Origin of the sequence: Streptomyces sp. Ag109_O5-10, from assembly GCF_900105755.1 — a bacterium.
Lineage (GTDB): Bacteria > Actinomycetota > Actinomycetes > Streptomycetales > Streptomycetaceae > Streptomyces.
This window is the reverse complement of the sequence record NZ_FNTQ01000001.1, coordinates 8,217,834-8,272,797: the sequence shown is the minus strand read 5'-3', so window position 1 is coordinate 8,272,797 and position 54,964 is coordinate 8,217,834. Positions and strand designations below refer to the sequence as shown.

At 72.4% G+C, this 54,964-nt stretch carries 53 protein-coding genes (2 of these 53 only partly in view); 25 read left to right on the top strand and 28 right to left on the bottom strand.

Translation table 11 applies throughout. From position 1 onward, the window contains the following. The 3 genes from BLW82_RS37675 to BLW82_RS37665 all read left to right on the top strand — a co-directional run. Positions 1–737, top strand: partial view of an amidase gene (locus BLW82_RS37675; protein ID WP_093506202.1) — the 3' portion only. The gene continues 688 nt to the left of window position 1, outside the view; 737 of the gene's 1,425 nt are visible here — the last part of the coding sequence; the start codon falls outside the window, past its left edge; the stop codon is at positions 735–737. 91 nt (positions 738–828) lie between these two features. Further along, the gene (locus BLW82_RS37670) at positions 829–1,047 is read left to right on the top strand and encodes a hypothetical protein (RefSeq protein ID WP_177233195.1); all 219 of its coding nucleotides are present in this window, start codon (positions 829–831) and stop codon (positions 1,045–1,047) included. 133 nt (positions 1,048–1,180) lie between these two features. Continuing rightward, positions 1,181–2,671 (top strand): flotillin family protein, encoded by a 1,491-nt coding sequence (locus tag BLW82_RS37665; protein WP_093506198.1) that lies wholly within the window; start codon positions 1,181–1,183, stop codon positions 2,669–2,671. 62 nt (positions 2,672–2,733) lie between these two features. Here the strand turns inward: BLW82_RS37665 and BLW82_RS37660 are convergent, their stop codons facing one another. Continuing rightward, positions 2,734–3,147: a MarR family winged helix-turn-helix transcriptional regulator gene (locus tag BLW82_RS37660; protein WP_093506196.1), complete on the bottom strand. Its 414-nt coding sequence runs from the start codon at positions 3,145–3,147 to the stop codon at positions 2,734–2,736. Positions 3,148–3,209: 62 nt separating this feature from the next. On the opposite strand from BLW82_RS37660, the gene BLW82_RS37655 reads away from it, so the two are divergent. After that, positions 3,210–4,010: an alpha/beta fold hydrolase gene (locus BLW82_RS37655; RefSeq protein WP_093508479.1), complete on the top strand. Its 801-nt coding sequence runs from the start codon at positions 3,210–3,212 to the stop codon at positions 4,008–4,010. A gap of 19 nt (positions 4,011–4,029) precedes the next feature. Next, positions 4,030–4,479, top strand: coding sequence for a type II toxin-antitoxin system PemK/MazF family toxin (locus BLW82_RS37650; RefSeq protein ID WP_093506194.1), 450 nt, complete (start codon positions 4,030–4,032; stop codon positions 4,477–4,479). Between the two features lie 106 nt (positions 4,480–4,585). Here BLW82_RS37650 and BLW82_RS37645 read toward each other — a convergent pair whose 3' ends face one another. Beyond that, positions 4,586–5,416, bottom strand: coding sequence for a TIGR02452 family protein (locus tag BLW82_RS37645; RefSeq protein ID WP_177233194.1), 831 nt, complete (start codon positions 5,414–5,416; stop codon positions 4,586–4,588). Between the two features lie 300 nt (positions 5,417–5,716). Between BLW82_RS37645 and egtA the strand changes: the two genes are divergently transcribed. Genes egtA through egtD form a run of 4 tightly spaced genes read left to right on the top strand, consistent with a single transcriptional unit; the run spans position 5,717 to position 10,126 of the window. Next, positions 5,717–7,054 carry an ergothioneine biosynthesis glutamate--cysteine ligase EgtA gene (egtA, locus tag BLW82_RS37640; protein WP_093506190.1) on the top strand — a complete coding sequence of 446 codons (1,338 nt, stop codon included), beginning with the start codon at positions 5,717–5,719 and terminating at the stop codon, positions 7,052–7,054. Then, the gene (egtB, locus tag BLW82_RS37635; RefSeq protein WP_093506188.1) at positions 7,051–8,376 is read left to right on the top strand and encodes an ergothioneine biosynthesis protein EgtB; all 1,326 of its coding nucleotides are present in this window, start codon (positions 7,051–7,053) and stop codon (positions 8,374–8,376) included. The genes egtA and egtB overlap by 4 nt, the downstream gene beginning before the upstream one ends. Then, on the top strand, positions 8,376–9,167 hold the full coding sequence (gene egtC, locus BLW82_RS37630; RefSeq protein ID WP_093506186.1) for an ergothioneine biosynthesis protein EgtC: 792 nt from the start codon (positions 8,376–8,378) through the stop codon (positions 9,165–9,167). The genes egtB and egtC overlap by 1 nt, the downstream gene beginning before the upstream one ends. Continuing rightward, positions 9,164–10,126, top strand: coding sequence for an L-histidine N(alpha)-methyltransferase (gene egtD, locus BLW82_RS37625; protein WP_093506184.1), 963 nt, complete (start codon positions 9,164–9,166; stop codon positions 10,124–10,126). Before egtC ends, egtD begins: the two co-directional genes overlap by 4 nt. Before the next feature lie 131 nt (positions 10,127–10,257). Here the strand turns inward: egtD and BLW82_RS37620 are convergent, their stop codons facing one another. Continuing rightward, on the bottom strand, positions 10,258–11,520 hold the full coding sequence (locus tag BLW82_RS37620) for an extracellular solute-binding protein (protein ID WP_256216082.1): 1,263 nt from the start codon (positions 11,518–11,520) through the stop codon (positions 10,258–10,260). A 195-nt stretch (positions 11,521–11,715) separates the two neighbouring features. Here BLW82_RS37620 and BLW82_RS37615 point away from each other — a divergent pair, with 195 nt between their 5' ends. Beyond that, positions 11,716–11,931 carry a dodecin gene (locus BLW82_RS37615; RefSeq protein WP_093506180.1) on the top strand — a complete coding sequence of 72 codons (216 nt, stop codon included), beginning with the start codon at positions 11,716–11,718 and terminating at the stop codon, positions 11,929–11,931. A gap of 29 nt (positions 11,932–11,960) precedes the next feature. On the opposite strand, the gene BLW82_RS37610 is transcribed toward BLW82_RS37615, so the two are convergent. Further along, positions 11,961–12,452, bottom strand: coding sequence for a phosphatase domain-containing protein (locus BLW82_RS37610; RefSeq protein ID WP_093506178.1), 492 nt, complete (start codon positions 12,450–12,452; stop codon positions 11,961–11,963). A gap of 114 nt (positions 12,453–12,566) precedes the next feature. Between BLW82_RS37610 and BLW82_RS37605 the strand changes: the two genes are divergently transcribed. Next, a complete protein-coding gene (locus BLW82_RS37605) occupies positions 12,567–13,565 on the top strand; it encodes an LLM class flavin-dependent oxidoreductase (protein WP_093506176.1) in 999 nt (332 codons plus the stop codon). A 9-nt stretch (positions 13,566–13,574) separates the two neighbouring features. Here BLW82_RS37605 and BLW82_RS37600 read toward each other — a convergent pair whose 3' ends face one another. Next, positions 13,575–16,046: an ATP-dependent Clp protease ATP-binding subunit gene (locus BLW82_RS37600; protein WP_093506174.1), complete on the bottom strand. Its 2,472-nt coding sequence runs from the start codon at positions 16,044–16,046 to the stop codon at positions 13,575–13,577. A gap of 209 nt (positions 16,047–16,255) precedes the next feature. Between BLW82_RS37600 and BLW82_RS37595 the strand changes: the two genes are divergently transcribed. Next, complete coding sequence (locus BLW82_RS37595; protein WP_093506172.1) at positions 16,256–16,447, top strand: antitoxin; 192 nt, start codon at positions 16,256–16,258, stop codon at positions 16,445–16,447. 153 nt (positions 16,448–16,600) lie between these two features. On the opposite strand, the gene BLW82_RS37590 is transcribed toward BLW82_RS37595, so the two are convergent. The 5 genes from BLW82_RS37590 to BLW82_RS37570 form a co-directional block, all read right to left on the bottom strand. Then, positions 16,601–17,464: a lysophospholipid acyltransferase family protein gene (locus BLW82_RS37590; protein ID WP_093506170.1), complete on the bottom strand. Its 864-nt coding sequence runs from the start codon at positions 17,462–17,464 to the stop codon at positions 16,601–16,603. Next, positions 17,464–18,228, bottom strand: a complete 765-nt coding sequence (locus BLW82_RS37585) for a GNAT family N-acetyltransferase (RefSeq protein WP_256216254.1) — start codon at positions 18,226–18,228, stop codon at positions 17,464–17,466. Before BLW82_RS37585 ends, BLW82_RS37590 begins: the two co-directional genes overlap by 1 nt. 381 nt (positions 18,229–18,609) lie before the next feature. After that, entirely contained in the window at positions 18,610–19,359 is a 750-nt protein-coding gene (locus tag BLW82_RS37580; protein WP_093506166.1) for a succinate dehydrogenase/fumarate reductase iron-sulfur subunit, read from the bottom strand. Then, positions 19,356–21,305, bottom strand: coding sequence for a fumarate reductase/succinate dehydrogenase flavoprotein subunit (locus BLW82_RS37575; RefSeq protein ID WP_093506164.1), 1,950 nt, complete (start codon positions 21,303–21,305; stop codon positions 19,356–19,358). The genes BLW82_RS37580 and BLW82_RS37575 overlap by 4 nt, the downstream gene beginning before the upstream one ends. Before the next feature lie 2 nt (positions 21,306–21,307). Further along, the gene (locus BLW82_RS37570) at positions 21,308–21,979 is read right to left on the bottom strand and encodes a succinate dehydrogenase (RefSeq protein WP_093506162.1); all 672 of its coding nucleotides are present in this window, start codon (positions 21,977–21,979) and stop codon (positions 21,308–21,310) included. A gap of 119 nt (positions 21,980–22,098) precedes the next feature. Here BLW82_RS37570 and BLW82_RS37565 point away from each other — a divergent pair, with 119 nt between their 5' ends. Further along, positions 22,099–22,983 carry a LysR family transcriptional regulator gene (locus tag BLW82_RS37565; RefSeq protein WP_093506160.1) on the top strand — a complete coding sequence of 295 codons (885 nt, stop codon included), beginning with the start codon at positions 22,099–22,101 and terminating at the stop codon, positions 22,981–22,983. 223 nt (positions 22,984–23,206) lie between these two features. On the opposite strand, the gene BLW82_RS37555 is transcribed toward BLW82_RS37565, so the two are convergent. The 4 genes from BLW82_RS37555 to BLW82_RS45850 all read right to left on the bottom strand — a co-directional run bounded on the left by BLW82_RS37555 (position 23,207) and on the right by BLW82_RS45850 (position 28,142). Further along, a complete protein-coding gene (locus tag BLW82_RS37555) occupies positions 23,207–25,351 on the bottom strand; it encodes a putative bifunctional diguanylate cyclase/phosphodiesterase (protein WP_093506158.1) in 2,145 nt (714 codons plus the stop codon). Then, the gene (locus BLW82_RS37550; RefSeq protein ID WP_093506156.1) at positions 25,348–26,160 is read right to left on the bottom strand and encodes an SAM-dependent methyltransferase; all 813 of its coding nucleotides are present in this window, start codon (positions 26,158–26,160) and stop codon (positions 25,348–25,350) included. The genes BLW82_RS37555 and BLW82_RS37550 overlap by 4 nt, the downstream gene beginning before the upstream one ends. A 308-nt stretch (positions 26,161–26,468) precedes the next feature. Further along, complete coding sequence (locus tag BLW82_RS37545; protein ID WP_093506154.1) at positions 26,469–27,437, bottom strand: SCO0930 family lipoprotein; 969 nt, start codon at positions 27,435–27,437, stop codon at positions 26,469–26,471. A 411-nt stretch (positions 27,438–27,848) separates the two neighbouring features. After that, a complete protein-coding gene (locus BLW82_RS45850; RefSeq protein ID WP_256216081.1) occupies positions 27,849–28,142 on the bottom strand; it encodes a hypothetical protein in 294 nt (97 codons plus the stop codon). Positions 28,143–28,164: 22 nt separating this feature from the next. Here BLW82_RS45850 and BLW82_RS45845 point away from each other — a divergent pair, with 22 nt between their 5' ends. The 3 genes from BLW82_RS45845 (at position 28,165) to BLW82_RS44725 (ending at position 30,067) form a co-directional block, all read left to right on the top strand. Beyond that, a complete protein-coding gene (locus tag BLW82_RS45845) occupies positions 28,165–28,293 on the top strand; it encodes a hypothetical protein (RefSeq protein WP_256216080.1) in 129 nt (42 codons plus the stop codon). 60 nt (positions 28,294–28,353) lie between these two features. Continuing rightward, positions 28,354–29,088 carry a bestrophin-like domain gene (locus BLW82_RS37535; RefSeq protein WP_093506152.1) on the top strand — a complete coding sequence of 245 codons (735 nt, stop codon included), beginning with the start codon at positions 28,354–28,356 and terminating at the stop codon, positions 29,086–29,088. Positions 29,089–29,284: 196 nt separating this feature from the next. Continuing rightward, positions 29,285–30,067, top strand: coding sequence for a hypothetical protein (locus BLW82_RS44725; protein WP_177233191.1), 783 nt, complete (start codon positions 29,285–29,287; stop codon positions 30,065–30,067). 65 nt (positions 30,068–30,132) lie between these two features. Here BLW82_RS44725 and BLW82_RS43625 read toward each other — a convergent pair whose 3' ends face one another. Then, positions 30,133–30,906 (bottom strand): hypothetical protein, encoded by a 774-nt coding sequence (locus tag BLW82_RS43625; RefSeq protein ID WP_107408593.1) that lies wholly within the window; start codon positions 30,904–30,906, stop codon positions 30,133–30,135. Between the two features lie 335 nt (positions 30,907–31,241). On the opposite strand from BLW82_RS43625, the gene BLW82_RS37515 reads away from it, so the two are divergent. Continuing rightward, positions 31,242–31,907, top strand: a complete 666-nt coding sequence (locus BLW82_RS37515) for a class F sortase (protein ID WP_093506146.1) — start codon at positions 31,242–31,244, stop codon at positions 31,905–31,907. A 64-nt stretch (positions 31,908–31,971) separates the two neighbouring features. Here BLW82_RS37515 and BLW82_RS37510 read toward each other — a convergent pair whose 3' ends face one another. Both BLW82_RS37510 and lysX read right to left on the bottom strand, forming a co-directional pair. Further along, positions 31,972–32,808, bottom strand: a complete 837-nt coding sequence (locus tag BLW82_RS37510; protein ID WP_093506144.1) for a polysaccharide deacetylase family protein — start codon at positions 32,806–32,808, stop codon at positions 31,972–31,974. Positions 32,809–32,924: 116 nt separating this feature from the next. Next, positions 32,925–36,197, bottom strand: a complete 3,273-nt coding sequence (lysX, locus tag BLW82_RS37505; protein WP_093506142.1) for a bifunctional lysylphosphatidylglycerol synthetase/lysine--tRNA ligase LysX — start codon at positions 36,195–36,197, stop codon at positions 32,925–32,927. Between the two features lie 252 nt (positions 36,198–36,449). Here lysX and BLW82_RS37500 point away from each other — a divergent pair, with 252 nt between their 5' ends. Next, a complete protein-coding gene (locus BLW82_RS37500) occupies positions 36,450–36,905 on the top strand; it encodes a universal stress protein (protein WP_093506140.1) in 456 nt (151 codons plus the stop codon). Here the strand turns inward: BLW82_RS37500 and BLW82_RS37495 are convergent. After that, positions 36,841–38,088: an MFS transporter gene (locus BLW82_RS37495; RefSeq protein WP_256216079.1), complete on the bottom strand. Its 1,248-nt coding sequence runs from the start codon at positions 38,086–38,088 to the stop codon at positions 36,841–36,843. The genes BLW82_RS37500 and BLW82_RS37495 overlap by 65 nt on opposite strands. Before the next feature lie 102 nt (positions 38,089–38,190). Here BLW82_RS37495 and BLW82_RS37490 point away from each other — a divergent pair, with 102 nt between their 5' ends. Both BLW82_RS37490 and BLW82_RS37485 read left to right on the top strand, forming a co-directional pair. Beyond that, on the top strand, positions 38,191–39,141 hold the full coding sequence (locus BLW82_RS37490; protein WP_093508477.1) for a LysR family transcriptional regulator: 951 nt from the start codon (positions 38,191–38,193) through the stop codon (positions 39,139–39,141). Between the two features lie 60 nt (positions 39,142–39,201). Beyond that, the gene (locus tag BLW82_RS37485) at positions 39,202–40,614 is read left to right on the top strand and encodes an amino acid permease (protein ID WP_093508476.1); all 1,413 of its coding nucleotides are present in this window, start codon (positions 39,202–39,204) and stop codon (positions 40,612–40,614) included. Between the two features lie 70 nt (positions 40,615–40,684). Here BLW82_RS37485 and BLW82_RS37480 read toward each other — a convergent pair whose 3' ends face one another. Further along, a complete protein-coding gene (locus tag BLW82_RS37480) occupies positions 40,685–41,500 on the bottom strand; it encodes an alpha/beta fold hydrolase (RefSeq protein WP_093506136.1) in 816 nt (271 codons plus the stop codon). An 83-nt stretch (positions 41,501–41,583) separates the two neighbouring features. Here BLW82_RS37480 and BLW82_RS37475 point away from each other — a divergent pair, with 83 nt between their 5' ends. Beyond that, entirely contained in the window at positions 41,584–42,048 is a 465-nt protein-coding gene (locus tag BLW82_RS37475; protein ID WP_371131521.1) for a MarR family winged helix-turn-helix transcriptional regulator, read from the top strand. A 38-nt stretch (positions 42,049–42,086) separates the two neighbouring features. On the opposite strand, the gene BLW82_RS37470 is transcribed toward BLW82_RS37475, so the two are convergent. Further along, a complete protein-coding gene (locus tag BLW82_RS37470) occupies positions 42,087–43,235 on the bottom strand; it encodes a CapA family protein (RefSeq protein WP_093506132.1) in 1,149 nt (382 codons plus the stop codon). A 221-nt stretch (positions 43,236–43,456) separates the two neighbouring features. On the opposite strand from BLW82_RS37470, the gene BLW82_RS37465 reads away from it, so the two are divergent. The 3 genes from BLW82_RS37465 (at position 43,457) to BLW82_RS37455 (ending at position 45,471) form a co-directional block, all read left to right on the top strand. Next, positions 43,457–44,005, top strand: coding sequence for a sigma-70 family RNA polymerase sigma factor (locus BLW82_RS37465; RefSeq protein WP_093506131.1), 549 nt, complete (start codon positions 43,457–43,459; stop codon positions 44,003–44,005). Between the two features lie 144 nt (positions 44,006–44,149). Continuing rightward, positions 44,150–44,665 carry a hypothetical protein gene (locus tag BLW82_RS37460; protein WP_093506129.1) on the top strand — a complete coding sequence of 172 codons (516 nt, stop codon included), beginning with the start codon at positions 44,150–44,152 and terminating at the stop codon, positions 44,663–44,665. Between the two features lie 149 nt (positions 44,666–44,814). Continuing rightward, positions 44,815–45,471: a zf-HC2 domain-containing protein gene (locus BLW82_RS37455; RefSeq protein WP_093506127.1), complete on the top strand. Its 657-nt coding sequence runs from the start codon at positions 44,815–44,817 to the stop codon at positions 45,469–45,471. A gap of 7 nt (positions 45,472–45,478) precedes the next feature. Here the strand turns inward: BLW82_RS37455 and BLW82_RS37450 are convergent, their stop codons facing one another. Beyond that, complete coding sequence (locus tag BLW82_RS37450; protein WP_093506125.1) at positions 45,479–46,342, bottom strand: Fpg/Nei family DNA glycosylase; 864 nt, start codon at positions 46,340–46,342, stop codon at positions 45,479–45,481. A gap of 126 nt (positions 46,343–46,468) precedes the next feature. Beyond that, complete coding sequence (locus BLW82_RS37445; protein WP_093506123.1) at positions 46,469–48,577, bottom strand: SpoIIE family protein phosphatase; 2,109 nt, start codon at positions 48,575–48,577, stop codon at positions 46,469–46,471. A gap of 154 nt (positions 48,578–48,731) precedes the next feature. Between BLW82_RS37445 and BLW82_RS37440 the strand changes: the two genes are divergently transcribed. Next, a complete protein-coding gene (locus tag BLW82_RS37440; RefSeq protein WP_093506121.1) occupies positions 48,732–50,153 on the top strand; it encodes a lipase maturation factor family protein in 1,422 nt (473 codons plus the stop codon). Here BLW82_RS37440 and BLW82_RS37435 read toward each other — a convergent pair. The 6 genes in view from BLW82_RS37435 to BLW82_RS37410 are tightly spaced (at most 41 nt apart) and all read right to left on the bottom strand, a layout consistent with a single transcriptional unit that may run on beyond the window. After that, the gene (locus BLW82_RS37435) at positions 50,141–50,971 is read right to left on the bottom strand and encodes an amidohydrolase family protein (protein WP_093506119.1); all 831 of its coding nucleotides are present in this window, start codon (positions 50,969–50,971) and stop codon (positions 50,141–50,143) included. The genes BLW82_RS37440 and BLW82_RS37435 overlap by 13 nt on opposite strands. After that, a complete protein-coding gene (locus BLW82_RS37430; protein WP_093506117.1) occupies positions 50,968–51,282 on the bottom strand; it encodes an L-rhamnose mutarotase in 315 nt (104 codons plus the stop codon). Before BLW82_RS37430 ends, BLW82_RS37435 begins: the two co-directional genes overlap by 4 nt. Next, on the bottom strand, positions 51,279–52,265 hold the full coding sequence (locus tag BLW82_RS37425) for an aldo/keto reductase (RefSeq protein ID WP_093506115.1): 987 nt from the start codon (positions 52,263–52,265) through the stop codon (positions 51,279–51,281). The genes BLW82_RS37430 and BLW82_RS37425 overlap by 4 nt, the downstream gene beginning before the upstream one ends. Beyond that, entirely contained in the window at positions 52,262–53,017 is a 756-nt protein-coding gene (locus BLW82_RS37420; protein WP_093506113.1) for an SDR family NAD(P)-dependent oxidoreductase, read from the bottom strand. The genes BLW82_RS37425 and BLW82_RS37420 overlap by 4 nt, the downstream gene beginning before the upstream one ends. Next, entirely contained in the window at positions 53,014–54,354 is a 1,341-nt protein-coding gene (locus BLW82_RS37415) for an L-fuconate dehydratase (protein WP_093506111.1), read from the bottom strand. Before BLW82_RS37415 ends, BLW82_RS37420 begins: the two co-directional genes overlap by 4 nt. Positions 54,355–54,395: 41 nt before the next feature. Continuing rightward, positions 54,396–54,964, bottom strand: partial view of an ABC transporter permease gene (locus BLW82_RS37410; protein WP_093506109.1) — the 3' portion only. 457 nt of this gene lie beyond the right edge of the window; the window shows 569 of its 1,026 coding nt (coding positions 458–1,026); its start codon lies off the right edge, out of view; the stop codon is at positions 54,396–54,398.

Below are 54,964 nucleotides of genomic sequence, written 5' to 3'. Positions count from 1 at the left end.
GCGGGAACCATCCGCGGGATCCGCACCAGCCGGCCCGGGTGACGCTCACCGAGGCGGTCGGCCGGGACCCCGGGCGGCTGCGCATCGCCCTCTCCCTCAAGCCGCCGTTCACCGCGCTCCCCGCCCGTCTGCGGCCGGAGGTGCGCAGCCGCGTCCTCGAACTGGCGGAGACCCTGGCGGAGTTGGGTCATACCGTCGAGGAGGCCGACCCGCCCTACGGCCAGATCGGGCTCACCTTCGTCCCGCGCGCCACGGCCGGGATCGCCGAGCGCGTCCGCGAGGCGCCGCACCCGGACCTGCTCGACCCGCGCACCCTGGAGGCGGCCCGCCTCGGCCGGCTGCTCGGCGGGGCCCCGCTGCGGGCCGCCCGGCGCGCCGAAGCCGCCCTGCGGGGCAGGATCGGCGCCTTCTTCGCGTCGTACGACCTGATCCTCGCGCCGACCACGGCCGCTCCCCCGCCCCGTGTCGGCGCGCTGCTGGGGCTGGGCCAGTTCGCCACCGACCGGGCGATGATCGCCGCCTGCCCCTACGCCTGGCCGTGGAACGTGCTGGGGTGGCCGGGGGTGAACGTGCCCGCCGGGTTCGTCGGGGGCGGCCTGCCGGTGGGCGCGCAGTTGCTGGGGCCGGCGGACAGCGAGCCGTTGCTGGTCTCCGTCGCCGCCCAGCTGGAGGCCGAACTGCGCTGGCACGAGCTCTGGCCGCCGCGGACCCCGGCCGTCGACGCCCCGGCGGCATAGGAACAGGCGGGGAGCGGGCGGGGCGCAGGCCGCTTCCCGCCACCGGGGCAAGTCCCTTTCCCGCCGCTTGACCTGCCCGTACCCTCTGACCATGGACGATGCGTCGATGGTCGGGCTCGTGGGGCGGGTCAGCGGAGTGATCGGGCCGGGGCTCGTCGGTGAGGTGATCGTCCGGGTCCGCGGGGGTGCGGAGCACTTCCTCGCGTACGCCGCCGACGGCACCGGCCGGATCGAGCGGGGCACGGTGGTGATGGTGGTCGAGTACCTGCCGCCGCGGACGGTCTACGTCACGCCCGCGTACGACAGTTGAGCAGGCATAGCCCCAGCTGAGGGGCGCATGCGTCAAGATTGCAACAAGGAATCGTCAGCGCCTTCACCCGGCGCTCGCGCGGGCGCACACTCCCTTCGTTCGGTGCCGAAAGGGCACCATTCAAAGGGGGCGTATGCCGATGGTTGTCGGCGTCGTTGCGGGGGTGGCGGTTCTCGCCGTTCTCGTGCTGATCGGTGTGTTCAAGATGATGTGGCGGGTCGCCGAGCCGAACGAGGCGCTCATCATCTCCGGTTCGAAGCATCGGACCGAGGGTCTCGAAGAGGGCATGGGGTTCCGGATCGTCACGGGGCGCGGCACGCTGGTGCTGCCGGGCGTGCAGGCGGTCCGCAAGCTGTCCCTGGATCTCAACGAGACCGAGTTGTCGGTGGACTGCGTGACCCAGCAGGGCATTCCGCTGAAGGTGCGGGGTGTGGTCATCTTCAAGGTGGGCGACGACTTCGTGTCGATCGCCAACGCGGGCCGCCGGTTCCTGGACCAGCAGAAGATGATGTCCGAGCGGGTGCACAACGTGTTCGCGGGTCATCTTCGGTCCATCGTGGGTGGGTTGACGGTCGAGGACATGATCCGCGACCGGGACAAGCTCACCGGGCAGACCCGGGCCGCCTGCGGCACCGAGATGGAGAAGCTGGGGCTGATCGTCGACTCCCTGCAGATCCACGAGATCGAGGATCCGACCGGGTACATCCAGAACCTGGCGATGCCGCACGCGGCGGCCGTGCAGCGGGACGCGCGGATCGCGCAGGCGGAGGCGAACCGGCTCGCCACCGAGGCGGAGCAGCAGTCGTTCGCCCGGATGGCGGAGGCCACCCGGGACAGCGAGATCCTCCAGGCCGGTTACCAGGCCGAGCGGGACAAGGCGGCCGCCCAGGCCCGCCAGGCGGGTCCGCTCGCCGACGCGGCCGCCCGGCAGGAGGTCGTGGTCCAGGAGACGCGGGTCGCCGAACTGGAGGCGCACCGGCGCGAGCAGCAGCTCCAGGCGGATGTCCGCAAGCCGGCCGACGCCAAGGCCTACGAGAAGCGGACGCTGGCCGAGGCCGAGCGTGACGCGCGTATCTCGGCGGCCCAGGCGAAGGCGAAGGAGACGGAGCTGGCGGCCGCGGCCGAGGCGACCCGGGTCAAGACGGCCGCCGGTGCCGAGGCCGAGGCGACCAGGTCCCGGGGTACGGCCACCGCGGCGGCGACCCGGGCGACCGGTGAGGCCGAGGCGGCCGCCGCGCAGGCCAGGGGTCTGGCGGAGGCCGAGGCGGCGAGGGCGAAGGGGCTCGCGGAGGCGGAGTCCATCAAGGCCCGTGCCGCCGCCCTCGCGGAGAACCAGGAGGCGGTCGTCGCCCAGCAACTCGCCGAGAACTGGCCGGAGATCGTCAAGGCCGGCGCCTCCGCCTTCGGCAACGTCGACAACATGGTGCTGCTCAACGGCGCGGACGGCATGGCCGAGTTGTTCGCCAAGGCACTCACCATGGGCGGCACGGGGCTCGGTCTCGCCCGGCAGCTGCTCGCGTCGATGAACCAGAACGGGCAGGCGCCGGAGGTGACTTCGCCGGTCCTCAACGGGGTCACGACTCCGAAGTCGCAGAAGGTGCAGGTGGAGGAGGGCGGCGAGTAACAGCCGGCGAACCACCGAAGCGCAGGGATGGCCCCCGGCCGCGGCTGGGGGCCATCCCCGTGTCATTCCTGCGCGTTGAGTCGCCGCAGCAGCTCCAGCAGCGTCGCCCGCTCCGCGGCCGACAGCCCGGCGAAGCAGCCGGCGAGCACCTCGCCGGCCACCCCGTGCCCGGCCGCCAGCGTCCGCTCCCCTTCGCGGGTGAGGTGGTGCTGGATCCGCCGCCCGTGGCCGGGCCGCCGTTCCACCAGCCCCTGCGCGGCCAGCCGCCCCACCAGCGTGCCGAAGGCCTGCTCGCTCTGGAAGGTGGCCGCGGCCAGCTCGCGCGCCGAGGCACCGGGCGACCGGTCGATGGCGCGCAGCGCGTCCCACTGCGCGAGGGTGGTGCCGACGGCGGCGAGCGCGCTGTCCATCGCCCGGTGCTGGCGGTACTGGGCCTGTTTCACCGCTCTTCCGAGAACTTGCAGGTCGTCGTGCATGGCTCCACTGTAACCGATGACTAAGCTTGTTTATATCAACATCCTTAGTTAGATTGGGCGGCATGACGACGAACCGCACCGTCCAGGTGTACCCCGACCTTCCCCTCTCCCTGACCGAGGCCGGTTCCGGCCGCCCGGTGCTCGTGCTCCACGGAGGCGGCGGCCCCGCCACGGTGGCCGGCCTCGCCGCCCGCCTCGCCGGGTCGGCCCGCACCCTCGCCCCGGTCCACCCCGGCTGGGACGGCACGCCCCGCCCCGACTGGCTGACCGGCGTCGACGACCTCGCCGTCGCCTACCTCCACCTGCTCCAGGACGCGGAGTTGAACGACGTCCTGGTCATCGGCTCCTCGCTGGGCGGCCGACTCGCCGCCGAGATGGCGATACGCGACACGGCCGGGGTGATCAGCGGCCTGGTCCTCATCAACGCGGTCGGCGCGGACATCGAAGGCGAGCCGGTCACGGACTTCTTCGCGCTGGACCCGCGCGCCCAGGCCGAGCACTCCTGGCACGACCCGGACCGCTTCTACGTCGACCCGGCCACCCTCCCCGCCACCGAACTCGCCCGCCGCCAGGCCAACATGGCGACCATGCGGCTGCTCACGGACGGCGGCCGGATGAGCGACCCGAAGCTGCTCCCCCGGCTGGGGCGGGTGCGGCAGCCCGTGCTGCTGATCTGGGGCGAGAGCGACCGCATCGTCACGCCCGCGTACGGGGCCGCCTACGCGAAGGCCTTCCCGCAGGGCCGGTTCGAGCCGGTCCCCGGAGCCGGTCACCTTCCGCACCTCGAACGCCCCGAGGTGACCGCCGAGTTGATCGAGGCGGAGCTGCGCAGCACCGGGACCCCGCCTGCCCCGGCCGGCTGAGGCCCCTTAGGGTGCCCTCGTGACTGTGTTTATCGACGACGAGAACATCCCCGGCCGGTACGGCCCCACCGCGACCACCGAGGCCGACCCGCACGAGGTCGGCAAGGTGCGCACCGAGTACTCCCCCGCCCACGACGGCGACCCCGACCCCGGTGAGATCGTGTGGACCTGGGTGCCCTTCGAGGAGAACGACGGGCGGGGCAAGGACCGGCCGGTCCTTGTCGTCGCCCGGGAGGCGGCCGGCACCCTGCTCGCCGTCCAGCTGTCCAGCAAGCAGCACGACAACGACCGCGAATGGGTGGCGATCGGCAGCGGGCCGTGGGACCGCACGGGCCGCGACTCCTGGGTGGACGTGGACCGCGTCCTGCGGCTGCACGAGGACGGCATGCGCCGCGAGGCCTGCGCGCTCGACCGGGGCCGCTTCAACCTCGTACGCCACCGGCTGCACGAACGCTACGGCTGGAACTGAGCAGGGCGTTCCGCCGGAACTGCCATGACTGTGCCGTCCGCGGCACCGTCGTGGCCGTTCGCGCAGTTCCTCCCGCAGCCTTCGGCCGGGGGCACCCCCAGCGCCCCTAACGGGGCGCGACGGTCCGGAACGTCTCCGCGAAGGCGGCCCGGACCACGGATCCCGGTGTGCGGTCCAGGACCCCGAACACCACGTGGGCGAAGGTCCCCGCGAACCGGCCGCCGGGGCCCAGCAGTCCCCGGAAGGCGGCCGCGACCTGTGCGGGGTCGTTCTGGAACACCCCGCAGCCCCAGGCGCCGAGGACCAGTCGCCGGTAGCCGTGGACTGCGGCCACCTCCAGCACCCTCTCGGCCCGTACGGCGAGGGCTCCCGGCAGTTCACCGGTCCGCTCCGGAGCCGTCCGCCGGATCACGCCCGCGTTGGGCGCGGCGGCCGTGAGGAAACCCACGCGGTAGGGCTCGGCGAGCAGCGCGCCGCGGTCGTCGCGGAAGACCGGGACGGCCGGGGAGTGGATCACGCGGTCCGTGTAGAAGGGGTCGCGGTGCGCGCGGTGGTGGTCGTAGTAGGCGGCGGCCTCGCGCACGCACGTGTACAGCGCGGAGGCGCGGCACAGGGCCTCCTCCTGCGCCTGGGCGCCGTTCAGGTAGCCGCCGCCCGGATTGCGGGCCGAGGCGAAGTTGAGCACGGCCACCGGGGCGTCGGCGAGGCGGCGGGCGGCCTCCAGGCTGCTCTCGCCGGTGACCTCGAAGACGGCGTCCGGCTCCGGGCCCGGGGCCGTCGGGACCGGCACCGGTTCCGGGCCGTACAGCCGCGTCCCCGCCCGTGCGGCCGCGATGTCGGCGGCGAGCAGGACCTCCCGGCCGTCGGGCGCCCGGTAGCCGCCCGCCGCCACGATCTCCTCGGTCTGCCGTGCGATGCCGCGCAGGCGCGCGCTCATGGCGCCACCCCCGTGGACGCCATGGCCGCGGCCCGCGCGGCCTCCCCCGTCGTGCTCATGCACGCATCCTGGGCGATGCTGGTGGTGCCGTGCAACGGAGTTTCGCTGGTCTGAAACGCCCGGAAACACGCAAGGAAGCAACAACGAAGCGGCAAGGAAGCAGAGGTTACCGATCTAGAACGTCCCGATAGGTACTCTTGTGCGAATCGACGTGAAGGTCTTGGGTGGTACGGACGATGCCGCCCCGGACGCATCCACGGCCGGGACGGTGGCATGGTGGAATCTCAGGAGGATCCCGACATGTCCGACTCAATATCCGACAGCGGCGACTGTACCGACGGGCCGGTGAGAACCGACTTCTCGGACGACCGCACGACTGTCACCGAAGCCGAGGTGGAGGCCCTGGTCAAGGGCATCTGCTTCAAGACCGGCCCGCCCCGCACGCTCGGGGTCGAGGTGGAATGGCTGGTCCACGAGCTGCGCACGCCGCAGCTCCCGGTGACACCCGAACGACTCGAAGCGGCCTACGCCGCACTGCGCACGGTGCCCCTGGGTTCGGCGCTCACCGTCGAACCCGGCGGCCAGCTGGAGCTCAGCTCGCCGCCCGCCGCCTCCCTCACGGAGTGCATCGGCACCGTCTCCGCCGACCTGGACGCCGTCCGCAAGGTCCTCGCCGAACAGGACCTCGGACTCGTGGGCGTCGGTCACGATCCCTGGCACACCCCCCGCCGCTTCCTGCGCGAGCCGCGCTACGACGCGATGGAGAGCTGCCTGGACCGGACCGGCACGGCGGGGCGCCACATGATGTGCTCCTCGGCGTCCGTCCAGGTCTGCCTGGACGCCGGCCACGAGGAGCCGGGCCCGCTCGGCCACATCCGGCGCTGGTGGCTGGCCCATCAGCTGGGCCCGGTCCTGGTGGCCGCGTTCGCCAACTCCCCGCTGGTCGGGAACCGGCCCACCGGCTGGGTCTCCACCCGGCAGCTGCTGTGGATGGAGATCGGCGCGGGCCGAGCGGGCGCGCCCGCGCTGGACGGCGATCCGCGCACCGCCTGGGCCCGGCACGTCCTCGACGCACCGGTGATGTGCGTACGGCGGGACGACGGCCCCTGGGACGTCCCCGAGGGGCTGACCTTCCGGGCCTGGACCCGGTCAAGGACGCCCGCCCCGCCCACCGGCGCGGATCTCGCGTACCACCTGACCACGCTGTTCCCGCCGGTCAGGCCACGCGGTCATCTGGAGCTGCGGATGATCGACGCGCAGCCCGGCGACGACGGGTGGATCGTGCCGCTGGCGGTGACGGCGGCGCTGTTCGACGACCCGGAGGCCGCGGAGACGGCGTACCGGACGGTGAAGCCGCTGGCCGAGCGGACGGGACCGCGGCCCGCCCCGATCAACCCCCTGTGGATCGACGCGGCCCGCTCCGGGCTCCGCGACCCGGAGCTGCACGAGGCCGCCGTCGCCTGTTTCGCGGCCGCGCTCGATGCCCTGCCGAGGATCGGCGCGCGCCCCGAGGTCGTGGACGCCGTGGCGGCGTACCGGGACCGGTACGTGCTGCGGGGCCGCTGCCCGGCCGACGATCTGCTGGACCGACTGCGCGGCACGGCCGGTCGCGCCCATGGGAAGGACATCAGCGCATGACCGAGACCGACGTCGACATCGATATCGAGACCCTGCGGGACCGGGCACTGAAGTCCCTGACCACGGCCCGCGACCGCACCACGCTGCTCACCAGCTGCGTGGAGGGGCCCGACCTCACCGCCCAGCACTCCCCGCTGATGTCCCCGCTGGTCTGGGACCTCGCGCACATCGGCAACCAGGAGGAGCTCTGGCTGCTGCGCAACGTCGGCGGCCGGGAGGCGATGCGGCCCGAGATCGACAGCCTCTACGACGCCTTCGAGCACCCGCGCTCCGAGCGGCCCTCACTGCCGCTGCTGCCGCCCGCCGAGGCCCGGCAGTACGCGGCCGAGGTACGCGGCCGGGCCCTGGACCTGCTGGAGGGGGCGGCGTTCCGCGGCAGTCGGCTGACGGAGGCGGGCTTCGCCTTCGGGATGATCGCGCAGCACGAACAGCAGCACGACGAGACGATGCTGATCACCCATCAGCTCCGCAAGGGCCCCCAGGCCCTGACCGCCCCGGACCCGGCTCCGGCGCCGCCGTTCACCGGGCCGCCCGAAGTCCTGGTCCCCGGCGGCCCGTTCACCATGGGCACCTCCACCGAGCCCTGGGCGCTGGACAACGAGCGCCCCGCGCACCGGCGGGAGGTGGCGCCGTACTGGATCGACACCACGCCGGTGACCAACGGTCAGTACCTGGCGTTCATCGAGGACGGCGGTTACGAGCAGGAGCGCTGGTGGACGCCCGAAGGCTGGGCGCACATCCGGCAGCACTCCATCACCGCACCGCACTTCTGGCACCGGGAGGGCGGTCAGTGGCTGCGCCGCCGGTTCGGGGTCACGGAGGTCGTGCCGCCCGAGGAGCCGGTGCTGCACGTGTGCTGGTACGAGGCGGACGCCTACGCCCGCTGGGCCGGGCGCCGGCTGCCCACCGAGGCCGAGTGGGAGAAGGCCGCCCGGCACCACCCCGGCGAGAACCGGTCCCGGCGCTACCCGTGGGGCGACGCCGACCCGGCGCCGCACCACGCCAACCTGGGCCAGCGGCACCTGCGCCCGGCCCCGGCCGGCAGCTACCCGGAGGGCGAGTCCCCGCTCGGCGTACGGCAGCTGATCGGAGACGTGTGGGAGTGGACGTCCAGCGACTTCCTGCCCTACCCCGGCTTCACCGCCTTCCCGTACAAGGAGTACTCGGAGGTGTTCTTCGGCCCCGAGTACAAGGTGCTGCGCGGCGGTTCGTTCGCCGTGGACCAGGTGGCCTGCCGGGGGACGTTCCGCAACTGGGACTACCCGATCCGGCGGCAGATCTTCTCCGGTTTCCGTACCGCCCGGTCGGCGGAGGCCGCCTGATGTGCCGTCACCTGGCCTGCCTGGGACCCGAGGAGCCGCTCGGGCGGCTCCTCGTGGAGCCCGAGCACTCCCTGTACCGGCAGTCGTGGGCACCCCGGCTCCAGCGGTACGGGACGGTCAACGCGGACGGATTCGGGGTCGGCTGGTACGCCCCGGACGATCCGCAGCCGGCCCGTTACCGGCGCGCCGGGCCGATCTGGGCCGACCAGTCCTTCGCCGACCTGGCCCGGGTCGTGCGCACCGGCGCGCTGCTGGCCGCCGTCCGGGACGCGACCCTGGCGGGCGCGGACGCGGAGGCCGCGGCGGCGCCGTTCGCCGCGGGCCGCTGGCTGTTCAGCCACAACGGGGCGGTCCCGGGCTGGCCGGGGTCCATGGCGCCCCTGGTCCCGCTGCTGCCCCCGGCCGACCTGCTGTCGATGGAGGCACGCACCGACTCGGCGTTCGTCTGGGCGCTGGCCCTGCACCGGCTGCGGTCCGGTACGGAGCCGGGCCGGGCCCTTGCCGAAACGGTTCAGCAGGTGGCCGGGGCAGCACCCGCGGCCCGGCTCAACCTCCTCCTCACCGACGGCGAGACCATCACCGCCACCGCCTGGGGCGACAGCCTCCACTACCTCGCGGAACCCGGCCTGCGCACCGTCGTCGCCTCCGAGCCGTACGACGACGACCCGCGCTGGCAGGAGGTCCCCGACCGCACGCTGCTCACCGCGAGCCGCGCGGGCGTCGTCCTCACGCCCGTCGAGAACCCGGTCGAGGACCTGGCATCGGTACCACCTAAGGAGCCCTGTACGTGAGTCCCTTCCTGGTCACCCGCACCCTTCCCGAGGACGCGACGGACGCCGCGCTGCGCGCCGATGTCCTGACCGGCCTCACCGCAACCCCCAAGACGCTGCCGCCCAAGTGGTTCTACGACGCCCGGGGCAGCGAGCTGTTCGAGCGGATCACCGAGCTGCCCGAGTACTACCCGACCCGGGCCGAGCGGGAGATCCTGCTCGCCCGGTCCGGCGAGATCGCCGCCGCGAGCGGTGCCCGCACCCTGGTGGAGCTGGGCTCTGGTTCCTCCGAGAAGACCCGCCTGCTCATCGACGCGCTCACCGGCCTGGAGGTGTACGTCCCGGTCGACGTCAGCGAGAGCGCGCTCACGCAGGCCGGGGAGGCGCTCGTCGCGGAGCGGCCGGGGCTGTCCGTGCACGCCCTGATCGCCGACTTCACCGGCCGCCTGGAGCTGCCCGAGACGCCCGGGCCCCGGCTCCTGGTGTTCCTCGGCGGCACGATCGGCAACCTGCTGCCGGCCGAGCGGGCGGAGTTCCTGGCCTCGCTACGGCGGCGGCTCGCGCCCGGCGACGCGCTGCTGCTCGGCACCGACCTGGTCAAGGACGAGGGGGTGCTGGTCCGGGCGTACGACGACGCGGCCGGGGTGACGGCCGAGTTCAACAAGAACGTCCTCGCCGTCGTGGACCGGGAGCTGGGCGCCGACTTCGACCCGGAGGCCTTCGACCATGTCGCCCTGTGGGACGCGGACAACGAGTGGATCGAGATGCGGCTGCGGTCCCGGGTGGCGCAGACCGTGAAGGTGCCGGCGCTCGATCTGGCCGTGGACTTCGCGGCGGGCGAGGAGCTGCGCACCGAGGTGTCGGCGAAGTTCCGGCGGGCCGGGGTGACCGCGGAACTGGCCGGTGCGGGACTGGAGCTGACGCACTGGTGGACCGACACGCAGGGACGCTTCGCGCTGTCGCTGAGCGTGGCCCGCTGAGTGCTTCGGCGGACCTGCCGTGTCGTCGGTCGGCTGCGGGGCCGTCGTGGCTGGTCGCGCAGTTCCTCCCCCGGCCTTCGGCCGGGGACCCCCGGCGCCCCGTGCGAGGCGCTGCGGAACCGGGGCGCCGGTCACCCGAAGTCCGGTGCGAGTAGTTCGGTGATGCGGCGGGAGGCGCGGCGGGCCTCGGTCTTGGGGTCCGCCCCGTCGAGCACCTTGGTCATGTAGCCCTTGATCGGGTTGTCGGCCTCCACCGCCGGCCAGTCGGGGGTGTGGGGGGTCGCCCGCCCTCGCGCTGCGCCCGCCGCCATGGCGGCGACCCCCTCCTCTCCTGCCACCGCACTCGCCAGGGTGGTCTTGTTGGGCACGTAGTTCATGGTGCGGGCCAGGTCGGTGTCCCACTTGGCGCCGGTCAGCGCGCCCACGACGGCGGTCGCGTCGTAGGGCCGGTCGGTGTTCTGCGGGACGACGAGGTCGGAGCCGCCCGTGAAGACGGCGCCGGGGTGGTCCGCGGTGAGTCCCGGCACCGGGAAGTAGCCGATCTCGCCCTTGAGTTCGGGGTTCTCCTGCACGATGGACTGGGCGAGGCCGGGCACCGCGACGATCTGCGCCACCTGCCCGCCGGCGAACACCTGGGCCTGGGGCGGATGTTCCTCGTCGGCGTCGACGGGTCCCTTGCCGAGGGACTGGAGTTGCCGGTAGAAGTCCATCCCGCGCAGCGCGGCCGGGCTGTCGAGGGCACCCTTCCACTGGGCGTCCGTCTCCTGGGCGAGGTCGCCGCCCTCGTCCCAGATGAACCCGGAGAGGGTGTACCAGTCCTGTCCGGCGAGGTAGATCCCCTGGTCGCCCCCGGAGTTGAGCTGCTCGGTGTCCGCCAGCCACTGCTCGCGGGTCTTCGGCGGCGCGGTGATCCCGGCCTTCCTGAACAGGTCCTTGCGGTAGATGACGACCCGGTTGGCGGCGTACCAGGGGATGCCGTACTGGCGGGAGTCGTCCGAGCCCGGCTCGGCGAGGCCGGGCAGCCAGTGCTCCTTGCCCCAGTCGCGCATCGACTCCAGGGTGAGGTCGGCGAGCCGGCCGTCCTCGACGTACTGCGGGACCTGGGTGTTGCCGACCTCGATGACGTCGGGCGCGTCGGCGGAGCCGCTCTTCAGGGCCGTCTGCACCTTGTCGACGATGCCGGTCCAGTCCTGGATGCGGATGTCCAGGCGGATGTCCTTGTGGGTGCGTTCGAAGTCCGCGGTGAAGCGGCGCAGGAAGTCCGCCGAGGCGCTGTTCCGCATCAGCCAGACCGTGACCGTGTGGCGTCCGCCCCCTTCGCCCGGCAGCACCCCACAGGCGCTCAGCAGGGCGGCGGACACACAGACGAGGGCAAGCGGGCGGCGATGTCTCACGGGGGTTCCTGTTCTGTCTGGCGGACAGGCGAAGGGGCCCGACGTGGGGGGAACGAGCACGGGGCCCGTACGGGTGTACGGGATTTTGGTATGGACCAATACGGAGGGTCAAGGGCTGTCGGCGTTTCGGAACCGACGCCTCGCGCTCCGCTTCGGGATGCGGCACCGTGGAGTGACGACGAGAGGAGCTTCCCGATGACGAACCACACCTACCGGGTCACCGAGATCGTCGGCACCTCGCACGAGGGCATCGACCAGGCCATCCGCAACGGTGTCGCACGCGCCAACCAGACCCTGCGCAACCTGGACTGGTTCGAGGTCACGCAGGTCAGGGGCCAGATCGAGAACGGGCAGATCGAGCACTACCAGGTAGGCCTGAAGGTGGGCTTCCGCATCGACGTGGACGGCTGAAGAGGCCGAAGCGGGCCGCCGCCGTACCGTCAGGTCCGCCCCTCCCCCTCCTGGGCCTGCTCCAGCGCGGCCGAACGGTCGGCCCAGCGGGCCCGTACGACGGTGAACCCGGCCCGTTCGGCGGCGTCGCACACCAGCTCGTCGTCATCGACCAGGACGCGGACCGAACGCCGTTCCGCGAGCCGCCGCAGGATCTCCAGCTTGGTGTGCCGGGCGGGCCTGCGGTCGGCGTCGCGCCGCATGTGCACGCGCCCCTCGGGCAGTCCATGGGCGGCGAGCCAGTCCAGCGTGTCGCGGCGGCAGCGCTCGGGGCGCCCCGTGAGGTAGACGATGTCGCACTCCTCCGCGTCGGCCACGGCCAGCGCGATCCCCTCGGGGATCGGCGGATCGTGCCGCGCCGCCGCGAAGAACGCGTCCCAGTCCCGCGGCCTGCGCTCCAGGAACCGCTGCCGGTGCGCGGTGTCCGCGAGGGTGTTGTCGATGTCGAACACGGCGATCGGGCGCTTGCTGCTCTCGCTCATCCGGCAACCCTAGAACGCGACGCCCCCGGCGGTTCGGCCGGCGGCGGCCCCAGGGTGCCCAGGGGCGGGGCGGCCCGGCGGGAATCCCGTGGCCGCGCGGCTGTTGAAGCCTGTGTGAACGCAACCATCGCCCGGACCCGGTTCTCCGTCCTCGACCGCTCCCGGACCCGCGAGGGGCACGCGCCCGGCGAGGCGCTGCGGGACACGGTCGCGCTGGCGCGGGAGGCGGAGGGGCTCGGTTACCACCGCTTCTGGGTGTCCGAGCACCACGGGGTGCCCGGGGTCGCCGGCTCGGCGCCGACCGTGCTGGCCGCGGCCGTGGCCGCCGCGACCCGGACCATCCGGGTGGGGACCGGCGGGGTGATGCTGCCCAACCACCGGCCGCTCGTCGTGGCCGAGCAGTTCGGCGTGCTGGAGTCGCTGTACCCGGGACGGATCGACATGGGGCTCGGCCGGTCGGTGGGTTTCACCGACGGGGTGCGCAGGGCGCTGGGACGCGACAAGGGCGACGCCGAGGACTTCGCGGCGCAGCTCGCCGAGCTGCTCGGCTGGTTCGAGGGGACCTCGCCGACGGGGGTGCGGGCCCGCCCGGCGGAGGGGCTGCGGGTGCCGCCGTTCGTGCTGGCGATGGGTGAGGGCGCGGAGATCGCGGCCCGGGCCGGGCTGCCCATGGTCATCGGCGACCTCAGGGGCCGCGAGAAGATGCGGCAGGGCATCGAGCGCTACCGCGACCGCTTCCGGCCCTCCCCGTGGGCGGCCGAGCCCTACGTCGTGATCTCCGGGACGGTCGCCGTCGCCGACACCCCCGAGGCGGCACGCCGGCTGCTCGTCCCGGAGGCCTGGTCGGCGGCGTACTCCCGCACCCACGGCACGTTCCCGCCGCTGCCCCCGGCCGAGGCCGTCGAGGCCCGGACGATGACCGCGCGGGAACGCGGCGGGTACGAGTCCGGGCTCGCCGGGCACATCGCCGGCACCGAGGACCAGGTCGCCCACGAACTGGAGACCGTCCTGAAGGAGACCGGTGCCGACGAGGTGCTGGTCACCACGAGCACGTACGACCGTGCGGCCCTGCTGGACTCGTACCGGCGGCTGGCCGGGATCATCGCCTCCTGACCGGACCGGTCAGACCGTGGCCGGCTTGTCGGAGCGGATCACGATCTCGCCGTTCGCCGCGTCCACCACCGCCCGCTCGCCCGCCACGAGCTGGCCGGAGAGCAGCAGGTCGGCGAGGCGGTCGTCGACCTCGCGCTGGATGGTGCGGCGCAGCGGACGGGCACCGAAGTCCGGCTGGTGACCGAGGTTGGCGAGCAACTCGGCGGCGCTGTCGGTGACTTCGAGCGTGACGTCCTGGGCGTGCAGCCGGCGTCGGGTGTGTTCCAGCAGCAGGTCGACGATCTCGCGCAGTTGGGTGCGGTCCAGGCCGCGGAAGACGATGATCTCGTCGATGCGGTTCAGGAACTCCGGCCGGAAGTGCTGCTGGAGGGCCGGCATGACCGCCTCGCGGACCTTGGCGTAGTCCTCCGTGCCGGCGGCCAGGATGCGGTCTGCGCCGATGTTCGACGTCATGATGACGACGGTGTTCTTGAAGTCGACGGTACGGCCCTGGGCGTCGGTGAGGCGGCCGTCGTCCAGGAGCTGGAGCAGGGTGTTGAAGACGTCCGGGTGGGCCTTCTCCACCTCGTCGAGGAGCAGCACGGCGTACGGCTGCCTGCGCACCGCCTCGGTGAGCTGGCCGGCCTCCTCGTGGCCGACGTATCCGGGCGGGGCGCCGACCAGCCGGGAGACCGTGTGGCGCTCCTGGAACTCGCTCATGTCGAGGCGGATCATGCGGGTCTCGTCGCCGAAGAGGGCGGCGGCCAGGGCGCGGGCCAGTTCGGTCTTGCCGACGCCGGTGGGGCCGAGGAAGAGGAAGCTGCCGACGGGCCGGTTGGGGTCGCTCATGCCGGCGCGGGCACGGCGGACCGCGCGGGCGACGGCGGTGATCGCCTCGTCCTGGCCGACGACCCGCTCGTGCAGGTGCTCCTCCAGCTTCATCAGGCGCTCCCGCTCCTCCTCGGTGAGTTCGGCGACCGGGATGCCGGTGGTGCGGGAGGCGACCTCGGCGATGTCCTCGGCGGTGACCTTGGGCGCGTGTTCCTCGGCGGTGCCGGCCTGGTCCAGTTCGGCCTCGGCTGCCTTGATGCGGTCGCGGAGCTCCTTGGCCCGCTCGTACTCCTCGTCGGCGACGGCCTGGTCCTTCTCCCGGTTCAGGGCGGCGATGCGGTCCTCGATGTCCCGGGTGTCGGTGGGCGAGGTCTTCGAGCGCAGCCGGACCCGGGCCGCCGCCTGGTCCATCAGGTCGATCGCCTTGTCGGGCAGGAACCGCGAGGTGATGTACCGGTCGGACAGCTCCGCCGCCGCGACCACCGCCTCGTCGGTGATGCGGACCTGGTGGTGCGCCTCGTAGCGGTCGCGCAGGCCGCGCAGGATCTCGATGGTGTCGTCGACGGTGGGCTCGCCGACCAGGATGGGCGCGAACCGGCGTTCCAGGGCCGCGTCCTTCTCGATGTGCTTGCGGTACTCGTCGACGGTGGTCGCGCCGATGAGGTGCAACTCGCCGCGCGCGAGGGCCGGTTTGAGGATGTTGCCCGCGTCGAGGGAGCCGTCCCCGCCGCCGCCCGCGCCCACGACCGTGTGCAGCTCGTCGAGGAACAGGACGAGCTCGTCGCCGTGTTCGCGGACCTCGTCGAGCAGTTTCTTCAGCCGTTCCTCGAACTCGCCCCGGTACTTGGTGCCGGCCACCATCCCGGCCAGGTCGAGGGAGACCAGCCGCTTGCCCTCGAGCGTCTTGGGCACGTCCCCGGTGACGATCCGCTGCGCGATCCCCTCCACGATGGCGGTCTTGCCGACGCCCGGGTCACCGATCAGGACCGGGTTGTTCTTGCTGCGCCGGGAGAGCACCTCGATGGTCTGCTCGACCTCCTCGTCCCGCCCGATCACCGGGTCCAGGCGTCCGGCGCGGGCGTCCTCGGTGAGGTCACGGCCGTACTCGTCGATGGTCGGCGTGGTGCTGGGCTTCCTGCGCTCCCCGGCACCCTCGGCCGGCATCCGGGTCGGCTCCCAGCCGCTTTCGCCGAGCGCCCGGCCGGCCGCCGACTCCGGGTTCACGGCGAGCGCGCGCAACAGGTGCTCGGGGCCGATGTAGGAGGCGCCCTCGGCGCGGGAGATCTGGTAGGCGTCGAGGAGCGCGCGTTTGGTGGCCGGGGTGAGGGTGGCGGGCTCCGCCTTCTCGCCGCCGCCGTGGCCGGCGGTGAGCCGCTCCCTGAGCTGGTCGGGGTCGGCGCCCGCCTCGGTGAGCAGCCGCCGGGTGGAGTCGTGGGTGGTGGCAGCGGCCAGCAGATGCCGGGTGTCCAGTTCGTCGCTGCCCTCGACGGCGGCGATGTCGCGCGCCTCGGCGACCAACTCCCGGGCCCGCTCGGACAGCAGGCTGCCGATGTCCACGCGCTGCGCGCGGCGGGGCTGGGCACCCGCCCCCGCGCCGCCGAAGAAGCGGGACATCAGCTCGTCGAAGTCCTCGAAGGGGCTGCGTCCGAATCCGAAACCGGAAGTACTCATGGGGCCGGGCCTTTCTGCGGACAGCTGTGCGGGGGGGGCGGGACGGCTGCGCGAGAGCCTCTCCGGAGGGCTCCCCGATCGGCGGCAATCCGCGTCTTCCAAGCTCGCACAGGCGCGCCGGGCCCGCACGGGGAGCGCCGCCGAGATGCGGACGGCGCCCCGGCCGGTGACGCTGGGGGTGGAAGCCGCAACCAGCGAGGAGGGCTGCCATGTCGATGCTGGACAAGCTCAAGGGGATGCTCAAGGGCCACGAGGACCAGGCCAGGCAGGGCGTCCAAAAGGGCGGCGACATGATCGACCAGCGGACCGGAAACAAGTACCAGTCCCAGGTCGACTCGGCCCAGAAGCAGGCCGACGACTACATCGAACGGCAGCGGAGGCAGGGCGACCCTCCGCAGTAGCGAGCTGCTCCGGGCCAGGATCGCGGGGTGTGTCCCTGCCCCGCGATTCCCCCCGTTCGGCGGGCCGGGCGGCGGCGGTGGCCCGGGCGGCCCGGACGGGACGCCCACCCAGCAGCACATCCGCACCGTCGTCCGCACGCCCAACGGCGGCGACTACGGCGTCGGCCGGCTCAAGCTCCACTCGGAGACCGACCACCGAGCGCCCCGCTCGGGGCTCACCAGGGCCGCGTGCGTCCAGGCCGGCTCGTGGTTCACCGGCTGGGCGGCACGGGCGAGGGTACGACGGTCCGGGTGACTGGAGGCCGCTATCAGTGGCCGTATGTCCACCTCGGCCACCAGGCCGCGGGTCGAGACCACTCGCCAGAGGGAGGCCACCAGCGTGTCGGCGCCGACGTAGGCGGGCACGGTGCTGGCCGCTCCGGCTTGCAGCCGGTAGTGCAGCCGCACCGGCTGCACGGGCGCGCCGGCGTCCAGCGCGGCCTGGAACACGGCCCGCCGGAACCGCCCCTGGGCCCGGCCGCACCAGGTGCTGCCCTCCGGGAAGGCGACGACCGCGGCCCCCTCCCGCAGCGCCTCCGCGATCCGGCAGACCGTGTCCGGCAGGGCACGCAGCCGGTCCCGGTCGATGAACAGCGCCCCGGCCCCGGCCACCAGTGCGCCGGCCACCGGCCACTCGCGGATCTCCTTCTTGGCGAGCATCCGCGCCGGCCGGACGGCGGCCAGCAGCGGGATGTCCAGCCAGGAGATGTGGTTGGCGACGAGCAGCACCCCGCCGGTGCTCGGGGCGCTGCCGGTGATCCGGAGCTTGACCCCCGCGGCCCGGACGAGCGTGCGGGAGAACCGCCGCACCCACTCGGTGGGGATCTGCCCACCGAGCGGCAGCAGCGCGATGGCGACGAGCATCAGGGCCACCACCGCGGCGAACCGCAGCACGGCCCGGGGCAGGGCCGTCGGGGACCCCGCGCGCTCCACGCAGGCGCCCGGGGTGCAGGGCGCGCTGGGCAGCCAGACGCTCATCAGGCCGGGACGAGCGAGAGGAAGTGCCGCAGATAGCGCGCGTCGACACGGCGCATCGACAGCAGCACGTACAGGTCCGCGACCGCGAAGTCCGGGTCGTGCGCGGGCTCGCCGCACACCCAGGCGCCGAGGCGGAGGTAACCGCGCAGCAGGGCGGGCAGCTCGGTACGGACCTCGGGGGCGGGCACGCCGGGGACCCAGGGGTTCAGCGGCCGTACCCGGAACTCCTCGGGCGCGAGGTGCTTGGCCTGCACGCGGTCCCAGGTGGCGGCGGCGAGGGCGCCGCCGTCGGCGAGCGGGACGGAGCAGCAGCCGGCCAGCCACTCGTGGCCGCGCTCGACCATGTACCGGGCTATGCCGGCCCAGATCAGGCCGATGACGGCACCGTCGCGGTGGGCGGGGTGCACGCAGGACCGGCCGACCTCGACGAGGCCGGAGCGGAGGGGGGCGAGCGGGCTCAGGTCGAACTCGCCCTCGGAGTAGAGGCGGCCGGCGACCGCGGCACGCTCCGGCGGCAGCAGCCGGTAGGTGCCGACGACCTCGCCGGTGAGGGCCTCGCGGATCAGGAGGTGGTCGCAGTACGCGTCGAAGGCGTCCACGTCCAGTCCCGGCTCCGGCCCGTCGAGCCGGGCGCCCATCTCTCCGGCGAACACCTGGTGGCGCAGCCGCTGTGCGGCCCGGACGTCGTCCTCGTCACGGGCGAGCTGCACCAGGTAGCCGGAGTCCCCGGGCGGGGCGGCGAGAGCGGGGGGTGAGGCGGGCATGGCGGTCATGGACGTCTCCTGCGCCGAGCGGAAGCTGAGGAAATCTGCACCTGCTTTCTTCCGTGGCGGGCTGGACTGGGCGTGACATGCGCGGGACCCGTGGATGTGGGACTGCTGAATGCCGGGGGTCGCAGGGCGTACGGTCACCGGGGGACGCTCCGGGGTAACGCCACCGTGACCCGGCGGCCACCCTGACATGCGAGACGGGGCCGGTGAGCACCAACCCCGGCCCCGCCCGTCCGCACCTCTCGGCGAACGACTTTCACATGTCAGCCCGTGAAGGCCGGCGCCCCGTCAGGGGCGCTGGTGGGTCCCCCCGGGCGCAGGCCGGGGGGAGGAACTGCGCGACCAGCCACGACGGCGCAGCACTCCGCAACGGCGCTACCGCTTCCCCGCCTTCCGGGTAGCCCGCAACCACTCCTTGTTCATGCTCGTAATGGACACCAGTGGAATGCCCTTCGGGCAGGCGGTCGCGCACTCCCCCGTCAGCGTGCAGCCCCCGAACCCCTCCGCATCCATCTGCGCCACCATGTCCAGCACCCGCGTCTCCCGCTCGGGCGCCCCCTGCGGCAGGACGTTCAGGTGATTCACCTTGGCGGACGTGAACAGCATCGCCGCCCCGTTCGGGCACGCCGCCACACATGCCCCGCACCCGATGCACTCGGCGTGCTCGAAGGCGAAGTCGGCGTCGGCCTTGGGCACCGCCGTGGCGTGCGCCTCCGGCGCCGCCCCGGTCGGCGCGGTGATGTACCCGCCGGCCTGGATGATCCGGTCGAACGCCGACCGGTCCACCACCAGGTCCTTGATCACCGGGAACGCGGACGCCCGCCACGGCTCGATGTCGATCGTGTCGCCGTCCTTGAAGGACCGCATGTGCAGCTGGCAGGTGGTGGTGCGCTCGGGACCGTGCGCGTCCCCGTTGATCACCAGGGAGCACGCGCCGCAGATCCCCTCACGGCAGTCGTGGTCGAAGGCGACGGGGTCCTCACCGCGCAGGATGAGTTCCTCGTTGAGGGTGTCGAGCATCTCCAGGAAGGACATGTCGGAGGAGATGCCGTCCACCTCGTACGTGGACATCGCGCCGTCGGCGTCGGCGTTCTGCTGCCGCCAGACGCGCAGGGTGAGCTTCATGCGTAGCTCCGCTGGGTGGGGTGGACGTACTCGAAGACCAGGTCTTCCTTGTGCAGCACCGGGGCGTCCCCGGTGCCGGTGAACTCCCAGGCGGCCGCGTACGCGAACTCGTCGTCCTTGCGGGCGGCCTCGCCGTCCGGCGTCTGGGACTCCTCCCGGAAGTGGCCGCCGCACGACTCGGCGCGGTGCAGGGCGTCGAGACACATCAGCTCGGCCAGCTCCAGGTAGTCGACGATCCGGTTGGCCTTCTCCAGGGACTGGTTGAACTCCTCGCCGGTCCCCGGCACCTTGATCCGCCGCCAGAACTCCTCACGGATCTGCGGGATGCGCTCGAGTGCCTTGCGCAGACCGGCGTCCGTGCGGGCCATGCCGCAGAACTCCCACATCAGCTCACCGAGTTCGCGGTGGAAGGAGTCGGGGGTGCGGTCGCCGTCGACGGACAGCAACAGGTTCAGCCGGTCCTCGGTCTCGGCCAGCACCTCCTGGACGACGGGGTGTTCGCCGGTCACCGCGTCCTGGTGGGGGTTGCGGGCGAGGTAGTCGTTGATGGTGGCCGGCAGGACGAAGTAGCCGTCGGCCAGGCCCTGCATCAGCGCGCTCGCGCCGAGCCGGTTGGCGCCGTGGTCGGAGAAGTTGGCCTCACCGACCGCGAACAGGCCGGGCACGGTGGTCTGGAGGTCGTAGTCGACCCAGAGCCCGCCCATCGTGTAGTGCACGGCGGGATAGATCCGCATCGGCACCTCGTACGGATCCTCGTCCGTGATCCGCTGGTACATGTCGAAGAGGTTGCCGTACTTGGCCTCGACGGCCTTGCGCCCCATGCGCCTGATCGCGTCGGCGAAGTCCAGATAGACACCCTGGCCGCCCGGGCCGACGCCCCGGCCCTCGTCGCAGACGTTCTTCGCGGCGCGGGAGGCGATGTCGCGCGGGACCAGGTTGCCGAAGGACGGGTAGATGCGCTCCAGGTAGTAGTCGCGCTCGTCCTCGGGGATCCGGTTCGCGGGCCGGGTGTCGCCCTTGGCCTTGGGCACCCAGATCCGCCCGTCGTTGCGCAGCGACTCGCTCATCAGGGTGAGCTTGGACTGGTGGTCGCCGGTGCGCGGGATGCAGGTGGGGTGGATCTGCGTGAAGCACGGGTTGGCGAACCAGGCACCGCGCCGGTGCGCCCGCCAGATCGCCGTGGCGTTGGAGTTCATGGCGTTCGTCGACAGGTAGAAGACGTTGCCGTAGCCGCCGCTGGCGAGGACGACGGCGTCCGCGAAGTACGTGTCGATCTTCCCGGTGACCAGGTCCCGGGCCACGATTCCGCGCGCCCGTCCGTCGACCACGATCACGTCGAGCATCTCGGTACGCGGATGCATCTCCACGTTCCCGGCGGCGATCTGCCTGCTCAGCGCCTGGTAGGCGCCGAGCAGCAGCTGCTGGCCCGTCTGGCCGCGGGCGTAGAAGGTCCGGGACACCTGCACACCGCCGAAGGACCGGGTGTCGAGCAGCCCGCCGTACTCGCGGGCGAACGGCACGCCCTGCGCCACGCACTGGTCGATGATCTCGACGGAGATCTGCGCGAGGCGGTGGACGTTGGACTCGCGGGCCCGGAAGTCGCCGCCCTTGACGGTGTCGTAGAACAGCCGGTGGACGGAGTCGCCGTCGTTGCGGTAGTTCTTCGCCGCGTTGATCCCGCCCTGCGCGGCGATCGAGTGGGCGCGGCGCGGGGAGTCCTGGTAGCAGAACTGGACGACGTGGTAGCCCTGTTCGGCGAGGGTGGCTCCGGCGGAGCCGCCGGCCAGGCCAGTGCCGACGACGATCACCGTGTGCTTGCGCCGGTTGGCGGGGTTGACCAGCTTGGCCTCGAAACGGCGCTTGTCCCACCGCTCGTTGACCGGCCCTGCCGGGGCCTTGCCGTCGGCGACGGGTTCGCCGGTCGTGTAGTTCACGTATTCGGTCATGTTCAGCTCACCACTCCGGTCATGACACCCACGGGTACGGCGATGAATCCGGCCGTGAGCAGCAGCGCGAGGACGTCTGCCGTGATCTTGAGGGCGCGGTCGCGGGTGCGGCTGCCCACGCCGAGGGTCTGCGCGGCGCTCCAGAAGCCGTGCCGCACGTGCAGGCCGAGCGCGAGCATCGCGACGATGTAGATGACGTCGCCGTACCAGGTGGAGAAGGTGTCCACGACGTTCTGGTACGGGTGGCCCTCCTGGAAACCGCCGGAGTGCACGGTGCCGGTGGTCAGGTCGAGGATGTGCCAGACGATGAACAGGCCGAGGATGATCCCGCCCCAGCGCATGGTGCGGGTGGCGTAGGAGGCCCGCTGCTTCTTGTGCACGTACTTGCTCGGGCGTGCCTTGATGTCGCGGCGGCTGAGCTGGTACGCGGACGTGGCGTGGGCGACCACGGCGACGACCAGGACGATCCGGATCAGCCAGAGCGTCCACTCGTAGTGCATGAACGGTTCGCCGACGGTGCGCAGCCAGTGGGCGTAGTGGTTGAACTCGCCCGCCCCGAAGAAGATCTTCAGGTTCCCGATCACGTGGGCGACCAGGTAGAGCAGCATGATCAGGCCGCTGACGGCCATCACGGTCTTCTTGCCGACGGAGCTGTCCCACATCGTGCGCGCCATGGACGGCCGTCGGTCCGTCCGCGTTGCCAGAGCCATGGGGACGACGCTAAGGCCCGGCCACCCGATCGGTCCAAGACATGGTCCGGCTGGATTCCATAGTCGGAAGCTATCGTGTCCCCATGCAGTTCCAGCAGCTTCAGTACTTCGTCGCCGTGGCCGAGACCCGGCACTTCACCCGGGCCGCCGAGCTGGTCCATGTCGCCCAGCCGTCGCTGTCCCAGCAGATCAAGGCGCTGGAGCGGGAGCTGGGGGCGGATCTGTTCCTGCGGGCCCGGGGCAACATCACCCTCACCGACGCGGGCGAGGCGCTGCTGCCGCTGGCCCGGCGGATCCTCGCCGACGCGGACACCGCGCGGCACGAGGTGCAGGAGCTGGTGCAGCTGCGGAGCGGCCGGGTGCGGCTGGGCGCGACGCCGAGTCTGTGCACCGGGTTGCTGCCGGACGTGCTGCGGTCGTTCCACGACCGGTATCCGGGGATCCAGCTGCTGATCGAGGAGGGCGGCTCCCACGACCTGGTGCGGGAGCTGGCGCGCGGGGCGCTGGACCTGGCGCTGATCGTACTGCCGCTGCCGCCGGCGTCGCCCGCGCTGACGACCGTGGAGCTGCTGCGGGAGGACCTGGTGGTGGTGTCCTCGCCCGAGGCGACGGTGCCGGGGCGGGGCCGGGGCGGGGTGAAGATCTCCGATCTGGAGGGGGAGCGGCTGGTGATGTTCCGGCACGGGTACGACCTGCGGGAGCTGACCGTGGCGGCGTGTCGCTCCGCCGGGTTCGAGCCGGGCTTCGCGGTTGAGGGGGGCGAGATGGACGCGGTGCTGGGGTTCGTGCGGGCGGGGTTGGGGGTGGCCGTGGTGCCGCGGATGGTGGCGGCGCGGTCGGGGCGGGGGTTGCGGGTCACTCCGCTGGCCCGGCCAGGGTTGCACCGGACGATCGCGTTGGCGCACCGGAGTGATGTGGCGCCGCCCCGGGCCGCCAGGGAGTTGCAGAGGATGCTGTTGGAGAGGTGACGGGGCGGCAGCGCCGCGGTCGGGTGCGGGTGTGGGGGGCTGGTCGCGCCGTTCCCCGCGCCGGCACCGCGCGGATCGCCGCCGACCCGGTGACCCGCGCGTGGTGGACGCTCACCGGTCCGTGCCGGCAGCCGCTGGACGCCGCGGCCCCCGACGAACGGTGGGCCCTCAGCCGAGGAGGTCTTCCACCTCCGCTGAGGGCCCTCGACGACGGGCGTCACGGTCAGCCCGTGGCGTCCACCAGGGCCAGCTCGTGCAGGCGTTCCGGTGGGCCCGGGCGGGCGTAGTACCAGCCCTGGGCGGTGTCGCAGCCCAGTATCCGCAGCTGTTCCGCCTGGGCTCCGGTCTCCACGCCCTCCACCGTGACCGCGAGGTCGAGGCTGTGGGCCAGGGTGACGATGCCCTCCACGATCTTGAGGTCGACCGGGTCGGCGGGGAACTGCTGCATGCTCTGGGTGAAGGAGCGGTCCAGCTTGAGGATGCTCACCGGCAGACGGCGCAGGTTCGCGAGGTTCGAGTAGCCGGTGCCGAAGTCGTCCAGGGCGATGTCCACGCCCATCTCGGCGAGGCGCCGCAGGGGCTTGAGGAGGTCGTCGTCGGCGCCGATCAGCGCGGACTCGGTGACCTCGAGGCAGAGGGCGTCGGGGGCCACCCCGGTCCGCTCCAGGATGTCCACCGTGTCCTGGACCAGGCCGGGGTGGGAGAGCTGGCACGGGGAGAGGTTGACGTTGATCCGCAACGGGCCGGCGCTGTCGTGCTCGCCGTAGCGTTCTCGCCACTCGCGGGCCTGGCGGATCGACTCCTCCAGGACCCAGCGGCCCAACGGGACGATGAGGCCGGTGTGTTCGGCGAGCGGGATGAACCGGTCGGGGCCGAGCACGCCGTGCTGCGGGTGCAGCCAGCGGACCAGCGCCTCGGCGCCGCGGACGCTGCCGTCGCCGAGGTGGACCAGCGGCTGGTACTCGATGAAGAACTCATTGCGGTCCAGGGCGGCCGGCAGCGCCGTGGTCAGACCGTGCCGGGTGATCGCCCGGGCGTCCGCCTCGGGATCTGCCAGCTCGAAGCGGTTGCCGCCCGCCGACTTGGCCCGGTACATGGTGATGTCGGCGCTGCGCAGCACCTCGGCCGGGGTGCGCTCGCCCGCCGGGCCCTCGACGATGCCGATGGAGCCGCGGACCATGAGTTCGCGGCCGTCGATGCTGATCGGGGTGACCAGGGCGTTCATGATGCGGTCGGCCAGGTCGTCGACCTCGCGCTGGGTGGCCGGTCCCGTGGTCAGGGCCACGAACTCGTCGCCGCCGAGCCGGGCGACCATCTCGCCGGGCGCGGTCGCGCAGGACTGCAGCCGGTCGGCGACCTCCACGAGCAGCCGGTCGCCGGCCGAGTGGCCGAGGCTGTCGTTGATGGTCTTGAAGCCGTCCAGGTCGAGGTAGCACAGGCCGAAGCGCTGGCCCTCGCCGGCCGCCAGGGCCTTCTCCAGGCGCTCGAAGAACAGCGTGCGGTTCGGCAGGCCGGTGAGCGCGTCGTGGGTGGCCTCGTAGCGCAGCCGGAGGTTGAGCAGGCGGCGCTCGGTGGTGTCCTCCATGAGGGCCAGCTGGTACTGCGGTTCGCCGTCCGCGTCCCGGAGCAGGGAGACGGTCAGGTTGGTCCACAGGACCGTGCCGTCGGAGCGGTTGAAGGCCTTCTCGACGTGGTAGTGCTCGCGGTCGCCACGCACCAGTTCCTCGTAGAGCCGCCAGGTCTGCGGGGCGTCCTCGGGATGCGCCCACTCCATGACCTTGCGGCCGCGCACCGTCTGCTCGGATCCGCCGAACATGCGCAGCAGCGCGCCGTTCACCTGGAGGACGTTGCCTTCGAGGTCGGCGATGCCGATTCCTATCGCCGCGCCCTCGAAGACGGCGCGGAAGCGGGCCTCGCTGGCGTGCAGCGCCTGCGCGACCACGCCCTGGGCGCGCAACGCGGCCTGGGCGATGGCCTCCTGCTCGGCCAGCGTGCGCTCGCGCAGCGCCCGGGCGAAACCGGCGGCCATCGCGTGCTGGATCCGCGAGGACCGCATCCGCATCTCGTCCTGGGGGCCGTCCTCGCCGCAGTAGAGGACCAGGTAGGCGTCGACGCAGTCGAGGGAGCGGGTCAGCGCCTCGGGGTCGGTGCAGTGCGCGTCGATGAGCGCGGCGCCCACCTGCCGGGCCTCGTCGGTGTCGAAGCCGTGCGCCAGCAGGATCTCGCTCAGCCGACGGGCCAGCGGGAGGAGCTGCTCCTCGAACTCCGGGCGGGTCAGGGACGTCGAGGTGACCGGGAACACCGCCCGGCTCCAGATCGTCGCGAACCTGCGCAGTCTGTCCTCCGGGCCACCCGGCTCCGCGGTCACGCCGCGGTCCCCACGCCGGCGAATCCGGAGAAGGCGAACGGATCCTCGTCCTCCGGCGCCGACTCCGGCCGCCAGTGCGGCATCGGCACCAGTCCGGGTTCCACCATGTCGTACCCCTCGAAGAACCGCGCGATCTCGTCGCGCGAGCGCATGATCAGCGGGTTGCGAATGTCCTTGTATACGTCCACCGCGCCCTCGGCCCGCTCGGCAGGCAACGGGATTCCCTCGTACGAGGCATGCGTCAGAACAAGCAGGCTGCCGGGCGCGAGTGCGTCGCGCAGCTGTGCCACTGCCCCGTACGGGTCGTCCGCGTCTTCCACGAAGTGCAGTATGGCAACGAGAAGCAGCGCCACTGGCCGATTCAGGTCGATCAGGCGCTCCACCTGAGGGCTGGACAGGATCTCCTGGGGCTTGCGGAGATCGGCGGCGACCACGTCGGCTTCCTCGTTGCCGGAGAGAACGGCGTTGCTGTGTGCGACGGCCACCGGGTCGTGGTCGACGTACACCACGCGCGCGCCGGGGTGCGCCTGCTGTGCCACCTCGTGGACGTTGCCGAAGGTGGGGATGCCGGAGCCGATGTCCAGGAACTGGTCGATGCCGCTGCCCACCGCGTACCGGACGGCGCGGCGCATGAAGGCGCGGTTGGCCTGCATGATCTTCGGCAGCCCCGGCAGGTGGGTCATCGCCTTCCGGGCCGCTTCCCGGTCGACCTCGAAGTTGTGCGAACCGCCCAGGTAGAAGTCGTAGATACGCGAAACGCTCGGCACCGAGATGTCGATGCTGCGTGGGGCCCAGGCGGGACGCTCCATGTATCTCTCCAAGGCTGAGGCGATCCGGTGTTCGAGCTGAGGCTACTGATCGCCTGCGAACGGGGGTAGCCGAAACGGAAATTGACCATCCGTTCCTGGTCACTGCCTGGGAATCGAGGGGTGCGGTTTGGGGGGCGTTCGGTTTGTTCGTCGGGTGCGGGTGATTCGTGGTCGCTCGCGCCCACGCGGCGGAGCCGCACGTCGACCCGGCCCCGCGCGCCTTCGGGGCGCGACACCGGGACGCGCAGAAGCCCGCCCCCTCCGTGCGGTGCGAAGGGGGCGGGCGGTCGGACCTGGGAAACCGATCCCTAGCTGGCCGGCGCGCCGACCAGCTTTCCCTCGGGCGAGACGGCGTACCAAGTGCCGCCGACGCCCTGGCCGTTGGTGTCACCGGCCTTCGTGTCCCCGGAGAAGGTGTAGATGGGCCAGCAGTTGACCGTCTGCTGCTTGGCGCCGTCGTCGGGACGGGTGAAGCCCATCAGGCCCTTCTTCACGATGCCCTTGGTGTCGCTGGAGGCGACCTCGGCGACGGCCGGCCACTTCACGAGGCAGTCACCGGTGCAGTTCGAGACCACCTTGGGCCACGCCTTGTCCTTGATGAAGCGGTAGACCGTCATGCCGTTCTTGTCGACGATGATGTCGCCGAGCTTGGCGTCCTTGCGGACCGACAGACCGGGCAGGTCGGCCAGCGTGGCCTTCTTGCCGTCGGGGGCGGTCGCGAACCACTTGCCGCCCACGCCCTGGCCGTTGACGTCACCGGCGTTGACGTCCTTGGCGTACCGGTACATCGGCCAGCCGGCGACGGTCAGCTGCTTGGTGCCGTCGGAGCGGGTGACCTCGCCGAGCAGCGACTTGTCGATGCCGGCACCGGCCGTGGCGTCGCCGGCGGGCACCGGCGGCCAGGTGGTGGCGCAGTCGCCGTCACACTTCGACTTGGGGGGGTTGGCGGTGTCCGCGTCGAATCGGTAGAGGGTGAGGCCGCTGCCGTCGGTCAGCACCTTGCCCAGGTCGGGGTTGCTGGCAATGGTGAGCTTGCCGGCGGGCGCGACCGCGGCCGGGGAGCTGGAGGCCTGGCTGCCGTCGGCGCCGTAGCCGTTGCCCGCGCCGGTGGAGGCGGAGGGGTTGGTGATGCTGCCGATGCCGGCCGGTGCCGTGGCACCGACGTTCTGGGCCGCCGAGGACGGAGTGGTCGTGTTGTCCTGACCGCACGCCGTCGCGAACACCATCACCCCCGCGGCCGTGGCCACCAGCGAGGCGCTCCTCCACGAGGTCTTCATCGTCAACTCCCCATAATCGCCTGGTTATTGCAGCGCCTCTGCGCCGCCGCACGACACCAGGTACGGATGCCGGGGGCCGAAGTGTTCAACGACCGCACAAATTTCTTTCGGGACACCGCGGCCGTGGACCGCGTCCCGCACGGGCGTACGCTTCGAGCCATTCGCGATGCGGTGTGATTCAAACCGGTTTACGTCACATGTACCCCGTTCGGGCCAATCACCCGGTACTCCGGCGTGCGACGGCGCCCGACGACCCATGATCTCCGTCGTGCATGCACCCGAAGCGACCAGACTCGCGCCCGTCCCAAGGGTATTGGCCCTGCTGACGCTGACGTGGGCCCTGGCGGGCTGCCCGGTCGGCACGGCGTCGGCCGACGCCTGCGCCTACGCCTCGACGGGCCCCGACGGCAGCTACGCGGTGGCCGTCGCCGGGGGCTCCTGGCCCACTCCCCCGCCGTGTCCGGCGCCCACCCCGCCGCCCTGCCCCACGCCGACCCCGACGCCCACGCCCACTCCGACACCCACCCCGCCGCCGAAACCCACCCCGAAACCGACGCCCACCCCGAAGCCGCCGCGCACCACCCCGCCGGCGCCGCGCCCGGCGCCCCCGCCGCCACCCCGGCGGGCACCGGCTCCGAAGCCCACCCCGCCACCGGCGCCGCGGCCCGAGCCGAAGCCGACGCCCACGCCGTCGCCGAAGCCCACCCCGCGGCCCTCGCCGACCCCGGTGACCTACCCGCCGTACCACGTCCAGTCGACCGGTGCGGCGGCCCCGAACCGCACCTCACCGGTCACCTACGTCCTGCTCATCGCCGTACCCGCGATCATCGCCGTCGCCGCGTTCCGCGCGCGCTGACGGCCGGCCCACTGAACCTGGAGGCTTCCGTTGCCGGATTGGCTTGTTCTCGTCCTCGCGATGCTCGCGGCCGTTGTCGTGGTCGTCATCATCACCCTCGTTCGCGACAAGAGGGCGGCGGAGGACGAGGATCCCTCCGAGACGCCGGACGTCATCGAGTACATGACCATGTGGATCGGCGTCATCTACGCCATCGTCCTCGGTCTGGCGGTGGCCGGGGTGTGGGAGGCCCGCAGCGCCGCCCAGGACCACGTGCAGGCGGAGGCGCAGGCGCTGCACGAGATCTACGAACGGGTGCGGGTGTATCCGCCCGACACGCGTGACCGGATCCGGGCGGACGTCGACGCCTACGTCGCCCAGGTGGTCGACAGGGAATGGAAGGAGATGGCCGACCACGGGCGGCTCTCCCGGAACGGTGCCGAACTGCTCGCGCAGATCCGTCAGGACGTCACCGACTACGAGCCGAAGTCCGACTTCCAGGCGCAGGCCTACCAGCCGCTGGTGGACCAGGTGGCCGCGCTCGACCAGGCGCGCACCGCCCGGGCCGACTCCACCGGGGCGACCATGCCGAACGTGGTGTGGATCGGGCTGCTGACCGGAGCGGCGATCACCATCGGCATGGTCTTCGCGCTGCAGATCAGGCGTTCCCGGCGCGAGCTGGTCCTGGCCGGCCTGTTCACCGCGACCATCACCTTCATGCTGTTCCTGATCTGGGACTTCGACGAACCGTACAGCCGGGGGATCACGGCGACGGCGCAGCCGTTCCTGAACCTCTTCCCGCACATCAAGGGATAGCGGGCACCCCGGGGGACATCGTGCCGCGGCGTGCCACGCCGCCCGTGTCCCCCGGACGGCCCACGCCGGTCCCCCGTTCGCCCTACAGCGTTCGCGCGCATGTGCGGAGGTTTCTAGCGTTCCGATCATCGAGGTGCATTTCCGGCACCGGCGGAACAGGTCCGCATGCCGCTCCTCGGGGACCGGAGGAACCACCATGCGCCCGATACGCGTTGCCTCGGCCGCCCTGCTGGGACTCGGCGCCCTCGCCCTCTGCGCCCCGGTCATCCTCGCGAGCGACACCGGCGGCAGCGGCCGGGACGGCGGCCGGGCCGGTGATACGTCCTTCGGCTTCCGGATCACGCCCACCACCGTCACGGCGGGCGGCCGGGTGAGCCTGCACCTGGACCGCGGCAGTGGCTGCCGGGGCGCCGCGACGGTCACCTCGGGTCTCTTCGACACGGTCCGCATCCCGTCGGGGCGGAACTCGGGAACGGCCACGGTCGACCGGACGGCGAAGTCGCAGTCGTCGTACCGGGTGACGTTCAACTGCGACGGCTCCAGCGCGTCGACCGAGCTGGCCATCGCGAGCAGCACGCCGGCCGGACAGGACGACGTGCACGCGGCCGGACACAGTGACGGGACCGGCGACGGAAACGGGCGCACCGACGAGGAGACGGGCGGCCGCACCGCCGAGCACGCGGCCGGGGGCACCGACAGCGGCACGGACACGGATACGCACACCGGCAGCGGCAGCGGTACGGGCGGTCGCGCCGACGACGTCGTCGAGGGCCTCGCGGACACTGCCGGTTCCGGCAGTCACCAGGCGCTCAACCCGCAGCCCCTGCCGCCCGGGCGGGGTGTCCAGGCAGGTGAGGGCGGCAGCATCGGCGGGTTCGATCTCGGGGAGATCGGCTTCGGGGTGGCGCTGGTCGTGATGTCGATCGGCACGGCGTACCGGCGCTCGCGCAGGCACGCCGGCGAGGAAGAGGGCGCCTGATCATGGTGCGGCCGGGCGGGTCCGTGTCCCGGTCCCGCGGCGGACCGGGACACCAACCCGCCGGCTCAGAGCCGCCTCTCGCTCCGACGGCGCAGCCAGAACCCGCAGCCGGCGAGCACGGCCGCGCCCACCAGGCCGCCGCCGATCGCCATGTCCGCGGGGGTGGCCCCGCTGGAGACGCTGCCGCCGAGCCCGCCGCGGACCCCGCCGAGCACGAAGAACGCGTCCCGCCGGAGCAGGGTGCGTCCGTCGCAGCGCACCGTCAGGTCGTACGGGCCCGGGCTGGCGTTCCGGTCGATGGTGGCGACACCGCGCGCCATGTCGCCGCCGAACGGATAGAGCGATGTCGTCCGGAAGGCCCGGGAGGTCATGGAGCCGCTGCGGCAGTTGTTGACGGTGACGGTGAGCCGCTGGCCGGTGGCGATCGACCGGGGCTGGACGTCGATGTCACGCGCGCCGTCGCCGCGGCCGTTGAAGTCGTCGAAGCGCCCTTCGTCGCGCCCTTCGTCGCGCCCTTCGTCACCGTGGCCGCGGGAGCCGTTGTTGAAACGCCCGTCACCGAACCCGCCCACCCCGTATCCGGGGACCACGACGCCCGGGACCGCGAACCCGGGAGCCACGCCGACGCCGGGCGCGACCCCGACCCCGCCGACGCCCGGACCGACGCCGACCCCGCCGACTCCGGTCCCGGGGGCGACGCCCGCCCCGCCGACGACCGGGGCCTGGGTGTTGGGTGGGCCGCCGGGGTTGCCCAGGCCGTCGGCGACGGCCACGGGGGCGGCGGCGCCGAGAACGGCGACCACGGTGCACGCGGCCGCCAGCGCACGTGAGTTTCGCATCTCTTCCTCCGCGGAAGGCACCCCGGGAACGGTCCCCGGTGGATCGGCGAGAAAGCACCTCCCGAATAGACCCTCAGATGCCCAGAACACGCCCGCATTTCGAGAATGGTCCGTCCTGGTGAGGGGACACGCCGAACGACAAGCGCACAATCGGATATTGCCGCAGGTCACGGACCGTCAGAAAAAACCTGAGAACGGCAACTCGGATGGCGCACCGGAATACGCGCGGGCCACCCGTTCGCCCGTCGCCCCGTCGCCGCACGTGCGCGGGGGACTTAGCTTTTTCCCATGCGCGATACGGACCTGAAGGCGGCCGCGTCGAGAGGGGATGGCGAATGTCTGCGTCCGATCTTTCCGAGCTGGCCGAAGAGGAGGAGCGGCGGAGGAAGCGCGCCCCCTGGGGCGTGATAGCGCTCGTTCTGCTGACCGGTCTGGCTCTCATTCGCAACGGATCGGGAGAGTTCGACGTCGGTCCGCCGCAGCCGGCCTCGGCCGCCGCCCCGGACAGCCGTATCACGGTTCCGGGTACCTTCGCCACGGCGCCGGCCGCGCTGCCGTTCGCGGCGGCGGACCGGATCAGGATCCCGGCGATCCGGGTCGACGCGCCGGTGATGCCGGTGGGTCTGGACACGGACGGCTGGATCGCGGCGCCGCCGCCGGACGACCCGAATCTGGCCGGTTGGTTCAGCGGTGGCGTCTCGCCCGGGGAAAAGGGCACGGCCGTCGTCGTGGGCCATGTCGACAACACGAAGGGCCCGGCCGTCTTCTACGGGCTCGGTTCCCTGAAGAAGGGGAACCGGATCGAGGTCGACCGCCAGGACGGCCGGACGGCGGTGTTCGAGATCTACGGAATCGAGGTCTTCGCGAAGGCCAACTTCCCGGGCGACCGGGTCTACGGTTCCAAGGGCACACCGGAGTTGCGGGTCATCACCTGCGGCGGCGGTTTCTCGAAGCAGAACGGCTACGACGGGAACGTCGTGGTCTTCGCCCGCCTGGTCTAGGGCCTGATCCGGACGACAGGCCCTGGCGCCCGCTCGGGCCGGCACCGGGCGGGCGTGGGACCGTTCAAGTCCGGCGACGGGGCACGGTCAGGCGGTAGCCGTTGTCCAGCAGGTAGGGCAGGTACTCGCGCAGCGCCTTGACGCTCTGCGAGCGGTCGCCCCCGGCGTCGTGGGAGAGGACCACGACACCGGGGGCGGCGCCGTTCTCGATCGTGTCGACGATGGTCCGGGTGCCCGGTTCGGTCCAGTCGGTGCTGTCCACGGTCCAGGCCATCGGCTCCATGCCCATCTCGGCGCCGAGCTGGAATGCGGCTCGGTTCCAGGCGCCGTAGGGGGCGCGGAACCACTGCGGGCGCTCGCCGTAGGTGTCCTCGATGGCGTCGCTGGTGCTCGTCATCTCGTCGCGGATCTCCCGGCGGTTCAGAGTGGTCAGCAGCGGGTGCGTCCAGGTGTGGTTGCCCACGACGTGGCCCGCCTCGGCCATCCGCGCGACCAGTTCCCGGTTCACCACGATGCACTCCCCGCACAGGAAGAACATCGCACGCACGTCGTACTTGGCGAGGGTGTCCAGGATGTGCGGGGTGTAGTTCGGGTTGGGGCCGTCGTCGAAGGTGAGCATCATGCGCCGGCCGCTGCGGGAGATCTCCGTGATGGGTTCCGTCCGGACCTTGAGCTTGCGCGGCGCGGTGCGCGGCGGCCCGTACCCGGTCAGCGGCTGGAGCCGGAAGGCGGAGGACTTGAGTGCCGGGCGGGCCTGCGGTCCCGCGGCCGGGGCGGCGGCCCCGCCGGCCGTCTCGGCGGCGCTGCCCGCCACCACGATGCCCGCGGTGCCCGCGGCTCCCAGAGCGGCGCCCCCGGCGAGCAGCAGCCGGCGGCGGGTGAACAACTGATCCTTCTGCATGACTCATCAGTCGCCCGGCAGGACTCCGGCGCAGCACATCAACACCGGTGCGGCGGTGGGAAAACACCCGCACGGACCAGCACCAAAAGGTTTCGGTAAGAAAAGACCAAGAAGCGTCAGAGGCGGCGGACCAACGGGAAGGGAAGCGTCTCGCGGATGGTCAGGCCGGTGAGGAACATGACCAGCCGGTCGACGCCGAGGCCGAGCCCGCCGGTGGGCGGCATCGCGTACTCGAGGGCGTCGAGGAAGTCCTCGTCGAGTTCCATCGCCTCGGGGTCGCCGCCGGCGGCCAGCAGCGACTGGGCGGTGAGCCGGCGGCGCTGTTCGAGCGGGTCGGTCAGTTCGGAGTAGGCGGTGCCCAGTTCGGTGCCGAAGGCGACCAGGTCCCAGCGCTCGGCGAGCCGGGGGTCGGTGCGGTGCTGCCGGGTGAGCGGGGAGACGTCGGTGGGGAAGTCCTTGTAGAAGGTGGGCAGCCGGGTCCGCTCCTCCACCAGGCGCTCGTACATCTCCAGGACCACGTCGCCGGGCCCGTCGTCGGCGGTGTACGGCACCCCGGTCCGGTCGCAGTACCGGTGCAGCCGCAGCAGTTCGGTGCCGGGGCCGATCTCCTCGCCCAGCACGTCGGAGATCGCCCCGTACACGGTCCGGACCGGCCAGGTGCCCGAGATGTCGTACTCCTGCCCGTCCCTGCGGGCCACCGGGGTGCCGAAGGCGGCGGTCGCGGCGCCCTGGATCAGTTCGCGGGCGAGGTCGAGCATCACGTCGTAGTCGGCGTACGCCTGGTAGGCCTCCAGCATCGTGAACTCGGGGTTGTGCTTGTGGGAGACGCCCTCGTTGCGGAAGGTCCGGCCGAGTTCGAAGACTTTCTCCAGGCCGCCGACGCAGAGCCGTTTGAGGTACAGCTCGGGGGCGATGCGCAGGTGCAGGTCGAGGTCGTAGGCGTTGCTGTGGGTGGTGAAGGGCCGGGCGTTGGCGCCGCCGTGGATCTGCTGGAGGATCGGGGTCTCGACCTCCAGGTAGCCGCGGTCCAGGAGTCCCTGGCGCAGCGCCTGTACGAGGGTGGAGCGGGTGCGGACCACGGTGCGGGCGGCGGGGCTGGTGGCGAGGTCGAGGTAGCGGCGGCGGACCCTGGCCTCGGGGTCGGCGAGCCCGCGGTGCTTGTCGGGCAGCGGGCGCAGGCACTTGGCGGTGAGCTGCCAGTCGGTGACGAAGAGGGTCGGTTCGCCCCGGTCGCTGACGCCCATGCGGCCGGTTGCGGTGATCTGGTCGCCGATGTCGGTGTCGGCGGTGAACCGGTCGAGGGCGGGTCCCGAACCGTCGCGGGTCAGGGCCAGTTGGCGGTCGCCGGACCAGTCGCGCAGCGTCACGAAGACGATGCCGCCGAAGTCCCGGACCAGCATGACCCGCCCGGCCACGGTTGCCGTCTCGCCCTCGCGGACCTCGGTGAGGGCGCGGGGCGGTGGGCCGGCGGCCACCGGGTAGGGATCGGCGCCCGCCGCCCGCAGCCGGTCCAGCTTGCGGCGTCGGACCCGGAACTGGTCCGGCAGGCCGGCGTCCGGTGCGCCGGGCCCGGTTCCGTCCCCTCCGTCGACACCGGGCACCGGCGCGGACCGCGGCGCCTCCACGGGCCGCGGTCCGGTCTGCGGGTGCCCCTTTCCCCAGAGTTTGCGCAGGGACGGTACGGAGACGAAGCCTTCGGCGATGCCGGAGGCGAGGCCGATCCGGGCGAGGGAGCCGGCGTCGCCGTAGCACAGGAAGCGCGGGTACCACTCGGGGCGGTACTTGGCGTTGGAGCGGTACAGGGCCTCCAGTTGCCACCAGCGGGAGAAGAACAGCAGCAGCCGGCGCCACAGCCGCAGCACCGGTCCGGCGCCGATGCGGGCGCCCTCCTCGAAGACCGAGCGGAAGACGGCGAAGTTCAGCGAGATGCGGCGCACACCCAGTTTGGGGGCGGCCTCGCACAGGTCGGCGACCATGAACTCCATGACCCCGTTGGGTGCCGTGCGGTCGCGGCGCATCAGGTCCAGGGAGATGCCGTCGCCGCCCCAGGGCACGAAGGAGAGCAGGGCGAGCAGCCGGCCGTCCTCGGACACGGCCTCGACGAGCAGGCAGTCGCCGTCGGCGGGGTCGCCGAGGCGGTCCAGGGCCATGGAGAAGCCGCGCTCGGTCTCGGTGTCGCGCCAGGCGTCGGCCTTGTCGACGACCTCCTCCATCTCCGTCTCGCCGAGGGCGGCGTGGCGGTGGATGCGGCAGGTCGCCCCGGTGCGCCGGACCCGGTTGACGGCCTGCCGGGTGACCCGCATCTCGCGGCCGCCCAAGTCGAAGCCCGCGACGTGCAGGATCGCCTCGTCGCCGAGTTGCAGGGCGCCGAGCCCGGCGCGGACGTAGGCCTTGGCACCGTCCTCGGAGGCACCCATCACCGCGGGCACCCAGGCGTGCCGGCGGGCCACGTCCAGCCAGGCGGCGATGGCGTGCGGCCAGGCCTCGGGGTCGCCGACGGGGTCGCCGCTGGCCAGGCAGACCCCGGCCTCCACCCGGTAGGTGACGGCGGCCTTGCCGCTGGGCGAGAAGACCACGGCCTTGTCGCGCCGGGTGGCGAAGTAGCCGAGGGAGTCCCGGTCGCCGTAGGCCTTGAGGAGGGCGCGGATGCGGGCCTCCTCGTCGCCGTGCAGGGCCGCTTCCAGGCGCTGCGAACGGAACAGGGTGGCGGCGGCGTTGAGCAGGGCGAGGGCGCCGAAGAGGCCGAGCAGGAACGCGACGAAGCGGGGTGGGCGGCCGCCGTAGCTGCCGCCGGAGACGAGGCCGCCGCAGACCCGGTCGGCCGCCCAGGCCAGGTGCTGGCCGTGCGGGAGCGAGCCGGGGAAGAGCGAGACCAGGCCCCAGCCGGCCAGGATCGCCACGAGCAGGCCGACCAGCAGGACGGCGAGGGCGCGGCGCACGGCGGCTCTGCGGGAGGCCGCGTAGAACTCCCGGCGGGCCACGATCAGCAGGGCCAGGGCGAGTCCGCAGACCACCAGTGAGCTGAACGGGTACCAGCCGAAGCCGAAGGCGACGGTCAGGGCGTCGGCCAGCACCAGCAGGCCGAGGTAGATCACCACCAGCCACCAGGCGACCTTCTTGCGGGCGGCGGTGGCTCCGCCGAGCAGGAACAGGAAGACCGCGTAGGCCAGGTTGGGGCTGACGGGCACCGCGACGGCGTCGACGAAGTGCACGACCGGGTGGAGCAGCACACGCAGCGGGGCGATGAAGGAGAGCAGGGCGCACAGCAGGGCGAGGGCACCGAAGAACGTCCCGAAGGCCTCGGGCACCCAGGTCAGACGCCCGCCGCTAGGCGGGCGTATCGGCCCCGCCGGCTCTCTGCCCGTGGCGGGCTGCACGGCGGCACTCATGTCTCCGACTGTAGGAAGAGCCCGCCGGGCCCGCCCGTCGAACCGGTCGCGGCCGACGGGCGGCCGCGGGTCGGTGGGCGGTTGCTCGCGCGGTTCCCCGTGCCCCTGGAAGCAGCGGGCTGCACGGCGCCCCGTCAGGGGCGCGGGGAACCGCACGGCCGGCCCCCACCGGCCCGCACCCGTACGGCACGCGGTGGGCCCGGCGGGAGCCCGGGCACTGACCGGACCTGCGTATTCCGATAGCCTCGGATCGTGGCGGAACAACACCAGTTCGAGCGGGGCACGGACGGCCCCAAGGTCATCGTGGTCGGTATGGACGGCTCGGACTCCTCGTGGCGCGCGACCTCCTACGCGGCGGGTCTGGCCCGGCGGCAGCATGCGCTGCTGGCCATCGTGTACGTCCAGCCGGTCCTCGCGGCCGGCGCGGCGCTCGGGGCGCCGGTGGCGGAGACCACGGACGAGATCGCGGAGGAGCTGGTCGGGCAGATCCGGGACGCGGCCGAGCGGTTCAAGGGGATATACGAGGTGCGCTGGGAGTTCCACACCTTCCGCGGGGACGCCTACAGCGGGATGGTGAAGGCGGCCGACGAGCTGAAGGCGGACGCGGTCGTGGTGGGCGCCTCCGAGCAGGCCGGCCACCGGTTCATCGGCTCGGTCGCGATCCGTCTGGTGAAGGCGGGACGGTGGCCGGTGACGGTCGTGCCGTAGCGGTCTCCCGCAGGAGCAGCAGCGGGGTCGCCAGGAGCAGGATCCCGGCGAGTGCGATCGCGGTGCGCGGTCCTGTGAGGCTCGCCAGCAGGCCCCACAGGGCGGTCAGGGCGGCCGTGGTGGCCTTGCTGGTGACCGCCCACGCGGACAGGGTGCGGGCGACCCGGTCGTCCGGGGTGTGCTCCAGGCGGCGGGTGGCGTAGACCGGACTGTAGACGGCCGAGCAGGTGATCACCCCGAACTCCAGGACCATCACCAGCAGCAGTCCGGCCGGCCCTGGCCCGACGAAGGCCAGCCCGAGGGGCCAGAGGGCACGCAGGCCGCTCGCGGCGCGCAGCACCCGCCACTGCCCGTACCGGGCGACCAGCGGCCGGGCGGCGCGGGCGCCGAGGAGTCCGCCCAGGCAGGGCACGGCGAAGGCGAGGCCGTACTGCCAGGGGGTGAAGCCGAGCCGGCCGAGCATGAGGACCGCCAGCGGGGGTGCGGCGACCATGATCAGGGCGTTGCCGGCGAGGCTGTTGAAGAAGAGGGGCCGCAGAGCGGGGCTGGTGAGGATGTGCCGCCAGCCGTCGAGCAGGTCCGCGGCGCGCAGCCGCTGCACGTCCCGCTGTGCGGGGCGCGGCTCGCCGCCGCCGACGGCCCGGATGCCGAGCGCCGACAACAGGAAGCTGACCGCGTTCGCCGCGACGGTCGTCACCGGCCCGAACAGGCCGATCGCGGCGCCGCCGAGGGGCGGGCCGAGGACCAGCGCGGTCCAGTTGGTGGACTCGAACCGGGCGTTCGCGGTGAGCAGCCGGTCGGCCGGGACGAGGGACTTCAGGAAGGCGCCGGAGGCCGCGTTGAACGTGATGTCGGCGGCCGCGACGGCCACCGAGACGAGCAGTAGCTGGCCGAGGCCGAGGGCTCCGAGCGCGTAGGCGACGGGGACGGTGAGCAGGGCCGCGAACCTGATCAGGTCCATCGCCGCCATCACCGGCCGCTTGCGCCGGAACTCCACCCACGGCCCCAGCGGCACCGCGGCCACCGCGCCCACGGCGGGCCCGGCCGCGGCGAGCAGCGCCACCTCGGCCGGCCCCGCGTGCAGCGCGATGACGGCGATCACCGAGAACGCGTCGAAGGCGAGCCAGGTGCCGAGCGCACTCACCGAGTACGCGGCCCACAGCCACCCGAACCGCCGCCCCATGCACAACCTCCCGTTGACTCGGGACATGAAAACGCGCAGGTGGCCGCCGAATCAAACAACCTACGGGCCCGCCGCCACAACCGACGGTTGTACGGTGTGGAGGTGGATCTCACCGCCGTGCGCACCTTCGTCGCCGTGGCCGACTCCGGGCAGTTCCAGGAGGCCGCGGCCGTGCTGGGGGTCACCCAGCAGGCCGTGTCCAAGCGGATCGCCTCGCTGGAGAAGGAGCTGGGGGTGCGGCTGTTCACCCGGACCGCGCGGGGCGCCGAGCCGACCGCCGACGGCCGGGCGTTCCTGCCGCCCGCCCGCGAGCTGCTGCTGGCCGAGGAGCGGGCGGCCGCCTCGGTACGGCGGGGCCGGCGCCCCCTGCGGGTCGACGTGGTCGGCGCCCGGCTCGCCCCGGCGGCGCTGCTGCGCGGGTTCCACGAGGCGCACCCGGGCCACGCCCTGGACGTCGTCACCCTCTTCGACGTGGAGTCGGCGCTGACCGCTCTGCGCTCCGGTGCGGTCGACGCGTCCTTCCGGGCGGTCGCCATGCCGGGCCGGCCGCTGCCGAGGGGCATCGAGGCGGTCCGGGTGTACGACGAGCCGGTGCAGCTGCTCACCGGCCCGGGGCACGCCCTGGCAGGCCGGACCTCGGTCACGCCCGCGGAGCTGGCCGGGCACCGGATCTGGATCCCGGGGATCGTGGAAGGCACCGAGTGGGCCGCGTACTACGCCTCCCTCGCCGCCGAGTTCGGACTCGCCATCGACTCCTCCGGCCCCAACTTCTCCGGGGCCCTGCAGGACGCCCTCGCGGCCTCCGGCACCCTGGCGACCCTGGTCACCGAGGAGACCCGGCTGACCTGGCCCGACGGCCACGACCTGCGCCGGATCCCACTCCTCGACCCGACCCCCGTCTACCCGCTCTCCCTGCTCTGGGCCACCGCCAACCCGCACCCGGCGCTCGCCGCCCTGCGCGCCCATCTCACCGAGGCCCGCCCGCCGCGCACCGCCGCCCGGACCTGGACGCCGGGCTGGGCCGAGACCGTGCGTGGCGTCTTCCGTCCTTGATGCCCCTGGGCCATCATGATCGGCCGTCAGCCGTTCGCGATCGGCGAAGAGGTGAGGCACATGGCCAAGCTCCGCATGGGTGAAGGAATTCTCCGTCGCAAACCCATCGAGCACGTCGAGGAGAGCGAGGTCACCGAGGGCGCCCGGCTCGACAGATCGCTCGGGCTGGTGCAGCTCACCGCGATCGGCGTGGGAGGCATCATCGGTGCGGGCATCTTCACGCTCGCGGGCACGGTCGCCAACGAGACGGCAGGGCCCGCCGTCCTGGTCTCGTTCCTCATCGCCGGGGTGGCGAGCGCCTGCGCGGCCCTGTCGTACGCCGAGTTCGCCGGGCTGATCCCGAAGGCGGGATCTGCCTACACGTACGGCTACGCGGTGCTCGGCGAGTTCGCGGGCTGGTTCATCGGCTGGGACCTGCTCCTGGAGTACACGGCGATCGTGGCGGTGGTCGCGATCGGCATCTCGGGGTACTTCAGCTTCCTGGTCGAGGAGATGGGCGCGAACCTGCCGCACTGGATGCTCGGCGCGCCCGGCACCGGCGACGGCCACCGGGTCGACCTGTTCGCCGCCCTGCTCTGTCTGCTCATCGCGTATCTGCTCAACCTCGGCATCCGGAGCGCGGCCCGCTTCGAGACGATCGTGGTGGTGCTCAAGGTGCTGGTGGTGCTGCTGGTGATCGGCGTGGGTGTCTTCCACATCAATGCGGCCAACTACCACCCCTTCTTCCCGTTCGGCGTCAGCGGGACGTTCACCGGGGCGGCGACCGTGTTCTTCGCGGTCTTCGGGTACGACGCGATGTCGACGGCGGCCGAGGAGTCGAAGGACGCCCAGCGGCACATGCCGAAGGCGATCATCTACTCGCTGGCGATCTCGATGGTGCTGTACGTGGCGGCCTGCCTGGTCCTGACGGGCATGCAGAAGTACAAGGACATCGACCCGGAGAGCGGCTTCTCGACGGCGTTCAAGTCGGTGGGGCTGAGCGGCCTGGCGGACGTGATCGCGGTGGGCGCGATCATCGGCATCCTCACCGTCATGTTCACGTTCATGCTGGGCGTGACCCGGGTCTGGTTCTCCATGTCGCGGGACGGGCTGCTGCCCGGCTGGTTCGCGAAGACGCACCCGACGCGGCACGTGCCGACCCGGGTGACCTGGATCGTGGGGGTCGCCTCGGCACTGCTCGCCGGGTTCGTGCCGATCGGCGAGGCGGCCGAACTCACCAACATCGGCATCCTGCTGGCGTTCGTGGTGGTGTGCACGGCGGTCATCGTGCTGCGCTACCGCCGGCCGGAGCTGCCGCGCAGCTTCCGTACGCCGTGGATGCCGTTCGTGCCGGCGCTGGGTGTCGTCTTCTCGATCTGGCTGATCACGTTCCTGAAGTGGGAGACCTGGGTGCGGTTCGCGGTCTGGTTCGTGATCGGGTGCGTGATCTACTTCGGCTACTCGTACAAGAGGTCGCGGCTGGCCGGGCGGTGACCGGCTGCGCCGGAAGGACCGCGGTGCGCCGTCCGCCGGCTGCGGCCCCGTCGTGGCTGGTCGCGCAGGCCTAGAGGCCGTGGAGGAAGCCGAGCAGGAGGGCGTTGAACTCCTCGGGCTTCTCCAGGTTCGGGTAGTGGCCGGCGCCCTCGACGACCTCGGCGCGGCCGTTCGGGACCTCGCGGGCCAGGCGCTCGGCGGCGGCGAGCAGTTCGGCGGGTTCCAGTCCGCCGTTGACCGCGAGCACCGGGACGTCGATCTTCGGCACGCGTGACCAGGAGTCGGTCACGCGGATCAGCCGGTCGGGCTCGTCGGGCGTGTGCTTGGAGATCATGTGCAGGGCCAGCTCCCGCAGCCGGCGCGGGATCTCCGGGTCGACGTCGTCGAGGGAGCGGTGCTCGCCCGCCACGACCTTCACGAAGGCGTCGAGCCAGCCGTCGATGTCACCGGCGCCCAGGGTGCGGGCGTACTCGGCCTGGAGTTCCGTGTGCCAGGGGCCGGTGTACCTGAAGTCGCCGGTGGCGGCACCGCAGGTGACCACCGCGCGGACCAGCTCGGGGTGTTCCAGCACGGTGTCGGTGGCGATCACGCCGCCCATCGAGACGCCGACCAGGACCGCGGGCCCGGCGTCGAGGTGACGCAGGAGCGCGGCGAGGTCGTCGGCCCAGCGGAACGGCGCGCCCGCGTTGGCGGAGAAGCCGTGGCCGCGCACGTCCGGGGCGATCACCCGGTACCCGGCGGCGAGCGCCGGAACCTGCCGGTACCAGAAGCGGTGGTCGACGTACCCGGAGTGGAGCAGGACCACCGGGTCGCCCGAGCCGGTGTCGAGGTAGGCGAGGTCGCCGTCGGAGGACGGGAAGAAGCGGACGTCCGCAGCAGCATTCATGACAACCAAGGTGTCATCTTCACGCGTCTTTGACAACCCAGTTGTCATCTTGACGGGAGGTGCATGATGGCCGGGTGGACGACATGGACAAGCCCCTCGCCCCCGACGAGCTGGGCGAGCGCATCACCGAGGTGTTCGATCTGATCGGCCCGCTCTACCGGCGCGCCTTCCGCAAGGTCGAGCAGGGCGAGCAGATCGAGGGGGCCTCGGTCGGGGTGCGCTCGGTGCTGGACCTGCTGCGCCGGTACGAGCCCATGACGGTGCCCCAGATGGGCCGGATCATGGCGCTGAGCCGGCAGTTCGTGCAGCGCATGGTGAACGACGCGGTGGCGCGCGGCTGGGCCGAGGTCACCCCCAACCCGGCGCACCAGCGCTCCTCGCTGATCCGCCTCACGGACGAGGGCCGGGCGACCGTCACCGCGATCCTCGCCCGCGAGCACGCCCTGAACCGGCAGGTCGGCGGCGACCTGACCGACGCCGAGCTCACGGCGTGCGTGCGGGTGCTGAGGCAGTTGCTGGTGACCTTCGACCACGTCGACGTGGAGTGACCGGCACTCGGGGTGACCGCCGCGTGGGGTGACCGCCGCTACTCCCCCATGATCAGTCCGTCCTTGGCGGCGCCGCGGCTGAGCACGACGTCCCGGATGGCGTCCCGGGCGGCGGTGAAGTCGGCGCCCTGGTCGATGGCCGCGTTGAGGTCGACGACCCGGCCCGCGTCGACGTCGTAGAGCTGGGGGACGAACTCGGCCTTGGCGACCTCCCAGCGGCCGCCCGGGGTGGTGGGCGGGCTGAAGGTGAAGCGGGCGAGGGTGGACTGGTTGCCGCGCGGGTCCTGCCGGCCCTGGCTGTTGTACATCTCGCCGGCCAGCTGGTCGCCGAGGCCGTAGACCACCCAGGTGCCGTTGACCTTCTCGTAGGCCTGCGGGACGTGGGCGTGGGTGCCGAGGATCAGGTCGATGTCGGGGCGGCCGCCGGTGCGGGCCTCGGTGAGCCGTTTGGCGAGGGTCAGCTGCTGCTGGTCGGGGGCGTCCGTGCCCTCGGCGCCCCAGTGTACGGAGACCACGACCACGTCGGCGCCCGCCTGCCGGGCGGCGCGGGCGTCGGCGAGGATGCGGTTCTCGTCGAGGAGGCCGACCGCCCAGGGCTGGCCGGGCGGCAGGGAGTTGCCGTTGACGTCGTAGGTGTAGGAGAGCTGGGCGACCTTGGCGCGGCCCGCGTTCAGCAGGGTGAGGGTGCCGGCCTCGGCCTGGGTGCGGGCGGTGCCGGAGTGTCTGACGCCCACCCGGTCCAGGGCGTCGAGGGTGCGCTGGATGCCCGCGGCGCCGTCGTCCAGGGCGCGGTCGGAGGCGGTGGAGCAGCCGTCGTAGCCGGTGGCGGCGAGTGCCTCCGCGAGCTGCGGCGGGGAGGTGAGCCCGGGCCGTTCGCCGTCCGTGCCGGTGACGGTCGCCAGGTGACAGAGCGCCAGGTCGGCGCGGGAGACGACCGGTGCGACGCCGGTGAGCATCGGGCGGAAGTCGTAGCCGTTGCCGCCCGCGTCGAAGTTCGCGTGGTCGTACGCGGAGTTCAGCGGCATGACGTCACCCGAGGCGACGAGGGTGAAGCCGGTGGCGGGCACGGCCGGTGCCGGTTGCGGGGGCGGGGCGGCGCTCTCCTCCCGCACGTGGTTCTGGCATGCGGCCGCGGCGGCGAGCAGGGCGGTCAGGGCCAGGGCCGCCTGGCGTCTGCGATTGATCATCAGGAGTACCCCAGAGTCGCAAGCCTTGTCCGATTTACAGATCAATGGGTACGAAGGTGGAGGCAGCCGCAAACAACTCAGGCGCCCCGATTGACCCATCCGGGTCGGGTACGGGGGGTGCGGGACCGTTCGTCGCACCGTTCACCGACGCGATCGACCGTCCGCCGCACATCCCGGCATGCCCCCTGTCCCCCGGCCGGGCCCTGCGATGCCATACGGCCATGACGGCCGGAACCACCCTTCCCCACGGGACGACGACCGCCGAGCACGAGCTCGTCGCGCTCCAGCGCGAGCACGGCCGACCGCTCTTCGCGCTGCTGCTCCGGCTCAGCGACGGGGACCGGCAGCGGGCCGAGGACCTCGTCCAGGAGACCCTCGTACGCGCCTGGCAGCACCCCGAGGCGCTGCGCGCCGACGCCTTCGACTCCGTGCTGCCGTGGCTGCTGACGGTCGGCCGGCGGCTCGCCATCGACGCGCGCCGGGCCCGGCAGGCGCGGCCCGTCGAGGTGCACGACGCCGTCCTGGAGAACACCCGGGCCGCCGGCGACCACGCCGAACGCGCCGCCGCGACGCTCGACGTCCGGGAGGCTGTGAAGACTCTCACCCCCGAGCACCGTGAAGTCCTGGTGCTGGTGTACTTCCAGGGGGCGAGTGTTGCGGAAGCAGCCGAGGCCCTCGGGATCCCACCCGGTACCGTGAAGTCGCGGGCGTACTACGCGCTGCGCGCCCTGCGCCGGGTTCTGCCCGGTTATGCACCCGACCTGCACTGAAACCGCGAGCCAGGTCAAACCTCGGTAAAGCGCCTTGCTGAGGACCATGTTTGGGCAATCAGCTGTCTTCATCCGTGTTCCGCACCGGGAGAGGGACGGACCCGGGGTCGGGGCCACGCGCGCACCGGAGGAAGGCAGGACGGGATGCTGCACAGAGGTCAAGAGAGCACGGACGGGGCCGGAAGCGGGGAACTGGCGGTCCCGATGGCCTGGTTCTACGCCGAGTACATCGCCGACGAACTGCTGCGCACCGGCGATCTCATGCCGCCGACGTCCTTCGAGTTCCGGGCCGGCCGCGACGCGCTGGCGCTGACCATCTTCCTCTCCGACACGGACGGCGAACTGTCGGGCATCCGGGTCGTGTCCCAGTTGGAGAACTGGCTTTCGCTCACGGCGTACGACCAGCCGTGGCAGGACTGGGTCGGCGGACGTATGGCAGTGGTGACGGCCGAGGCCGCCGAGTCGGGCGGGCCGTCACCGGACCTGGAACTGGCCACGGCCGCCTGGCGCTGGCTGGAGGAGACCGAGCTGCTGGCGCCCGACCTGGACGCGGTGCCGGGCGGTGGTTCGGTGTTCGGCGAGGACGACGGACCGAAGGTGTGGACCCCCGCCTGGCGGCTCGGTCTGCCCCTCGGGCACCTCGCCATCCATCTTTTTTGATTCGGGACCAATCCGCGGGCCCGGCCGCTCCGAATCCGTTGATTACGATTCTGTACGTGGCTTGAGTGAAACGGCTGCCGACTGCGTACGGGTGGGAGCAAGGAACAACGAGTAACCCCCACCCGCACCCATCGGCACGAGGATTCGGCATGAGGTCCCTGGAAAGGCATCGCGACGTCGGCGCGTACGCGCTCGGCGTGCTGGACGAGGCGGAGGCCTTCCGCTTCGAGGACCATCTCATGGAGTGCCCGAGCTGCACGGCACACGTGACCGAGTTCGGCCCCGCGGCACGGCAGTTGATGCTGTACCGCCGGGCCACGCCGCGCTTCGTGCACCCCATGGCACAGCCCGGCCCCCGGCTCCTCGACCGGCTGCTCGCCGAGGTCGCGACCCGGCACCGGGCCAAGCGCCGCAAGCTGCTGTACGGCCTGGCCGCCTCGGTGGTGTTCGCGGTCGCCGGCCCCGGCATCGCGGCCTACGTCGGCCACGAGGCCGCGCCGACCGTACAGGTCACCGCGGCCACCGACGCGCACTCCGGGATCTGGGCGCAGGTGAAGTCGGAGGACACGGACTCGGGCAGCACGATCGAGCTGCAGGTGAAGGACCCGGACGGGCCGCGCTCCTGCCGCCTGGTCGCCGTCGGCCACGACGGCTCCGAGCAGATCGTCACCACCTGGGCGGAGCGGGACCACGACGACCGGGTGAGCACCATGGCCGGCGGCGCCTCGATGCACCCCGACGAGATCGACCGCTACGAGGTGCGCGACGCGGACGGGCAGCGCCTGGTGACCCTGGACCCCAGGTGAGCGCCGGCTACCTGAGCAGCCGGGACATGCGGCGGTCCGCGAGCGGCTTGCCGCCGGTCTGGCAGGTCGGGCAGTACTGCAGCGAGGAGTCGCTGAAGGAGACCTCGCGGATGGTGTCGCCGCAGACCGGGCAGGGCTCGCCGGTCCGGCCGTGGACGCGCAGACCGCTCTTCTTCTCGGCCTTGAGCCGCCCCGCCGCCAGGCTGTGGGAGCGCTCCACCGCCTCGGTGAGGGTGGTGCGCAGCGCCTCGTAGAGCCGGTGCGTCTCCTCCGGTGTCAGGGACGCGGCCAGCTTGAACGGGGACATCTTCGCCGCGTGCAGGATCTCGTCGCTGTAGGCGTTGCCCACCCCGGCGATCAGGCTCTGGTCGCGCAGGGCGCCCTTGAGCCGGCGCCGCTCGTCCTTCAGCAGGGCGGCCAGCCGGGCCTCGTCGAAGTCGCCGGCGAGCGGGTCGGGGCCGAGCCGGGCGATGCCGGGGACGTCCTGCGGGTCTCGGACGACGTACACGGCCAGCTTCTTCTGGGTGCCGGCCTCGGTGAGGTCGAAGCCCGCACCCGTCTCCAGGGCCGCTCGCAGCGCCAGCGGACCCTTCCCGGGGCGGGGCAGCCCGTCCGGCAGCCGGTCCTTCCACTGGAGCCAGCCGGCGCGGGCCAGGTGGGTCACGAACCGCAGTCCGCGGTCGCCCTCGATGTCCAGGAACTTGCCGTGCCGGTGCACGGCGACGACCTCGCTGCCCTCGAAGGCGCCGACCGGGGGGTCGTACGTCTTCAGGACGCTGACGGCGACCGGCAGCACGCGTACGACCTGGCGGCCGACCAGGTGCTCGGTCAGGAAGTCCCTGAGCGCTTCGACCTCGGGCAGTTCGGGCATGCGTCCAGGGTGCCATCCGCTGCGCGTGCGCGGTCCGCCGGAAGTGCCGCGTCGGGTCGTCCCGCGGCTGCGGCGGCGTAGGGGGCTTGTCGCCCATTTCCTTCCCCAGCCTTCGGCTGGGGGGTACTACGGGGCGCTGCCGTCGTCCTTCTCCGGCACGCGGAACTCGCACCAGACCGCCTTGCCGCCGCCGCGGGCCTCCACGCCCCAGGCGTCGGCGATCTGGTCGACGAGCAGCAGCCCGCGGCCTGAGACGCCGTCCTCGCCCGCGTCCCGGCGGCGTGGCAGGGCGCTGGAGGAGTCCTCGACCTCGACCCGCAGCCGGCGGTCGGTGCCGACGAGGGCCCGGATGGTGACGATGGCGGAGCCCTCGGTGTGCATCAGCGCGTTGGTGACCAGTTCGTCGGCGACCAGCTCGATCTCGTCGGCGCGGTCCCCGGCGCCCCAGGCGCGGACGGCGGCGCGGACCATGTGCCGGGCCAGGGCGAGCGCCTCGGGGTCGCCGGAGGCCACGTGCTGCTGGAGGCGGCCGACGGCCTGCGCGGTGTCGGAGCCGCGGCGGCGCAGCAGGAGCAGGGCCACGTCGTCGTCACCGCCCTGCTCGTCGGCGATGTCGATCAGCAGGTCGGCGAGTTCGCGCACGTCGTCCGGACCCTTGGCGACCTGCTCGGCCAGCGCCCGCATGCCGTCCCCGAGGTCCTTGCCGGGCTGTTCGACGAGCCCGTCGGTGCACAGCAGCAGCGTCTCGCCGGGGTCCAGCTCCAGGGTGGACACCGGGTACTCCAGGCTGTGGAACTCGGCGGACAGACCGAGCGGCAGCCCGCCCTCGACGGGCATCCGGCGGCAGCCGCCGTCGGCGGTGCGGACCAGCGGGTCGATGTGCCCGGCACGGACCACCTGGACGACGCCGGTGGCCAGGTCGGCCTCGGCGTACAGGCAGGTGGCGAAACGGTCGGTGTCGAGCTCGTCCAGGAAGACGGAGGCGCGCGCCATCACGGTGGCCGGGGCGTGGCCCTCGGCGGCGTAGGCGCGCAGCACGATGCGCAGCTGGCCCATGACGGCCGCCGCGTGCGTGTCGTGGCCCTGGACGTCACCGATCACCGCGCCGACCCGGCCGCCCGGCAGCGGGATGAGGTCGTACCAGTCGCCGCCGATGTCCCGGCCGAGGGAGCCGCCGCCGGCGGCCGCGGAGCGGTAGCGGACGGCGACGTCGGCGCCGGGCACGCTGGGGATGGTGCGCGGCAGCATGGCCTGCTGGAGGCCCTGGGCGAGGTCCTTCTCCTGCTCGAAGAGCATGGCCCGCTGGAGGCTCTGCGCGATGCTGCTGCCGAGCGCGACCAGGACGGCGCGTTCCTCGGTGGAGAAGCCGAGCCTGTCGTTGTAGAGCAGGCCCATGGCGCCGATCGGGCGGGCCTGGGCGATCAGGGGCAGATAGGCCGCTGAGGTGATGTGCAGGTCGGTGATGTGCGGCCACAGTATCGGGTAGCCCTCGGCGAACGCCTCCGGCGACTCGATGAAGCAGGGGCTGAGGGTCCGCACCACCTCGCCCATCGGGTAGGGCTCGTCTATCCGGGTGATCCGGGTGCCGGGCACGAAGCTGCCGGCCGGCCCCTCGGCGACGAGCCGGATCCGGCCCGCCTCGACCAGGCCCATCACCAGGCTGGTGGCGCCCAGGTTGGGGATGCCGTGGCTGTCCTTGAGGACGTCGATGACCTCCTGGACGCTGCTGGCGTGCGCGAGCGCCGCGCTGACCGCCTGGACGACGCCGGTCTGCCTGCGCAGCGCCTGCCCCTGGGCGTCCCGGATGTCACGGGCCTCGCTGTCCTCCAGCTCCTGCGTGGCGTCCCTGACGATCCCGACGACCCGGCGCGGGCGGCCCGTCTCGTCGCGCCGGATGTAGCCCTGCGTGTGGGTCCAGCGCGGGGTGCCGTCGCGGCACCGGATGCGGAAGTAGGTCCCGTAGTTCTCGCTGCCGTCCTTGATGGCCCGGGACACCACCGCGTCCAGTCTGCTGGACTCGGCCGGGGGTACCCGGAGGGCGAGGGACTCGGGACGGCCGTCGTACTCCTCGGGGGTCAGGTCGAACACCTCGTACGCCTGGGTGTCCATGTGGAACAGGCCGGCGTCGAGATCCCAGTCGAAGGTGCCCATGTGGTTGAGCGCCAGGATCGGGTGGTCCAGATGGGCGGGCCAGTCGTCCGGGAGTGACGGAGCGCTCGCTCCCCGGTCAGCCATGGGGCCACCATGCCAGGGGAACCCTTTGTGGGCAATTCCTCCCTTATTGTCTGTTTCACTCGCCCGGGTTACGCAAGCGGGAAGGCACGGTACACAGGGTGACAGGCCCTGCCCGTCCGGGCCGCACACCGGAGAGAGTCAGGAGCGCACGACCGTGGACTGGTTCACCGACCCCGGGTACTGGGTGAGCCGGCTGGTCTTCCAGCGGGCTCTGGCCGCCGTGTACCTCGTCGCGTTCCTGACGGCGGCGCTGCAGTTCCGGGCCCTGCTGGGCGAGCGCGGGATGCTGCCGATCCCGAGGTACGTCGCCCGCGTCCCCTTCCGGCGGGCGCCGAGCCTGTTCCAGCTGCGCTACTCGGACCGCCTCTTCGCGGGCTGTGCCTGGGCGGGCTGCGCGGTGTCGGCGGCGCTGCTGGCGGGCGCGGACTCCGAACTCCCGCTGTGGGCCGGGATGGTGCTGTGGCTGGTCCCCTGGGCGCTGTACCTCTCGATCGTCAATGTCGGCCAGACCTGGTACGCGTTCGGCTGGGAGTCGCTGCTCCTGGAGACCGGCTTCCTCGCCGTCTTCCTGGGCAACGACGAGGTGGCCCCGCCGGTCGTGGTGCTCTTCCTGCTGCGCTGGATCCTGTTCCGGGTGGAGTTCGGGGCCGGGCTGATCAAGATGCGCGGGGACGCCTGCTGGCGCAAGCTCACCTGTCTCCACTACCACCACGAGACCCAGCCGATGCCGGGCCCGCTGAGCTGGTTCTTCCACCATCTGCCCGGACCGGTGCACAAGGCGGAGGTGGCCGCGAACCACGTCACCCAGCTGCTGGTCCCCTTCCTGCTGTTCACCCCGCAGCCGGTCGCGACGGCGGCCGCGTCGCTGATGATCCTCACCCAGCTGTGGCTGGTGGCCTCCGGCAACTTCGCCTGGCTGAACTGGATCACCATCGTGCTGGCCGTGTCGGCGCTCCGTCTCCCCACGGACCGCCGTACCGCGCCGCCCGCTCCGCTCTGGTACGAGGTGGTCGTCCTCGCCGTGGCCGCGCTGCTCCTCTTCCTGAGCTACCGACCGGTGGTGAACATGGTCTCCCGCCGCCAGGTCATGAACCGCTCCTTCGACCCGCTGCACCTGGTCAACACCTACGGCGCGTTCGGCAGCGTCAGCCGGGTCCGCTACGAGGTGGTGGTCGAGGGCACGCTGGACGGCACCCCGCGCGAGGAATCGGACTGGCGGGAGTACGAGTTCAGGGGCAAGCCGGGCGACCCCCGGCACTGGCCGCGCCAGTTCGCGCCCTACCACCTCCGGCTGGACTGGCTGATGTGGTTCGCCGCCCTCTCCCCCGCGTACGCCGGGGAGTGGTTCGGCGGGCTGGTCGAGCGCCTCCTGGAGAACGACCGGGACACGCTCAGGCTGCTGCGCCGCTCCCCCTTCCCGCCCGGCGAGCCCCCGCGCTTCGTCCGCGCCCGCCTCTTCCGCTACCGCTACACCGACTGGCGGGAGCTCCGGGAGACGGGCGCGTGCTGGGAGCGGACCTACGTACGGGAGTTCCTGCCGCCGACCCGGCTGACGGGGACGGCTCAGAGGCCGTAGACCCGGGCGGCGGTGGTCTCGAAGACGGCGGTGCGGTCGGTCGGGGCTACCAACTGGACCGCCGCGTCGAGGACTTCGCCGTAGGTCCCGGCCAGGACGCACACCGGCCAGTCCGAGCCGAACATCAGGCGGTCGGGGCCGAAGGCGTCCAGGACCGTCTCGGCGTACGGGCGCAGGTCGTCGACGGTCCAGGAGGCGTGGTCGGCCTCCGTGACCATGCCGGAGAGCTTGCAGACGGTGTTGGGGCGGGCGGCGAGGGCGCGGACGGCCCCGGCCCAGGGTTCGAGGGCGCCGGACGCGATGGGCGGCTTGCCCAGGTGGTCGAGGACGAAGGTGAGGTCCGGGTGGGACTCGGCGGCCTTGACGGCGGCCGGGAGCTGGTGGGCCTGGACGACGAGGTCGTAGACCAGGCCCGCGTCCGCGAGCGCGGCCAGGCCCCGGGCGACGTCCGGGCGCAGCAACCACTCCGGGTCGGGTTCGCCCTGGACCTGGTGGCGGATGCCCTTCAGGTAGGGGCCGCCGGGGAGTTCGCGCAGGCGGGCGAGTGTGTCGGAGACGTCCGGGCGGGTCAGGTCGGTCCAGCCGACGACTCCGGCGACCAGGTCGTGGGCGTCGGCGAGGGCGAGGAACTCGGGGGTCTCCTCGGGGACGGTGATCGTCTGGACGAGGACCGTGCGGGTGACCCCGGCCGCCGCGGCCTCGGGTGCGAGGTCCTCGACGGTGAAGTTCCTTCTGAGCGGCCGGAGTCCCGGTCCGGTGATCCAGTCCTGGTCCCGTACCGAGAGGTCCCAGACGTGGTGGTGGGCGTCGATCGTCACGGCAGCTCCCATACGACGGGCAGGCCGGCCTCCGAGCCCGCCTCGGAGTAGTCGTGGACGACGTCGAGAAGCTCGGCCATCCGGGCCTGCCAGGCCACGTTGACCGGGAGCCGCTCCAGTTCGGCGAGGAGGCGGCCGTAGTCGGCGCAGTCCAGGACGTGGAAGAGGTCGGTCCCCCTGCGCCAGATGGTCCAGGAGGTGGCCCCGGCCGCGCGGATGGCGTCGGTGAGTTCGGCGGGGACCTCGCGGTGGGCGGCCTCGTACTCGGGGATGCGGTCGGCCCGGACCTTGGTGTGCAGGGCGACCCTCATGACCCCTCCTCCGTGGGTACGGGGGCGTCGGCGGGCAGCAGGCCTGAGGCGCGCAGCTCCTGCCAGAAGGCGGCGGGGACGTGCGCGGCGAACTGCTCCGCCCCGTCCGCGATCTCGGCCGCCGAGCGGGCCCCGACCAGGACGCTCGCCACGGCCGGGTGGGCCGCGCAGAAGGCGAGGGCGGCGGCACGCAACGTGGTCCCGTGTTCCTCGGCGAGCGCCTTGAGGCGCAGGGCGCGGGAGAGCAACTCGGTGGACGCCTGCGTGTAGTTGTAGGTGGCGTCCGGCTTCGGGTCGGCCAGCAAACCGGAGTTGAACGCCCCGCCGATCACCACGGAGGTGCCGCGTTCCGCGGCGGCCGGGAGCAGGTCGGTGAGGGCGCTCTGGTCGAGGAGGGTGTAGCGGCCGGCACACAGCACCACGTCGACGTCGGTGTCGCGGACGAACCGGGTGAGCATCGCCGTCTGGTTCATGCCGGCGCCGATCGCGCCCACGACACCCTCGGCGCGCAGCTTCTCCAGGGCCGGGTAGCCCTCGCGGAAGGCCTGTTCGGCGTGGTCGTCGGGGTCGTGCAGGTACACGACGTCGACCCGGTCGAGGCCGAGCCGCTCCAGGCTCGCCTCCAGGGTGCTGCGGATGCCGTCGGCGGTGAAGTCCCAGACCCGGCGCAGGGTGTCGGGCACGGCGAAGCCGTGGGCGAGGTCGTCGCCGTCGCCGGGCCCCGGTTCCAGGCGGCGGCCGGCCTTGGTGGAGAGGGTGTAGGCGTCCCGGTCGTACTGGCGCAGGGCCTCGCCCAGCCGCCGCTCCGAGAGCCCCAGGCCGTAGTGCGGGGCGGTGTCGAAGTAGCGGATGCCGTGCTGCCAGGCGGCGGTGACGGTGTCGTACGCCTGCCGGTCGGGGAGTTCGGTGTAGAGGTTGCCGATCACGGCGGCGCCGAGGCCCAGCGGGCTGACCCGGACACCGCTGCGGCCGAGGGCGTTCACTGGCCCACCGGCCGCAGCCTGAGGCCCTGCATGCCGCCGTCGACGGCGAGGGAGGTGCCGGTGGTGGCGCCGGAGAGCGGGCTCGCCAGGTAGGCGATGGCACCGGCGACCTCGGCGGCCGAGACCAGCCGCCCGGCGGGCTGGCGGGCCTCCAGGGCGACGCGCTCGGCGGCCGGGTCGGGCGCCTTGTCCAGGAGGCGGCCGATCCACGGGGTGTCGGCCGTGCCGGGGTTGACGCAGTTCACGCGGACCCCCTCGCGGACGTGGTCGGCGGCCATGGCCAGCGTCAGGGAGTACACGGCGCCCTTGGTGGCGCTGTACAGGGCGCGCTGCGGCAGGCCGGCGGTGGCGGCGATGGAGCAGGTGTTGACGATCGCCGCGTGCTCGGAGCGGCGCAGGTGCGGGAGGGCGGCGCGGGCCGCGCGGACCATGCCGAGGACGTTGACGTCGAAGACGCGGCGCCACTCGTCGTCGTCGTTGTCCTCGACCGTGCCCTGGGCGCCGATGCCCGCGTTGTTGACCAGGACGTCGAGTCCGCCCAGCGCTTCCGCGGCGCTCGCCACGGCCGTCCGCACGGACGCGTCGTCGGTGACGTCGGCCTGGAAGCCGAGCAGCGGCTTCTCCACGGCGGACGGGTCGAGGTCGAGGACGGCGACCTGGGCACCGCGCTCGGCGAGCAGCTCGGCGGTGGCCCGCCCGATCCCGGAGGCGCCCCCGGTGACCAGGGCCCTCAGACCCTCGAAGTCGGTCATGCCGCCTGTCCCTTCTGTGTCTCGGGGTCGGCGGCCCAGAAGGTGCCGCCGGGGTAGGTGTACTCCGCGACGGACTCCGGCAGCAGGGCGGCCGAGAAGCCCGGTGCGGTGGGTGCCGCGTAATGACCTTCGCGGATCACCACCGGGTCGCGGAAGTGGTCGTGCAGGTGGTCGACGTACTCGATGACCCGGTCCTCGGTGGTGCCGGAGACGGCCAGGTAGTCGTACATCGAGAGGTGCTGGACGAGTTCGCACAGGCCGACGCCGCCCGCGTGCGGGCAGACCGGGACCCCGAACTTGGCGGCCAGCAGCAGGACGGCGAGGTTCTCGTTGACGCCGGCGACCCGGGCCGCGTCGATCTGGACGATGTCGACGGCACCGGCCTGGAGCAGCTGCTTGAAGACGATCCGGTTCTGTACGTGCTCGCCGGTGGCCACCTTCACCGGGGCGACGGCGCGGCGGATCGCCGCGTGGCCGAGGATGTCGTCGGGGCTGGTGGGCTCCTCGATCCAGTACGGGTCGAACTCGGCGAGGGCCTTGGTCCAGCGGATCGCCTCGTCGACGTTCCAGCGCTGGTTGGCGTCGATGGCCATGCGGATGTCCGGGCCGACGACCTGGCGGGCGACCCGGCAGCGTCTGATGTCGTCGTCGAGGTCGGCGCCGACCTTGAGCTTGATCTGCCGGAACCCGTCGGCGACCGCCTGCGCGGCCAGCCGGGTGAGCTTCTCGTCGTCGTAGCCGAGCCAGCCGGCCGACGTGGTGTAGGCGGGGAAGCCGTGGTCGAGGAGGCGGGCCCGCCGCCCCTCGGCACCCTCCCGGCCCCGCTGGAGGATGTCCAGGGCCTCCTCGGGGGTGAGGGCGTCGGTGAGGTAGCGGAAGTCGATCTGCCGGACGATCCACTCGGGGTCGGCGTCGGCGAGCAGCTGCCACAGCGGCTTGCCGGCGCGGCGGGCGGCGAGGTCCCAGACGGCGTTGACGACCGCGCCGATCGCCATGTGCATCACGCCCTTCTCGGGGCCGAGCCAGCGCAGCTGGCTGTCGCCGATCAGGTCCCGGTAGACGGATCCGGGGTCGGCGCAGACCTCGTCGACCGGGCGGCCGAGCACATGGTTCCGCAGCGCGTCGATCGCGGCGACCTGGACGTCGTTGCCCCGCCCGATGGTGAACGTGAACCCGTGCCCCTCGTGCCCGTCGCCCGCGTCGGTGCGCAGCACGACGTAGGCCGCCGAGTAGTCGGGGTCCGGGTTCATCGCGTCGGAGCCGTCGAGCTCGCGCGAGGTGGGGAAGCGGATGTCGTAGGTGTGGACCGCGGTGATGCGGGCGGGGCTCGGGGACACGGATTGCCTTTCCTTCGGGTGGGGTTCGGGACGCGGGCGGGTCAGTCCTGGGCCCGTCCCGTGGTGACACGGGCGATCATGAGGGCGACGAGGATGATGCCGCCGTAGATGGCCTGGATCCAGAACGACGGCACCTGCGCCAGGGTGAGCAGGTTCTGCACGACACCCAGAAGGAGTACGCCGGTCAGGGCGCCGAACATGGTGCCCTTGCCGCCGTCGAGGCTGATGCCGCCGATCACCGCGGCGGCGAAGACCGTGAAGATCATGTTGTTGCCCTGGTTGGCGCTGATCGCGCCCACGTACCCGGTCTGCATGATCCCGCCGACGGAGGCGAGGACCCCCGCCACCACGAACACCCCGAGCATCACCCGGTCGACGCGGACACCGGCGGCGCGGGCCGCGTCGGCGTTGCCGCCGATGGCGTACAGGGCGCGGCCGACCCGGTGGTACTTCAGCACGAGGCCGGTGACCGCGAAGGCGACCGCGGCCAGCCACACCGACATGGGGACGCTGAGGAACGTGGTGGTGGCCAGGGTGAAGAAGCTGTCGGGCATCCCGAACAGGGTCTTGCCCTTGGTGGCGCCGACCAGCACACCGCGCAGCACGATCA

What these genes read in the sequence shown, in the direction of transcription:
- egtA (WP_093506190.1), top strand. Translation starts at nt 5,717, where the DNA reads ATGTCCGACTCAATATCCGACAGCGGCGACTGTACCGACGGGCCGGTG.
- BLW82_RS37430 (WP_093506117.1), bottom strand. Translation starts at nt 51,282, where the DNA reads ATGAGGGTCGCCCTGCACACCAAGGTCCGGGCCGACCGCATCCCCGAG.
- egtC (WP_093506186.1), top strand. Translation starts at nt 8,376, where the DNA reads ATGTGCCGTCACCTGGCCTGCCTGGGACCCGAGGAGCCGCTCGGGCGG.
- lysX (WP_093506142.1), bottom strand. Translation starts at nt 36,197, where the DNA reads ATGAGTGCCGCCGTGCAGCCCGCCACGGGCAGAGAGCCGGCGGGGCCG.
- BLW82_RS37515 (WP_093506146.1), top strand. Translation starts at nt 31,242, where the DNA reads ATGTCTGCGTCCGATCTTTCCGAGCTGGCCGAAGAGGAGGAGCGGCGG.
- BLW82_RS37475 (WP_371131521.1), top strand. Translation starts at nt 41,584, where the DNA reads ATGGACAAGCCCCTCGCCCCCGACGAGCTGGGCGAGCGCATCACCGAG.
- BLW82_RS37610 (WP_093506178.1), bottom strand. Translation starts at nt 12,452, where the DNA reads ATGAGCGAGAGCAGCAAGCGCCCGATCGCCGTGTTCGACATCGACAAC.
- BLW82_RS37575 (WP_093506164.1), bottom strand. Translation starts at nt 21,305, where the DNA reads ATGACCGAATACGTGAACTACACGACCGGCGAACCCGTCGCCGACGGC.
- BLW82_RS43625 (WP_107408593.1), bottom strand. Translation starts at nt 30,906, where the DNA reads ATGCGAAACTCACGTGCGCTGGCGGCCGCGTGCACCGTGGTCGCCGTT.
- BLW82_RS37585 (WP_256216254.1), bottom strand. Translation starts at nt 18,228, where the DNA reads ATGCCCGCCTCACCCCCCGCTCTCGCCGCCCCGCCCGGGGACTCCGGC.
- BLW82_RS37665 (WP_093506198.1), top strand. Translation starts at nt 1,181, where the DNA reads ATGCCGATGGTTGTCGGCGTCGTTGCGGGGGTGGCGGTTCTCGCCGTT.
- BLW82_RS37600 (WP_093506174.1), bottom strand. Translation starts at nt 16,046, where the DNA reads ATGAGTACTTCCGGTTTCGGATTCGGACGCAGCCCCTTCGAGGACTTC.
- BLW82_RS37455 (WP_093506127.1), top strand. Translation starts at nt 44,815, where the DNA reads ATGAGGTCCCTGGAAAGGCATCGCGACGTCGGCGCGTACGCGCTCGGC.
- egtB (WP_093506188.1), top strand. Translation starts at nt 7,051, where the DNA reads ATGACCGAGACCGACGTCGACATCGATATCGAGACCCTGCGGGACCGG.
- BLW82_RS37535 (WP_093506152.1), top strand. Translation starts at nt 28,354, where the DNA reads ATGCTCGCGGCCGTTGTCGTGGTCGTCATCATCACCCTCGTTCGCGAC.
- BLW82_RS37590 (WP_093506170.1), bottom strand. Translation starts at nt 17,464, where the DNA reads ATGAGCGTCTGGCTGCCCAGCGCGCCCTGCACCCCGGGCGCCTGCGTG.
- BLW82_RS44725 (WP_177233191.1), top strand. Translation starts at nt 29,285, where the DNA reads ATGCGCCCGATACGCGTTGCCTCGGCCGCCCTGCTGGGACTCGGCGCC.
- BLW82_RS37570 (WP_093506162.1), bottom strand. Translation starts at nt 21,979, where the DNA reads ATGGCGCGCACGATGTGGGACAGCTCCGTCGGCAAGAAGACCGTGATG.
- BLW82_RS37470 (WP_093506132.1), bottom strand. Translation starts at nt 43,235, where the DNA reads ATGATCAATCGCAGACGCCAGGCGGCCCTGGCCCTGACCGCCCTGCTC.
- BLW82_RS37460 (WP_093506129.1), top strand. Translation starts at nt 44,150, where the DNA reads ATGCTGCACAGAGGTCAAGAGAGCACGGACGGGGCCGGAAGCGGGGAA.
- BLW82_RS37595 (WP_093506172.1), top strand. Translation starts at nt 16,256, where the DNA reads ATGTCGATGCTGGACAAGCTCAAGGGGATGCTCAAGGGCCACGAGGAC.
- BLW82_RS37420 (WP_093506113.1), bottom strand. Translation starts at nt 53,017, where the DNA reads ATGACCGACTTCGAGGGTCTGAGGGCCCTGGTCACCGGGGGCGCCTCC.
- BLW82_RS37670 (WP_177233195.1), top strand. Translation starts at nt 829, where the DNA reads ATGGACGATGCGTCGATGGTCGGGCTCGTGGGGCGGGTCAGCGGAGTG.
- BLW82_RS37465 (WP_093506131.1), top strand. Translation starts at nt 43,457, where the DNA reads ATGACGGCCGGAACCACCCTTCCCCACGGGACGACGACCGCCGAGCAC.
- BLW82_RS37445 (WP_093506123.1), bottom strand. Translation starts at nt 48,577, where the DNA reads ATGGCTGACCGGGGAGCGAGCGCTCCGTCACTCCCGGACGACTGGCCC.
- BLW82_RS37565 (WP_093506160.1), top strand. Translation starts at nt 22,099, where the DNA reads ATGCAGTTCCAGCAGCTTCAGTACTTCGTCGCCGTGGCCGAGACCCGG.
- BLW82_RS37495 (WP_256216079.1), bottom strand. Translation starts at nt 38,088, where the DNA reads ATGGGGCGGCGGTTCGGGTGGCTGTGGGCCGCGTACTCGGTGAGTGCG.
- BLW82_RS37580 (WP_093506166.1), bottom strand. Translation starts at nt 19,359, where the DNA reads ATGAAGCTCACCCTGCGCGTCTGGCGGCAGCAGAACGCCGACGCCGAC.
- BLW82_RS37660 (WP_093506196.1), bottom strand. Translation starts at nt 3,147, where the DNA reads ATGCACGACGACCTGCAAGTTCTCGGAAGAGCGGTGAAACAGGCCCAG.
- BLW82_RS37615 (WP_093506180.1), top strand. Translation starts at nt 11,716, where the DNA reads ATGACGAACCACACCTACCGGGTCACCGAGATCGTCGGCACCTCGCAC.
- BLW82_RS37655 (WP_093508479.1), top strand. Translation starts at nt 3,210, where the DNA reads ATGACGACGAACCGCACCGTCCAGGTGTACCCCGACCTTCCCCTCTCC.
- BLW82_RS37485 (WP_093508476.1), top strand. Translation starts at nt 39,202, where the DNA reads ATGGCCAAGCTCCGCATGGGTGAAGGAATTCTCCGTCGCAAACCCATC.
- BLW82_RS37545 (WP_093506154.1), bottom strand. Translation starts at nt 27,437, where the DNA reads ATGAAGACCTCGTGGAGGAGCGCCTCGCTGGTGGCCACGGCCGCGGGG.
- BLW82_RS37510 (WP_093506144.1), bottom strand. Translation starts at nt 32,808, where the DNA reads ATGCAGAAGGATCAGTTGTTCACCCGCCGCCGGCTGCTGCTCGCCGGG.
- BLW82_RS37480 (WP_093506136.1), bottom strand. Translation starts at nt 41,500, where the DNA reads ATGAATGCTGCTGCGGACGTCCGCTTCTTCCCGTCCTCCGACGGCGAC.
- BLW82_RS37450 (WP_093506125.1), bottom strand. Translation starts at nt 46,342, where the DNA reads ATGCCCGAACTGCCCGAGGTCGAAGCGCTCAGGGACTTCCTGACCGAG.
- BLW82_RS37550 (WP_093506156.1), bottom strand. Translation starts at nt 26,160, where the DNA reads ATGGAGCGTCCCGCCTGGGCCCCACGCAGCATCGACATCTCGGTGCCG.
- BLW82_RS37645 (WP_177233194.1), bottom strand. Translation starts at nt 5,416, where the DNA reads ATGAGCGCGCGCCTGCGCGGCATCGCACGGCAGACCGAGGAGATCGTG.